General features: G+C 35.2%; 27 protein-coding genes (2 of these 27 running past the window's edge). All 27 read left to right on the top strand.

Translation table 11 applies throughout. The features are described 5' to 3' along the window. Positions 1–2,803 carry the 3' portion of a glycosyl hydrolase gene (locus B0A81_RS02035; RefSeq protein WP_089056459.1) on the top strand. 650 nt of this gene lie to the left of the window's left edge, so only the last 2,803 of its 3,453 coding nucleotides appear in the window; the start codon falls outside the window, past its left edge; it ends in the stop codon at positions 2,801–2,803. A gap of 203 nt (positions 2,804–3,006) precedes the next feature. Next, complete coding sequence (locus B0A81_RS02030) at positions 3,007–4,440, top strand: sialate O-acetylesterase (RefSeq protein ID WP_089056458.1); 1,434 nt, start codon at positions 3,007–3,009, stop codon at positions 4,438–4,440. Between the two features lie 259 nt (positions 4,441–4,699). Further along, entirely contained in the window at positions 4,700–7,030 is a 2,331-nt protein-coding gene (locus B0A81_RS02025) for a DUF5703 domain-containing protein (protein WP_244281229.1), read from the top strand. 6 nt (positions 7,031–7,036) lie between these two features. Next, positions 7,037–9,496: a pectate lyase family protein gene (locus tag B0A81_RS02020; RefSeq protein WP_089056456.1), complete on the top strand. Its 2,460-nt coding sequence runs from the start codon at positions 7,037–7,039 to the stop codon at positions 9,494–9,496. A gap of 123 nt (positions 9,497–9,619) precedes the next feature. Further along, positions 9,620–11,644 (top strand): aceric acid hydrolase, encoded by a 2,025-nt coding sequence (locus B0A81_RS02015; RefSeq protein WP_089056493.1) that lies wholly within the window; start codon positions 9,620–9,622, stop codon positions 11,642–11,644. A 223-nt stretch (positions 11,645–11,867) separates the two neighbouring features. Further along, positions 11,868–12,854, top strand: coding sequence for a pectinesterase family protein (locus B0A81_RS02005; protein WP_089056454.1), 987 nt, complete (start codon positions 11,868–11,870; stop codon positions 12,852–12,854). A gap of 692 nt (positions 12,855–13,546) precedes the next feature. Continuing rightward, complete coding sequence (locus tag B0A81_RS02000; protein ID WP_089056453.1) at positions 13,547–16,765, top strand: SusC/RagA family TonB-linked outer membrane protein; 3,219 nt, start codon at positions 13,547–13,549, stop codon at positions 16,763–16,765. A gap of 21 nt (positions 16,766–16,786) precedes the next feature. Beyond that, a complete protein-coding gene (locus tag B0A81_RS01995; RefSeq protein WP_089056452.1) occupies positions 16,787–18,799 on the top strand; it encodes a RagB/SusD family nutrient uptake outer membrane protein in 2,013 nt (670 codons plus the stop codon). Between the two features lie 86 nt (positions 18,800–18,885). Next, positions 18,886–20,595 (top strand): polysaccharide lyase, encoded by a 1,710-nt coding sequence (locus B0A81_RS01990; RefSeq protein WP_089056451.1) that lies wholly within the window; start codon positions 18,886–18,888, stop codon positions 20,593–20,595. A 188-nt stretch (positions 20,596–20,783) separates the two neighbouring features. Beyond that, the gene (locus tag B0A81_RS01985) at positions 20,784–21,473 is read left to right on the top strand and encodes a DUF3826 domain-containing protein (protein ID WP_089056450.1); all 690 of its coding nucleotides are present in this window, start codon (positions 20,784–20,786) and stop codon (positions 21,471–21,473) included. Positions 21,474–21,528: 55 nt separating this feature from the next. Beyond that, positions 21,529–23,235 (top strand): thrombospondin type 3 repeat-containing protein, encoded by a 1,707-nt coding sequence (locus B0A81_RS01980; RefSeq protein ID WP_089056449.1) that lies wholly within the window; start codon positions 21,529–21,531, stop codon positions 23,233–23,235. Positions 23,236–23,475: 240 nt separating this feature from the next. Further along, on the top strand, positions 23,476–26,625 hold the full coding sequence (locus tag B0A81_RS01975) for a DUF6298 domain-containing protein (RefSeq protein ID WP_165768025.1): 3,150 nt from the start codon (positions 23,476–23,478) through the stop codon (positions 26,623–26,625). A gap of 172 nt (positions 26,626–26,797) precedes the next feature. Beyond that, positions 26,798–28,201, top strand: coding sequence for a glycoside hydrolase family 140 protein (locus tag B0A81_RS01970; protein WP_089056491.1), 1,404 nt, complete (start codon positions 26,798–26,800; stop codon positions 28,199–28,201). A gap of 142 nt (positions 28,202–28,343) precedes the next feature. Beyond that, positions 28,344–29,912: a glycoside hydrolase family 28 protein gene (locus B0A81_RS01965; protein ID WP_089056448.1), complete on the top strand. Its 1,569-nt coding sequence runs from the start codon at positions 28,344–28,346 to the stop codon at positions 29,910–29,912. A gap of 92 nt (positions 29,913–30,004) precedes the next feature. After that, on the top strand, positions 30,005–30,922 hold the full coding sequence (locus B0A81_RS01960) for a glycoside hydrolase family 43 protein (RefSeq protein ID WP_089056447.1): 918 nt from the start codon (positions 30,005–30,007) through the stop codon (positions 30,920–30,922). 294 nt (positions 30,923–31,216) lie between these two features. Then, the gene (locus B0A81_RS01955; protein WP_089056446.1) at positions 31,217–33,082 is read left to right on the top strand and encodes a six-hairpin glycosidase; all 1,866 of its coding nucleotides are present in this window, start codon (positions 31,217–31,219) and stop codon (positions 33,080–33,082) included. 239 nt (positions 33,083–33,321) lie between these two features. Beyond that, positions 33,322–36,102, top strand: a complete 2,781-nt coding sequence (locus B0A81_RS01950; protein ID WP_089056445.1) for a glycoside hydrolase family 78 protein — start codon at positions 33,322–33,324, stop codon at positions 36,100–36,102. A 146-nt stretch (positions 36,103–36,248) separates the two neighbouring features. Then, entirely contained in the window at positions 36,249–37,667 is a 1,419-nt protein-coding gene (locus B0A81_RS01945; protein WP_089056444.1) for an acetylxylan esterase, read from the top strand. Positions 37,668–37,990: 323 nt separating this feature from the next. Next, a complete protein-coding gene (locus B0A81_RS01940) occupies positions 37,991–40,441 on the top strand; it encodes a glycoside hydrolase family 95 protein (protein WP_089056443.1) in 2,451 nt (816 codons plus the stop codon). Positions 40,442–40,750: 309 nt separating this feature from the next. Continuing rightward, a complete protein-coding gene (locus B0A81_RS01935; protein WP_089056442.1) occupies positions 40,751–42,319 on the top strand; it encodes an MGH1-like glycoside hydrolase domain-containing protein in 1,569 nt (522 codons plus the stop codon). Between the two features lie 382 nt (positions 42,320–42,701). Continuing rightward, complete coding sequence (locus B0A81_RS01930) at positions 42,702–45,452, top strand: glycoside hydrolase family 78 protein (RefSeq protein WP_089056441.1); 2,751 nt, start codon at positions 42,702–42,704, stop codon at positions 45,450–45,452. Positions 45,453–45,595: 143 nt separating this feature from the next. Further along, positions 45,596–46,741, top strand: coding sequence for a sialidase family protein (locus B0A81_RS01925; protein WP_089056440.1), 1,146 nt, complete (start codon positions 45,596–45,598; stop codon positions 46,739–46,741). A 183-nt stretch (positions 46,742–46,924) separates the two neighbouring features. Beyond that, complete coding sequence (locus B0A81_RS01920; RefSeq protein WP_089056439.1) at positions 46,925–47,818, top strand: sugar phosphate isomerase/epimerase family protein; 894 nt, start codon at positions 46,925–46,927, stop codon at positions 47,816–47,818. Positions 47,819–47,927: 109 nt separating this feature from the next. After that, complete coding sequence (locus B0A81_RS01915) at positions 47,928–50,657, top strand: alpha-d-galacturonidase (RefSeq protein WP_089056438.1); 2,730 nt, start codon at positions 47,928–47,930, stop codon at positions 50,655–50,657. A 368-nt stretch (positions 50,658–51,025) separates the two neighbouring features. Then, positions 51,026–54,547 (top strand): malectin domain-containing carbohydrate-binding protein, encoded by a 3,522-nt coding sequence (locus B0A81_RS01910; protein ID WP_089056437.1) that lies wholly within the window; start codon positions 51,026–51,028, stop codon positions 54,545–54,547. A gap of 243 nt (positions 54,548–54,790) precedes the next feature. Next, on the top strand, positions 54,791–57,211 hold the full coding sequence (locus tag B0A81_RS01905; protein ID WP_089056436.1) for a sugar-binding domain-containing protein: 2,421 nt from the start codon (positions 54,791–54,793) through the stop codon (positions 57,209–57,211). A 199-nt stretch (positions 57,212–57,410) separates the two neighbouring features. After that, positions 57,411–57,671, top strand: partial view of a Pr6Pr family membrane protein gene (locus B0A81_RS01900; protein ID WP_089056435.1) — the 5' end (the start) only. It continues 387 nt past the right edge of the window; only the first 261 of its 648 coding nucleotides appear in the window; it begins with the start codon at positions 57,411–57,413; its stop codon lies off the right edge, out of view.

The raw sequence follows: 57,671 nt of genomic DNA, 5'->3' as shown, positions 1-57,671 counted from the left end.
AAGTTCATCAGATAAAGATGGATTGTTTAGAATGCCAAAAAAAGGCTGGATTCAGTATGAATTTGAAGAACCATTTTTATGTAAATCCATTCAAATTGAAACTAAAGGAAATAATTATCAGGCACATCGTTTACTAATTGAAGTCAGCGATGACGGAAAAAACTTTAGAAGTTTAGGAAGATTAACAACGCCGCGTCACGGCTGGCAGGATGTTGATGCATTTTATACGCACAGTATTGTTCCCACAAAAGCAAAGTATTTTAGATTCGTTTACGATCCTGAAGGAACAGAACCGGGCGCAGAAGATTTAGACCCCGCAAAATGGAACCAAGGTTTAAAGGTGGCAAAAATCTATTTGTCAAACGAACCTTTAATTGATAATTACCAAGGGAAATCGGGAGCAATTTGGCGATTGAGTCCGCAGGTCACCGAAAAAGAAATCGGCATTACGGACTGTATCGATCCATTAAAAATGATCAATATTTCGAAGTTTGTTGATGCAAACGGTGTTTTAAATTGGAAAGCTTCCGCGAAAGCAAATTGGAGAATCATTCGTCTTGGGCATACTTCAACAGGACATGAAAATGCAACGGCAGGAGCGGGAAGAGGATTAGAAGTTGATAAATTTAATGCCGAAGCCATTCGTTTTCAGCTGGATCATTGGTTTGGAGAAATGCTTCGAGTTGCAGGTCCGGAATTAGCATCAAAAGTGGTTAGAATCCTGCATATGGACAGCTGGGAATGTGGAAGCCAAAATTGGTCGCCTGTTTTTCAAAACGAATTTAAAACGCGAAGAGGTTATGATATTGTAGATTATCTGCCGGTTATGGCGGGAATTCCTGTAAAAGATATTCAGACTTCGGAGAAAGTTTTATACGATATTCGAAAAACGATTTCAGAACTCGTTGCCGAAAATTTCTTCGGCACTTTGAGACAGATTGCTGACGATGCGAATGTGAAATTCAGTTCAGAAAATGTGGCTCCAACTATGATGAGCGACGGACTTTTGCATTTTAAATACATCGATTATCCAAGTGGTGAGTTTTGGCTGAAAAGCCCAACGCATGATAAACCAAACGATATGTTGGATGCTATTTCAGGCGGACATATTTACGGGAAAGATATTATTCAGGCAGAAGCTTTTACAGCTTTAAAAATGGATTGGGACGAACATCCTGGAAATCTAAAAGTGATTGCCGACAGGAATTATGCGCTCGGAATCAACCGTTTTTTCTATCACGTTTTTGTACATAATCCGTGGCTGGACAGAAAGCCCGGAATGACTTTAGACGGAATTGGAACTTATTTTCAAAGAGACCAAACTTGGTGGGAACCCGGAAAAGCTTGGTTTGAGTATTGCCAAAGAGTACAGTTTCAGCTGCAGAAAGGAAAACCTGCTGTAGATTTAGCTGTTTTTATTGGAGAAGATTTACCATCTCGTTCCATACTTCCAGATCGTTTAGTGCCTTTTATTCCGAATGTTTTCGGAGAAGAACGTGTAAAAAGTGAAGCAATTCGTTTGAAAAATGAAGGACAGCCAAGCATGAAGATGCCAAAAGAGGTGAGTTTTTCTAAAAATTCAACTGATTTATCACAATGGATTAACGCCATGAACGGTTATCAATATGACTCATTCAACTCAGATGTTTTAATAAATCGAGCTAAAGTGGAGAATGGAAAAATCTCTTTCGGAGGCGGAATTGAATACGGAGCTTTATTATTTCCGGGAAGTCATAAAATGGCACCAAATAAGCTGCTTTCTTTGGCTTCCACCGAAAAAATCCTGCAGTTGGTGAAAGACGGCGCAACGATTTTTGTAGATGAAAAACCGAATTTAGAACCGGGTTTACAATCAAATGAAGATTTTAAAAAATGGCAGCATATAATTGGTGAAATCTGGAATAATTCCAATGCATCATCATGGAAAATAGGAAAAGGAACGGTTATTAAATTACCGTATTTAGAAAATGATTTTGCGTCAATTGGGATCTCGCAAGATGTTTATTTTCCAAATTTGAACCGAGCTGATTCAGAAACATTAGCTTGGACGCATCGCAAATCAGATACAGAAGATATTTATTTCATTTCCAATCAAAAAGCAGAAAAACGTTCTTTTGAAGCATCATTCAGAATCGCAGGAAAAATTCCCGTTTGGTACAATCCTGTAACCGATAAAACTTCGGATACAGCAAAATGGATGATTGAAAATGACAGAACAATTGTATCGATTACTTTAGACGGTAATGAATCTGGTTTTGTAATTTTTAAAGATGAAATAAAAGAGCTTCTGGTTGAAAATCACAAAAAAAGTCCTGAATTTGAAATAGTTCAGAGTTTAGATGAAAACTGGGAATTACAATTTGATGCAGCATTTAAGGGACCAAAAGAAGTTATCAAAACAAACAAACTGTTTGACTGGAGTAATTCAGATAATGATCAGATTAAATATTATTCGGGAACTGCAGTTTATAAAAAAGAGTTTGTTTGGAAAGGAAAAGACACCAATAAAATCTGGCTTGATTTAGGCGAAATTGCAAATATTGCCGAAGTCAAAATCAATGGGAAAGATTGCGGAACACTTTGGACATTTCCTTTTAAAACCGCTATTTCGCAAGCATTGAAAAAAGGGAAGAATACAATCGAAATCAAAATCACAAATACTTGGGCAAACCGATTAACGGGCGATCAAAAATTACCAAAAGAAGAGCGTTTAACATGGACTAATGCGGCATATCGATTGGAAGGTGAACCGTTGTTAAAAGCGGGATTGTTAGGACCAGTTACGATTATGAAAGAGAAATAGCTATAAAATGTACCAAGCGTATTGTTTTTTGTTATTATAAACTGGACTAAAGTCCAGCACTACAATATTTTTCGAGCTGATGGCTCTCTTGTATAATGTAAAAGTTCCGGAGGAACGATTCATATTGTAGCGTCGGGTTTTAACCCGATGGATATAAATGACAAAGAATTTAATGCGTTGAAATATAGATTAAAATAAAAAAAATGAAAAATTTAAAAGAATTTATTGTTGTGATTTTCTTGCTTTTGGGAAGTTACCATATCAATGCCAAAATTAAATTGCCGGCATTGTTTACGGACAACATGATGCTGCAGCAAAAAGCGAATGCGCCAATTTGGGGATGGGCAGAGAAAAATGCTAATGTTGCTGTAAAAACATCATGGGATTCTAAAACCTACAAGATAAAAGCAGACAATTCTGGAAAATGGAAAACGGAATTGCAGACACCATCATTTGGCGGTCCGTTTACAATTGAAGTTTTAGAAGGAACTGAAAAAGTTACGATCAAGAATGTTTTAATTGGTGAAGTCTGGTTGTGTTCTGGACAATCAAATATGGAAATGCCGTTAAAAGGATTTCAGGGACAGCCCGTTAAAAATGGAAACGAAATTATCGTAAAATCAACCAATAAAAATATTCGTTTGATTACGATTCCTAGAGCGACAGTTTTAGAACCTTTGCAAGATTTTGAAGGAAAATGGGAAACAGCTTCTCCAAAATCAACTTCTAATTTTAGTGCAACAGCTTGGTATTTTGGATCGCTTTTGCAGGAAGTTTTAGACGTTCCAGTTGGACTAATTCATGTTTCGTATGGCGGTTCAAGTATGGAAGCGTGGATGAATGCAGCAATGCTGAAAGATTTTGCAAGTGCCAAAATTCCGACAACAAAAGAAGAATTGGCAAAAGATCCAAATCGTGTTCCAACGACATTGTTTAACGGAATGCTTTCGCCTGTAATTGGTTACGGAATCAAAGGCTGTATCTGGTATCAGGGCGAATCGAATTACGAAAGAGCTTCTGAATATACGGCTTTGATGAAAAAAATGGTCAGCAGTTGGAGAGGATTGTGGAAACAAGGAGATTTTCCTTTTTACTATGCTCAAATCGCGCCCTTTAATTACGCATCATTTCATCCAAAAGATTATTTAGAGAAATACAATTCGGCTTATATAAGAGAAGCACAGTTGAAAGCTTCAAAGGAAATTCTAAATTCTGGAATGGCTGTTTTAATGGATGTTGGTGAAGAAAACAACATTCATCCAATGGACAAAGAAAAAGGCGGAAATAGACTGGCTTTTCAGGCTTTGGCAAAAACGTACGGCATTGAAGGTTTCGAATTTGAGAGTCCAAAATATAAATCTATGGAAATAAAAGACGGTTCAGTTACGGTTTCTTTTGATGATGCAGCCAACGGAATTACGTCTTATGATAAAGAGGTTTTAGGTTTTGAAATTGCGGGAGAAGATAAAATTTTCTATCCTGCAAAAACGGTTGTTCGCAGAAAATCAGTGGTTTTAACTGCTGATAAAGTGAAGAATCCAGTTGCAGTACGCTATTTATGGAAAGATTTTGCAAAAGCAGAATTGTTTAGTGCAGGAGGTTTGCCAGTTTCATCTTTTCGTACAGATGAATGGTAATCGATTAAACCTTTTATAATTTATTTAGTCTAATCAGTTCATTTAAGTTATTACTTGATTAGTTAAAAAAAGTTCTTCTGGATTGAACGTGCAGATTTTTTAAATTGGCATTGTCTTTCCTGAGCAAAAGAAGACTGTTTATCATTCCGACAGAAGTCGGAATGGTAAGCAAAAAAGAAAAAAGGTATTAAATAGTATAAAATATTAAATAGAAAGTGGTACTCCATTTTTGTGTAATTTTACGTCTAAATAAATAAGTGTGAAAAATACAATAATTTTCTTTTTTCTCTTCTCAACGCTTTTAGTTAAAGCACAAATTCCTGCGCTTGAAAATTATAATCCTATTTGGAATTCACAGAGCAATAATTCTTCAGAATCAATGCCTTTAGGCGGCGGCGATATTGGCTTGAATGTTTGGGTAGAAAAGGGAGATTTATATTGCTATTTTTCGCGCAGCGGAACTTTTGATGAACACAATACTTTATTAAAACTAGGTCGTGTCAAAATTACTTTAACTCCAAATCCTTTTAAGGATAATGAAGGTTTCCGTCAGGAATTGGTTTTGAAAGACGGTTACATTATAATTGCTCAAAATAACGCTAAAATTAAACTTTGGGTCGATGTTTTTAAACCTGTAATTCATATTGATTTAGAGAGTAAAACTTCGCTGAAAATGACGGCTTCTTATGAAAGCTGGCGTTATAAAAACCGTGATTCAAAAGGAAAAGCCAATAATGCCAATTCTTATAAATGGGCACCTCAAGGAGATATTGTAACGTTTAAAGATTCTATTTCATTTGAAAATAACGGTATAAAATTCTACCACAAAAACAGAGAAAATACTGTTTTTGATGTTGCAGTGAAACAGCAGAAAATGGAATCGGTAAAAGACCAAATGCTGAACCCGATTGGCAATCTGACTTTTGGTGGATTTATGACGGGTGATAATTTAAAACCTGACGGAACGTATTTAGGAAAATACCAATCGACAGATTTTAAAGGGTTTAATCTAACGAGCATAAAACCATCCAAAAAACATTCGTTACAGCTTTATTTAAATACCAGTCAATCGGATTTAAATACTTGGAATAACGGATTGAAAAATCAGATTTCAGGCGACAAAAATACTTCAAAACAATCTGAGAAAAACACAATAAAATGGTGGAATAATTTCTGGAACCGTAGTTTTATTTTTACTCAGAAAACCAATTCTACTGCAAAAGATTCAGTGTATCAAATAGGACAGAATTATCAGTTGTTCCGATATATGCTTGGATGTAATGCTTACGGAAAATATCCAACAAAATTTAACGGCGGACTTTTTACAGTTGATCCTGTTTTTACGAATGCAGCCTTGGATTTTACACCCGATTTCAGAAATTGGGGAGGAGGAACAATGACGGCTCAAAACCAAAGGCTGGTTTATTTTCCGATGGTCAAAAGCGGTGATTTTGATATGATGAAATCGCAGTTGAATTATTATTTGAGTTTGCAGAAAAATGCCGAGTTAAGGAGCAAAGTATATTGGAATCATAATGGCGCATCTTTTACAGAACAATTAGAAAACTTCGGCTTGCCAAATCCTGCTGAATACGAATGGAAACGTCCTGCAGATTACGATCCGGGAATGGAATATAATGCATGGCTGGAATATGAATGGGACACTGTTTTTGAATTTTGCCAAATGATGTTGCAGCAGAAAGAATATGCTGGAGAAGATATTCAGAAATACAATCAATTTATCATAAGCTGTCTGCGCTTTTTTGATGAACATTATCAATATTTGGCAAAACAGCGAGGAAGAAAATCATTGGACGGAAATGGAAAATTAGTTTTATATCCAGGCTCTGGCGCTGAAACTTATAAAATGACATATAATGCCAACAGCACAATTTCGGCTTTACAGGTAATTACAGAAAATCTTTTGCATCTTTCTTCGGAACAATTATCAAAAGAAGAATTAGAATATGTAAAAGGATTTCAAACAAGAATCCCGCCTTTAAATTTTGGACAAATCGAAAATCATAAAGTATTACTTCCTGCAAAAACGTGGGAACGGGTTAATAATTCTGAGGTTCCGCAATTGTATCCTGTTTATCCGTGGGGAATTTACGGTGTTGGAAAACCTGATTTAGAAACGGCTTTAAACACATGGAAATATGATCCGGATGCTTTAAAATTTAGAAGTCATATTGGCTGGAAACAAGACAATATTTTCTCGGCCCGTTTGGGATTAACTGAAGAAGCAAAAAAATATAATCTATTAAAAATGGCGAATTCAGACCGACGTTTTCCAGCTTTTTGGGGACCAGGTTTTGATTGGGTTCCAGATCATAATTGGGGCGGATCAGGAATGATTGGCATGCAGGAAATGCTTCTACAGGAAGCAGATGGGAAGATTTACCTTTTTCCGGCTTGGCCAAAAGATTGGAATGTTCATTTTAAATTACATGCCAAACAAAATACTACAATTGAAGCCGAACTCTTAAATGGAGAATTGAAGGTTTTGAAAGTACTTCCAGAAGAAAGAAAAAAAGACATTATAAATCTGTTAGGAAAATCTGAAACAGAAAAAACGAAACTAAATTGAACCAAAATGATAAAGAAATTAGTGTGTTCTTTTGCGTTGGCAACGCTTTTGACAGCAAACGGACAAGCACAATCAGTTTCAAATACTGATAAACAAATTGTAAAAGTCGACTTTGATTTTTTTCAAAGAAGACTGGAAGAAGTTCATGATCCGAGTTATGATTCGTGGGTGATTAATGAAGGAAAAGAAGCCGAAAAAGCATTTAACAATGTGTCATTTAAATTAAAAGGAAACTTTACTTCTAAATGGTACAAAGTTGGAATGAGCGCTCCGTTTTATAATAAATTAGGAAGTGACGGTTTGGTTACGGCTGAAAATTTAGAATTGAAAATCAGTGGATTGAAAGCAGGCAAACATACACTCTTGACGTTTCATAATGCTTTTGATGTGATTACTGGGAAAACTTTTTCTCCTATCAAAATCTACGTAAACGGAAAACTTCAGGAAACGGTAAATGCAAGTCAGAGAGCCAATGCTAAAATTGATGCAGCAATGGCGTATATTACTTTTAACGCCGAAAAAGGTAAAGATGTAATTGTTCGTTTTGAAATCGATCCGACTTCCAATCCTGATGTTGTAAAACAAATTGTGATTAATGGTTTTGAAATTGATACGCCAAATTTGATGAATCAGGCGCGTACTCCAGAACCAAAAAACAGAGACGAACATGTTGAAGTATCTAAAACTTTAATCTTAAAATGGGATGCTGTGAAAAATGTGGTATCTCATAAGTTGTATTTTGGTATAGATAAAAATGCCGTAGAAAATGCAACTGAAGCTTCAAAAGAATTTAAAGGTAAGCTGACTGATAAATCATATTCAGTTTCTGATTTATACAGCGGAACAACTTATTATTGGAGAGTCGATGAAGTAGATAATAATGGTCAAGAAACGTTAGGAAATGTGTGGTCTTTTAAACCTGCTCAGCTGGCTTTTCCGGGAGCAGAAGGTTATGGTCGTTATGCAGTAGGTGGACGCGGTGGAAAAGTAATTGAAGTAACGAATTTAAATGATGACGGACCGGGAAGTTTACGTGATGCTATTAATCAGGAAATTGGTCCAAGAACGATCGTTTTTAATGTTTCGGGAAATATAAAACTGGCTTCGAGATTAGTTGCAAATCAACCTTATATCACTATTGCAGGACAAACGGCTCCGGGTGAAGGAATTACTATCAGCAGAGCGCCAATTGGATTAACAGGAAATGATGGTGTGGTTCGATTTTTAAAAGTTAGAATTGGCGGCGGAACTACTTTTGACGGAATGGGATTAACTGGTGCAGATTACAGTATTATTGATCATTGTTCGATTAGCTGGACAATCGATGAATCGTTTAGTTCACGTGGTGCACATCATATTACTTTACAGCGAACTTTAATTTCGGAAGCTTTAAATGTTGCAGGACATGATAAATATCCTGCGGGAAAAATGCATGGATTTGCGGCTACGATTGGCGGCGATATTGGTAGTTTTCATCATAATTTATTGGCTCATAATTATGGAAGAAATTGGAGTATTGGCGGTGGTTTAAACGGTGATGGTTATTACACCGGCCGATTGGATATTACAAATAATGTGGTTTACAATTGGGGGCAGAGAACTACAGACGGTGGCGCAAACGAAGTGAATTTTGTAAATAATTATTACAAACCTGGCGCTTCGACTAAAATATTTGTAGCGCTAAATGCACAGCATGAAGGTGTTGGAAAAGGAATGCAGCGTTATTATTTTAATGGTAATATAATGCCTGGTTATTTTGATGAGAAATCTCAGGACAAAGGAAGAAAAATGACTATTACAAATAAAGAAATGGTACAATATGAAACTTTTGTAGATAAGCCATTTTTCCCGTCTTATGTAGCAACACAATCGGCGAAAGCAGCTTACAAAAATGTACTTTCAGATGTTGGGGCAAATCAGCCGTTTTTTGACAAACACGACAACCGAATTGTAGACGAAACTTTAAAGGGAACTTTTACTTTTAAAGGAAGTAAAAGCGGTTTAGGCGGAATGATCGATAACGAACAGGATGCTGGAGGATGGCCAAATTTTGCATCAGAAACTCGCCCTGCGGATTGGGATACAGATCATGATGGATTACCAAATTGGTGGGAAAAAACTTTTGGCTTGAACGAAAATTCGAAAGCCGGAGATTTTTCAGATGCAAATCAAGATACAGATAAAGACGGATTTACACAGTTGGATAACTATTTAGACTGGCTTGCGCAGCCTCATTATTTTGTGAATTCAGGAGAGAAAAAGGTTTTAAATGCGGGAGATTATTTCAAAGGTTATGAAAGTAAACCAGTTTACACTTTCTCCGATTTAAAAAACGGAAAAGTAAGTTTAAAAGGAAAAGAAATTCAGTTTACGGCTTTAGATAAAGGATTTGCTTCTTTCGTAGTAACAGTAAAAGATGCTGATGGAGATTCAATGAGCAGAACTATTAATTTCTTTGTAAAATAAATTATTAGACCATATAAGTGATATAAGAAATTATAAGATTGACTTAATGCTATGTGGTTCTAGTTCAATAAAGTTTAGTTTAAATGAACTTATATTTCTTATATGGTTCAAAATGATAATAAAATGAAAAATTTTTTAAATGTTTCCCTTAGTTTTTTATTTGTTAGTGCTGGAGTATTTGCACAGAATAAAGGTTTGGTTGCGAATTCAGAAAGTCCGTATTCTAAATTACAGAGTGTAGGACTGCAAGATGTAAAATGGACAAATGGTTTTTGGAAAGAACAATTTGATGTAGAAACCAAAAATACACTGCCTTATATGTGGGATTTGTATCATAACGATGAGATTTCGCATGCTTATAAAAACTTCGAAATTGCGGCAGGGATAAGCAAAGGAACTTTTAAAGGACCATCTTTTCATGATGGCGATTTCTATAAGATTTTCGAAGGAATGGCAGCTACTTATGCCGTAACCAAAGATAAAAAGCTAGATGCGCAAATGGATAAAGCCATTGCGCTTTTTGCGAAAGTACAACGTAAAGACGGTTATGTTCATACGCCGGTTTTAATCGATGAACGCTGGGGAACTTTGGGACCTGAAGAAGTAAAAAAACAATTGGGTTTTGAGAAATACAATATGGGACATTTGATGACTGCAGCTTGTATTCATTATCGTGCCACAGGAAAAACAAACTTTTTGGATATTGCAAAAGGTGTTGCCGATTTCTTGTATGATTTCTACAAAAAGGCTTCTCCAGAATTGGCTCGAAATGCAATTTGTCCGTCACATTATATGGGAATTGTCGAAATGTACAGAACGACGAAAAATCCGAAATATCTGGAATTAGCGAATAATTTAATTGACATTAGAGGAACTACAAATGACGGAACTGACGATAATCAAGATCGAATTCCGTTTAGAGAACAAACAACCGCAATGGGTCATGCTGTAAGAGCAAATTACCTTTATGCTGGAGTTGCCGATTTATATGCTGAAACAGGAGAGAAGAAATTACTAGACAATCTAGAATCGATTTGGGATGATGTAACGTATCGAAAAATGTACATTACAGGCGCTTGCGGTTCTTTATACGATGGAGTTTCGCCAGATGGAACGTCTTATGATCCAACCGTGGTTCAGAAAATTCATCAGGCTTATGGAAGACCTTTTCAGTTGCCAAATGCTACGGCTCATACCGAAACCTGTGCCAATATTGGAAATGTTTTATGGAACTGGAGGATGCTTCAAATTACAGGCGATGCCAAATATGCTGATATTGTGGAATTGGCATTATATAACAGTGTACTTTCGGGAATGGATTTGGAAGGAGAAAAATTCTTGTATAACAATCCGCTGAATGTATCTAACGATTTGCCATTTCACCAGCGTTGGGGAAATGAGCGTGAAGGTTATATTGCACTGTCAAATTGCTGTGCGCCAAACTTAACCAGAACAATTGCCGAGGTTGGAAATTATGCTTACAATATTTCGAAAGAAGGTTTGTATGTGAATTTATACGGAAGTAATCAGTTAAAAACTAAATATGTAAGTGGAGAAGAAATCGAAATAGAGCAGCAGACTAATTATCCGTGGGACGGAAAGATAACGTTGAAAATTGTAAAAGCACCAAAAGATTTACAGAATTTCTTTTTAAGAATTCCGGGTTGGAGTCAGAATGCTTCGGTTTCAGTTAATAATTCAAAGGTTAGTGATAAAATCATTTCTGGAACGTATTTGAAATTAAATCAAAAATGGAGAAAAGGAGATGTCATCGAATTGAATCTTCCAATGCCGGTTGAGTTAATGCAAGCCAATCCGTTAGTAGAAGAAGTTAAAAATCAGGTAGCTGTAAAAAGAGGACCTTTGGTGTATTGTTTAGAGTCAGATCAGCTTCCTGCAAAAACAAGTGTAAATGATGTGGCTTTAAATGTGAATTCTAAATTTTTAACTAATAATTTCACCTTAAATAATAGAAATTTAGTCAGTATTGATGCAGAAGCTGTAATAAGCGCTGACAATTCATGGAATAAAACGTTGTACAAACCGCTTTCGGCTAAAGATGCAACTGCTGTACCCGTAAAATTGATTCCTTATTTTGCATGGGGAAATAAAGGAAAAGGCGAAATGACAGTTTGGATGTCGCATTAAGTTTTTACGCTGATAAAACGGATTGTCCCTTAGCAAAACGCGGATTAAAACAGATTTTTAATTTTGTCACGGATATTAATCGTACAGTTTGTCATTCCGAGGAACGAGGAATCGCACTAGGAGCTTCACAAAGATTGGAGATTAAGATTGGGGAATTTCGAGTGTGATCTTTCCTTCGTCAAGATGACAAAACAAGACTTTAAATATCAATTAAACTAACAATATGAAATACATTCTAGCTCTATTTTTAATAACAACACTTTCAATATCAGCCCAAACGCTCGATAACAAATTGGCATTAACCGTTGCTCAAGATGGTTCTGGAGATTTTAAAACCATTCAGGAAGCAATAAACAATGTAAAAGACAATTCAGAAAAACGTGTTGTAATAACTATAAAGCCAGGAAAGTATGTCGAAAAATTAGAGATTCCAGTTTCTAAAACATTCATTACTTTAAAAGGTCTTGACAGAAATAAAACCATTATTTCATTTGATGATTATTCGGGAAAACCACTAAGAGAAATTGATGCATCGGGCAAAAAAGAATTTGGAACAGGAACTTCTTATTCTTTCTTGATTAAAGGAAATGATTGTACGCTCGAAAACCTTACTGTTGAAAATACAGCTGGAAGAGTAGGGCAGGCAGTTGCACTTCATATTAAAAGTGATCGTGTTATTGTTAAAAACTGTAATCTTTTAGGAAATCAGGATACGCTTTATTTATCAGAAGGGAACACTCGCATTTATTTTGAGAACTGTTTTATAAATGGTACAACCGATTTTATTTTTGGTGCCGCAACAGCTTATTTTTATAAATGTACGATTGAGAGTCTGACTAATTCTTATATTACTGCAGCTTCAACTCCGCAAGGTCAAGCATATGGTTTTGTATTTACAGATTGTAAGCTTACGGCTAAAGATAAACAGGTAGATAAAGTGTTTTTAGGAAGACCTTGGAGACCTTATGCTCAAACTGTTTTTATCAATACTGATATTGGTTCTCATATTATTCCAGAAGGTTGGAATGCTTGGATTGATACAAGATTTCCAGATAAAGATAAAACAGCATATTATGCTGAATTGGGAAGTAAAGGATCGAGTGCAAAAGATTTGTCTCAAAGAGCTGCGTGGTCGCATCAGCTAAAAAAAACAGATGCTAAAAAATACAATAGAGATTTAGTTCTAAACGGATGGAATCCCAGTAAATAAAATTAGAACGCAACAATAAAAAAAATCTTCCTTTTCGACAATGTTTGACCATTCCAACATTTTAATGTTTTTTACGGTAAACGATATTTGAACATAATTTTGAATATTTGTTCATTTTACACTTATAAAAAGTATTGGTCAGAATTTACGTTTAAAAAAAAAATATTTTTTGTGAAATTTTTAAGGAATATTCAAAACCCTTAAGCTGCAATATTTGTAAGTTTTATTACGCTAATATCTCTTGTTAAAGATAAGTAAAAACTTCTTATTTGAATTATAAGTGTAAAGTTAACGCTTTAAAATTCAAGGCTTCACAGTCTTATTTTGCAAAATTAACAGCTAATTTTTAGTTTTGATAAAGATTCTGCTGTATTTCTTAAAATTGCGATCTTTCTATTTAATTATGCGTAAACATATTGCCTAAATTTTCGATATCGCACACTTATTCTTTCTATTTTTTATTAATATTGTTTTTTTGAGTTCCTTTTTTTTAGATAATGCCATTAAAGCAGGATAGTGCAGGACGGTTGTAATGTATCATCGTTATATTTTTGGGATACAAAAAAATAAATGTGTTTTTAACATTTAATTTTATCGCTTTAAGTTTTCATTAGAATCTTAGAGAAATAAAGAGGCACATTTAACATGACTAACTAACATTAAATAATAACCTAACCAAAACAAAAACATTTATGAAACAAGCACTTATAAAAAGATGTAGTTTTCTTTTGTTTACACTGATGAGTGTGCTGAGTTATGCTCAAACAACAAACAGTCAAGGAACTGTAACCGTGACAGGAACGGTTACAGATAATTCAGGAGGAGTAATGCCTGGAGTAAACGTAACTGAAAAGTCTACAAAAAATACTGTTACTACAGATTTTAATGGGCAGTATCAGATTAAAGTAAAAGCTGGAGGAACATTGGTTTTTTCTTTTATTGGAATGAAAAAGAAGGAATTACCACTTTCAGGAAGAACAGTAGTTGATGCGAAATTAGAAGAAGATTCAAATCAATTAGAAAACATCGTTGTTGTAGGATATGCAAGTCAAAAGAAAAGCCATCTTACGGGTTCAGTAGTGACCGCAAAGATGAGTGAAATTTCAGATTTGCCTGTTGGTGATTTAGGAACTGCTTTGCAAGGACGAGTTTTAGGAGTTGGAGTTTCAGGTGGATCAACAAGACCTGGAGCAAAATCAAATTTAACTATTCGTCAGCCTTATTCATTAGCAAAAGATGGTGGAAATCTTAATCCATTATATGTAATTGATGGTGTGTTACAAATTGATGCACAAGGTTTGAACGACAGTACTTTGTTTGATAACTTAGATGCCTCTGAGGTTGAAAGTATTTCATTCTTGAAAGATGCTGCTGCTGCAATTTACGGTGCACGTTCTGCTCAAGGTGTAGTTTTAGTAACAACAAAAAGAGGTACAAAAGGTGATCCAAAATTTACTTATAGTGGTTCTTATGGTGTCAATGACAAAACGTACCAGACAAAAACGTTAAATGCTTATGAATTTGGAAAGTATGTGAATATAATGAATGGACCTAATGGTTACAATCAGCCTATTACAGATCCTCAGTATTTCTTTTCAGATGATGAATTAGAATATTTCAAGACTCTAAAAAATACGTATTTAGATGACGAATGGAAGCCTTCTTTTAACTTAAGACAGAACTTAAATGTGAGTGGCGGAACAGATAAAGCTACTTATTTTGCTGGAGTTTCTTACTATAAACAAAATGGTAATTTAAGTACTCTAGATTATGAAAAGTGGAATTTTAGAGCAGGTACTGATATTAAATTATCAAGTAATTGGAAAGCTGGAATTCAGTTGTCTGGTTTTTACTCAGATCAGACTAAAACGTTCAATAAAATTGGAGGAGAGGTTGAAGAGAATGATTACAATAAATTATTGATGCACGTACCTTACATTCCAAATTATGTAAATGGATTGCCAATGGAGCTTCCAAATAATAACGATGGAAATCAACGTTATCACTATAACGAAATCAAACGTTTAAATAATCTTGCTGAAACTACAGCGACTACAATGACCATTAATATGTACACAGAGTACAAATTTCCTTTCGTAAAAGGATTAATGGCTAGAGGAGCATATGCGAGAACTATGGGCAGTGGTCGTGGAACTCAAGTTGGTACTGGATACACTTTGTATCAATTTACAGGTTTGGGAACTAATGGACATATTTATAATGACGATATTACAACACCACCGCTTAGATCAAAATTTTATGATAACGGAAATCGTTTGTATTTTTCGAATACAACAAATTTATCTCAACAGTATAATTTGAATTTTTCTTACGATCGTACTTTTGGAAAACATAGCGTAAGCGGTTTATTTGCAATAGAAAGATCTGAAGCAACATCTAACAATGAGGTTGTTTTTAAATCAAATGTTCTTGAAGGTACAAATGGACAGTTTAATACTGCGACTGGGCCAATTGATGGTTCTACTACAAAAAGTGAATCAGGATCTTTATCATATGTTGGAAGGGTAAACTATGCATATGATGATAAATATTTGGCAGAGTTCTTATTTAGATCTGATGCTTCTACAAAGTTTGCTCCTGAAAACTATTGGGGTAATTTTTATTCAGCATCTGTTGGATGGGTAATGTCTAAAGAAGACTTTTTTAAATCTTCAGTTATAGATTTTCTTAAAGTAAGATACTCTGTTGGTCTTTTAGGAAAAGATGATACTAAGGCGTGGTTATGGAGACAACGTTATACTTTTCAAGGTTACAAAGGTGGTGTTTTTGGAGGGAATTCAGATTTGACAAATGGATGGAAAATGGAAGCTTCTCCAAATCCTGACGCAACTTGGAGTGATGAGCTTAAAATGAATTTTGGTGTTGATGCAAGATTTTTAAATAATAGATTAAGCGTTACAGCAGAATCGTATTATAATGTAGGAACTAATCTGCTATTAAACAAAACTGGTAATCTTCCTTTTACTATTGGAGGAACAGTAGCGGCACAAAACTATGGTTCTGTAGATACATATGGTTATGAGTTATCTGTTGGCTGGTCTGATAAAATTGGTAAAGACACAAGTTATGGAATTGATTTACGTTTTGGATGGTCTGGAGATAAGGTTATTAAAGGAGACTTTAATGATGAGGACATCTTAAAACCATGGAATCCTAAACCTGGATATTCATCAGACAATGGAGTTTGGGGATATGATTACATAGGTATGTTCAAAACTCAGGAGGATATAAATGCTTATGTGAGTAAGTATAATATTACTTCGGTATTTGGAACAGCAGTAGCAAACCTTAAACCAGGAATGTTGTATTACTCAGATGTAAGAGGTGCATATTTAGGAAATGGAAAATTTGCTGCTCCAGATGGTATTATCGATGTAAACGATCAAGTACAATTGGCTTCAAAAGCAAATACTCAATATTCTATCGGAACTACTTTGCGTTTTGCCTACAAATCATTTAGTTTGAATACAGTTGTTAATGCTTCGTTTGGAAATGGATGGAGCGACATTGGAAGTCAAGCAAGAAAATCTTTAAAAACTAAAATTCCGCAAATAGTAGATAATACAGTTTCAATTTGGAATGATATATATGATCCAACAGTTAATCCAAACGGATCAATGCCAAATCCAGCTTTTGAATCTATAAACTCAGTTGCATCTAAATTTTGGGAAGTTGATTCATTTAGAATCGCTTGTAGAAACATAACATTAAGTTATGCATTGCCAGAAGGCGCTTTAAAAGCTCTTAAAATGAACAGCTGTAAGTTTAATCTTGTGGCACTTAATCCTTTTAATCTTTATAATCCATATAGTTTTCAGGAAGCTAACGGTAGTTACTTAGATTATCCTACTTTACGAACAATTTCTTTGGGACTTAATTTAGGATTCTAATAACTCATAAAATACGATATTATGAAAATAAAATATATAAAAATAGTAGGTTTAACTACAGTTTTAGCAGCTTTATCTTTGGCTAGCTGTAATGATGATTTTCTTGAAGAGAAAAAAGATTTTAACGGTGTAAATGAAGATGTATTTAAAGTTCCTTCATTAGCTACTGGATATGTTGATTATGTTTATGGATTGTTTTTGCCGGGAAATAATGCAGCAGTTAATACATGGGATTTAGCGGCTGGTGGAAATGACGATTTTTCGCAGACAACAGAAGAGTTAACAGGCGAAGTAAACTGGAATAAAATTTGGGCAACTATTTCTCCAAACAATGCAAACTGCCTTCCATATATTGGAAGCAGAGTTTCTTCAAGTATTGCAAATAATACATGGACGAGATTAAGACAGATTAATATCTTCTTAGAGCAAATTGATAAAAATGGAATGGCCGATGCAGACAAAAATCCACTAAAAGGACAGATGTATTTTTGGAGAGCCTATCAGTATTATGAAATGGTAAAATTATATGGTGGTGTGCCAATTGTTTTAACCGCTCAAAATCCTATTATCGATGAAGGATCAACCGTTTCTCAAATTCCTAGAAGCCCAACATCAGTATGTATCGAACAAATTGTATCAGATTTAGATAAGTCAAAAGAGTTATTGAAAGATGTAAAATGGACTAGTGCAAACTGGGGTAGAATTACAGCAGGCGCAGCAGCAGCTTTTAAAGGAAGAGTATTATTAACATGGGCAAGTCCGCTTTTTAATCCAACAGATGACGCACAAAGATGGAAACGTGCCTATGACGCAAATCTTGAAGCAAAAACGCTTTTAGAAGCAGATGGAAAAGGGCTTTTCTCAGTTGGAGGAACAGCAAATGGAACTGCATGGGGAAATATGTGGCTTGCAGAAGTAGGAAATCCTGAAGCAGTTATCGTTTTTGGATTTAACAATTCTACAATAGTAAATGCTCAAAAAAATAATGGATGGGAAAGAGCAGTAAGATCTAAAGCATCAGGAGGAAATGGAACTATTTCGCCTACAAAGCAAATGGTTGACGTTTTTCCTATGGCAGATGGAAAAAGTATAGTTGGAAATCCTGCTTACAATCCTGTTTTATTCTATAAAAATAGAGATCCTAGGTTTTATAAAACTTTTGCATACAATGGTGCAACTTGGAAATATGCTGAAAATACAGCATTTAAACAATGGACTTACAGCTGGTATAGTAAAGCACCAACAACTGCAGCACCAAATCCTGATAAATTTACAGAGACATTAGGAGCTAACTCTAGTGGTATTTATCTTAGAAAAGCAACAAACGAAGCATCAAGCAGTTCTGCAGGATATTTGAACAGTGGAATTGATTATATGGAAATGCGTTTTGCCGAAGTTGTTTTGAATTTAGCTGAAAGTGCAATTGGTGTAGGTAGTTTGGCAGAAGGAAAAACTTTGATTGAATCAGTTAGAGCTCGTGCAGGAATTACAAACGGTGACGGACATTATGGTCTGGCTGCAGTAAGTTCAAGAGATCAGCATTTTGCAGCAGTATTAAATGAAAGAACAATTGAGTTTGCATACGAAAATAAACGTTTTTATGATTTAAGACGTTGGAAACTTTTTGATGCAGGTGCAACTACATCAAGACTTGGAGTTAAGCCATTGAATGGAACAAGAAGAACAGCTTATTACATCGTAGCAAAGAAAGCTGATGGAACAAACTACATCGGAACTGGTGATCCATTTTATGTAGCAACTGGTAATGCACCTGTTCTTAATAGAGAACCAGCTTCGTTTCCTGTAACAATAAACGGAACAACATTAGCCAATTTTGATGCGTATTTAGATTATATGTATACCAATTATTTTAAAATTGTAGAAAGAGACAATTTAGATCCAACTACAAACAATTGGAAATTTACATGGTATAATGAATACTATTTCTTCGGAATCTATCAATCATTATTAGATTCTTCTCCATATTTAGAACAAACTCAAGGATGGGGCGGATCATTTGACCCACTTAAATAATAGTTTATAATACAAAAAAACAGTCACCTGTATTTCAAGAATACAGGTGATTTGTTTAAAAAGAATTACCATAATTAGAAAATAACATGAAAAATTCCGCATTATTTATCACAGCTCTGCTTTTTTTGGGAAGTGCAAAATGTTTTGCTCAATATCCAAAGATAAGTCCGGAAGTTCAAGCGCAGGAAAAAGCAATTAAAGAAGAAGCCCAAAGACTTTCAGATGAAGCTTGGGAAAAAGCTTTAGTTATTATTGAAGAAGAAGCAAAACATGGAAAACCGTATATTCCGTGGGCAGCAAGACCAACCGATTTACCTCAGGCAGAAATTCCTGCTTTTCCAGGTGCTGAAGGTGGAGGAATGTTTACTTTCGGTGGTCGCGGTGGAAACGTTTACACCGTAACTAGTCTTGAAGACCGCGGACCAGGAACGTTACGTGAAGCTTGTGAAAAAGGAGGAGCAAGAATAGTGGTATTTAATGTTGCCGGAATTATCAGATTGAAAAGCCCATTAATTATTCGTGCGCCTTACATTACAATTGCAGGACAAACAGCTCCTGGAGATGGTATTTGTATTGCAGGAGAATCAACTTGGATCGATACGCACGATGTAATTATCAGACACGTACGTTTCCGTCGTGGAGAAACTTTCGTAGGTCGTCGTGATGATGCTATCGGAGGAAATCCTGTTGGAAATATCATGATAGATCACGTTTCTGCAACTTGGGGATTAGACGAAAACATGTCAATCTACAGACATATGTACAATCCAGGACCAGGTTATCCAGATATTAAAGTTGGAACAGTAAATATTACAATCCAAAACAGTTTGTTCGGAGAAGCTTTAGATACTTACAATCACGCTTTCGGAAGTACTTTAGGTGGAGAAAACTGCTCTTTCATGAGAAATATGTGGGCGAATAATGCCGGAAGAAACCCTTCTATCGGTTGGAACGGAATTTTCAATTTCGTAAATAACGTGGTTTTCAACTGGTACAACAGATCTACAGATGGCGGAGATTATACAGCAAACTACAACATCATCAACAATTTCTACAAACCAGGACCAGTTACTGATCTGACACAGCCAATCAGCTATAGAATCCTAAAACCAGAATCTGGAAGAAGTAAATTACCATACATGGTTTTTGGTAGAGCTTACGTAAACGGAAATGTTGTTAATGGTAACGATAAAGTGACTAAAGACAACTGGGACGGCGGAATTCAGTTAGAGAATAAAAAAGGTGAATTAATGACGTATGACGAAGCAAAAGAGTATTTCGCTAAAATGAAAACAGATAAACCTTTCCCAATGCCTTGGTTTAACAAATTTATGACAGCGGAAGAGTCTTATGAATTTGTACTTAAAAATGTTGGAGCAACATTACCAATTAGAGATAAAGTTGACGAAAGAATCGTAAGAACAGTAAAAACTGGAGTTCCAGAATATGCAAAAGGATTAGAGAAAAAAGAATTCTATCAATTCGAACACAGACGTTTACCGATGGATTCTTATAAAAAAGGAATTATTACAGATATTTCTCAAGTAGGAGGATATCCAGAATACAAAGGAAAACCTTATGTAGACACAGACAAAGACGGTATGCCGGATGCATGGGAGAAAAAATACGGTTTAAATCCAAACGATCCATCTGATGCAAAAGGAGATTTAAACGGAGATGGTTATTCTAATATTGAAGATTACATAAATGGTGTAAACCCTGCAATAAAAGTAAACTGGAAAGATTTAGCTAATAACAAAGAAACTTTAGTTAGACCTTTATTAGATTTAAAATAAGAAAAACAGAAAGAATTATTTAACACATAGAAACATAGATTTAAAGCTTTATTAAAAGAATAAAAATGAGAAATACATTTCTTTCGCATAGCTTAATCTGTGTATTTAAAATAAGTGAAACGTCTTTAAACGTTACAAAAAACTATGTTTCTATGTCTTTAAAATAATTATGCTAAAAAAGAAAACTCATGGCACTAAATAAAATAAATGCTGGTTTATTATCGCTGGTTTTCGCATTTTCAACTTTAAATGCGCAACAGCATTTAGATCCTGAATATGTAAAAGTTACTAATGAAAGAGCTGCAAAAATCGTTACCAAATTAGATTTAAAAAACGAAGCAAAAGAAAAAGCAGTTTCGAACATAATCGCTCAGCAATTCAGAGATTTAACTGAAATTCAAGATGGGAGAGATGCTGAAATCAAAAAAGTAAAAGAAGATACTTCTTTGGCTAAAGAAAAGCAAAACGAGAAAATTGATAAACTAAAAGCAAAAGCAGACGAATCAATTGCAAAATTGCATAAATCGTATATCAAAAAATTAAGTAAAGAATTATCAGAGGATAAAATCACAGAAGTTAAAGACGGAATGACATACGGTGTGCTTCCTATTACAGTTGCAGGTTACAATGATATGCTTCCAAATTTAACAGCAGAACAAAAAGAGTATATCTACAAAGCTTTAGTTGAAGCCAGAGAACATGCAATGGACGGTGGTTCATCTAAAGAAAAACACGGCTGGTTTGGTAAATACAAAGGAAGAATCAATAACTATTTATCAAAACAAGGTTACGATTTAAACAAAGAAAGTGCTGACTGGCATAAACGTGTTGAAGAAAGAGAGAAGAATAAAGTAAAAGATTCTACTTCGAAAGAATAATTTTCTGTTTAAAAACTTGCACCAAAAACTATTAACTACAACCACATACAATTCAATGCAAAATTTTTTCCCAAACCGTACTTTAAAAAGAACATTTATGACACTGTCATTTTGTTCTCTAGTGTCATCGGCTTATGCACAATATCCCGTAATTCCAAAACCTGTTCAAGAAAAAGCAGATGCTCTTTTAGCTGACGAAGAAAAAAGACTGAACGAAATTTGGAATACCAATTACCACATTATTAAAGAAGAAGCAAAGCAAGGAAAGCCTTATTTACCTTGGGCTTCTTACCCAAAAGATTTTGTAGTGGCAGATATTCCTGCTTTCCCAGGAGCTGAAGGAGGCGGCGCATTTACACAAGGCGGTCGCGGTGGAAAAATATTTGTTGTAACAAGTCTAGAAGACAGCGGAAAAGGAACTTTTCGTGAAGCTTGTGAAGCAGTTGGAGCGAGAACTATTGTTTTTAATGTTTCGGGAATCATTCAATTGAAAAAGAGAATCAGCATGCGTGCGCCATACGTTACGATTGCGGGACAAACCGCTCCAGGCGACGGAATTTGTATTGCAGGAGAAACTTTAGAAATTGATACGCATGATGTTATTATCCGTCACATGCGTTTTAGACGTGGTGCAACCGAAGTAACAAGAAGAGATGATGCTTTGGGAGGAAATGTAATTGGAAACACTATAATTGATCACTGCTCTGTAAGCTGGGGATTAGACGAAAATATTTCACTTTACAGACACCAATTTGCAGTTAATTCAAAATCAAAACTAGAAAAATTACCAGCTTGTAATATCACTATTCAAAACACTATTTCGTCAGAAGGTTTAGATACTTATAATCATGCTTTCGGAAGTACAATTGGTGGATTAAATAGTACGTTTATGCGTAATTTATGGGCAGACAATATTTCTCGAAATGCTTCTATCGGAATGCATGGCGATTTTAATTTTGTGAATAACGTAGTATTTAATTGGTGGAATCGTACTCTTGACGGAGGAGATTATCGTTCGATGTTGAATATCATCAACAACTATTTTAAACCAGGTCCAGTAACGCCGGAAAATGAACCTATTGCGTATAGAATAGTAAAACCTGAATCAGGATATATTGAACCAAAACAATATGGAAGAGCTTATGTTTCAGGAAACTTTATTGTAGGTTCTCCAGAAGTAACAGCCGATAACTGGAATGGCGGAGTACAATTGGAAAGTCTTCCCGAAGCTGAAACTAAAGAGTTTTTAGCCGCAATCAAACAGCCAAAACCGTTTTCAATGCCTGCATTTAAAATTATGAAAGCAGAAGAAGCATACGAATATGTTTTGACAAATGTTGGAGCGACAATTCCGAAAAGAGATGCTGTTGACGAAAGAATTTTGAAACAAGTTAGAACTGGGAAAATCGAAGTTAAAGACGGTTTAGAAAACAACATCGGAAAAGAGTTTATCAAAAGAAGATTACCAGCAGACTCTTATAAAAAAGGAATTATTACACATCCGGACCAAGTTGGAGGATACCCAACTTATAAAGGAAAAGCCTATAAAGATTCAGATAATGATGGAATTCCTGATGCATGGGAGAAGAAATTTGGTTTAAATCCGAATGATGCTTCAGATGCTAATAAAGATTCAAATGGAGACGGATACACAAATATCGAGAAATATTTTAACGGAATAGATCCAAACAGTAAAATTGATTGGACGAAAGCAGAAAATAACACGGATACTTTAGCGAAGCTGAAATCATTATTACAATAGTAAAAGCATGAAGACCTAACAGGTTTTTAAAATCTGTTAGGTCTCTTAAATGTAATATATTAATCTAGTTTGTCATTTCGATCCCGAAGCCTCGGGAGAGAAATCTTCGCAAGAAACTCCGTAAAGTATATCAATCTTTGTGGATTTAGCAACGAAGATTTCTCCTTCGTCGAAATGACAAGATTGTGAAAAAAGGATTTTGTAATTTTATTTTCTAGAATTCTAAATAAGTTAAAAAGAATGAATTTTACTCATTTAAAAAATATCGTTTCTTTCAAAAACACATTTTCTTTAATGTGTATTTCTTTGTTTTTCAGTATCAACATCACAGCCCAAAACAATTTCCCTGATATAGTAAAATCCAAAGAAGGAAAACTTTCTTTCACAACCGATAATCTAGGAAACCAAATTCCAGATTTTTCTTTTGCAGGATATAGAAATTCTGAAGCTGCCATTCCGAATTTGGAAAACAAAATTTTCGTTTCTAAACAAGAAGAAGACGCAACTCAAAAAATCCAAAATGCCATTGATTATGTAAGTGCTCTAAAACCTGATAAATTTGGTTTTCGCGGAGCCGTTCTTTTAGACAAAGGAACTTTTAAGATCAACGGAACATTATACATCAAAAAATCAGGAGTTGTTTTAAGAGGAAGTGGAAATACCGAAAACGGAACCGTACTTTTAGGAACAGGATTAGAAAGAGAAGCTTTAATTAGAATTTTGGGCGTAAACGATAAAGTTTATAAAGATTCATTTGAATTCGCAAACGTATATACACCACTTGGAACGCAGAAAATTCAATTAAAAAATATATCAAAATTAAAAGTCGGCGACGAAATCGAAATCAGCAAACCTTTAACAGATAATTTTATTAAAGAAGTTAAGATGCAGGATTTCGGTGGAGAAACTTCATGGATTGGCTGGAAAAAAGGAGACTGGATTACAACTTGGAATCGCGTAGTAACCAAAATCAACGGTAACGAAGTAACTGTAAATACTCCAATTACAATGGCATTGGATGATGCTTTTGGAACTTCAAAAGTAACCGTTTATTCGTGGGCAGGAAGAATTGAAAATACTGGAATTGAAAATATCTTAATAAAATCAACTTACAATCCTTCAAATTTAAAAGACGAAGAACATCGCTGGCAGGCAATCAGCATTGAAAACACGAGAAATGCTTGGGTAAAACAAGTTAATTTCAAGCATTTTGCAGGCGGAGCAATTACGGTTTTAAAAACAAGTCAGCAAATTACTGTTGAAGATTGTATAGCAACAGAACCGATTTCTGAAATTGCTTCTTTTAGAAGACATACATTTTATACAGAAGGACAACAGACTTTATTCCAACGCTGTTATTCAGAATTTGGATATCATGATTTTGCTGTTGGCGGATTTGGAACAACAGGACCAAATGCGTTCGTACAATGCGAATCACATTTGCCATTCGAAAATAGCGGCGCAATTGGAAGCTGGGCAACCGGAGTTTTATTTGACATCGCCAATATTGACGGAAAAGCATTAAGCTACAATAACAGAGAACAAGGTGGAAGAGGTGCGGGATGGACAGCAGCAAATTCTGTAATTTGGGAATCATCAGCATCAAAAGTTGAATGTTATAGTCCGCCAACAGCACAAAACTGGGCTTTTGGAGTTTGGGGACAATTTGGAGGAAACGGACATTGGAAAGACGTAAACGGACATATAAGCCCTAGAAGTTTATTTTATGCGCAGTTAGAAACCAGATTAGGAAAACTTCCTGTTCAGCCTTTTATTTATGATTTAGGTTCAGAACCATCTTCAAGTCCAAGTATTGAAGTTGCAGCAGAATTGACTAAAAACTCTGTAACAACAGCAAAAAGTCTACAAGAATGGATTGCAGAAGCTTCAAAAGCAAATCCAATTAGTACAAATAGTACAGGTTTAAAAAATGCAAATGATTTAAAAGTTACTCCAAATAAAACAGATAAATCAACTTCTAAAATAACAACAGAAAATGGCTGGTTAACTTTTGAAGGAAAAGTAATTGCAGGAAAACAAACCAATGTAGCTTGGTGGAGAGGTGATTTAACCGATGATTTCGTAAATAAATCAACACCACATTTAACTCGTTTTGTACCTGGACGAACAGGAAACGGATTGACTGATAAAGTACAGGAAACCGTTGATTATTTAACCAAAAATAATATCGTTGCTTTAGAGCATAATTACGGTTTATGGTACGACAGAAGAATGGACGATCATGAACGCGTTCGCCGAATCGACGATGATGTTTGGCCTCCGTTTTACGAACAGCCTTTCGCAAGAAGCGGAAAAGATTTAGCTTGGGATCATTTGAGCAAATACGATTTAACAAAATTCAACGATTGGTATTGGACACGTTTGGCGCAGTTTGCAACGCTTGCAGAACCAAACGGACAATTGCTAATCAATCAGCAATATTTTCAGCATAATATTTTAGAAGCTGGAGCGCATTGGGCAAGTTCACCTTGGCGTTCGGCAAACAATGTCAACAACACAGGATTTCCTGAACCGCCGCCATACGCAGGAGACAAACGTATTTTTATGGCAGAGCAGTTTTACGACGTTACAAATGCCGAAAGAAGAAAATTACACCAAGGCTTCATTAGAAAGTCTTTCGAGAATTTTCAGGAAAACAGCAATGTAATTCAGTTAACAAGTGCCGAATATACAGGTCCGCTTCATTTTATGGAATTCTGGTTAGACGAAGCTCAAAAATGGAAAGATGAAACTGGTAAAAAAGGTCTAATTGGTTTAAGCGCAACAAAAGATGTTCAGGATGCCATTTTAAACGATGCAAAAAGAGCCAGAACAGTTGATGTAATCGATATTCGTTATTGGTATTACAAAGAAGACGGATCTGCTTACGCACCACAAGGAGGCGTAAATTTAGCGCCAAGACAGCACGCCAGAAAACTAAAAACAGGAAAAGAAACCGACAATCAGGTTTATCGTGCCGTTCGTGAATATCGCGAAAAATATCTGGATAAAGTCATTTTATATTCGACAGATGGTTCTTCAAGATTTGGATGGCCGGCCTTAATGGCGGGCGCTTCATTGCCAAACATTCCAAGAATCGAACTGCCTCAGTTTTATGCCGCTTTAAGCGAAATGAAATTAGTTGACGGAAACACGTTTTCAGACAATGTTTGGAAATTGGAAAACAAAGGAAAAAGTTATCTTTTTTATCTGAAAAATGACCAAGATATTACAATCGATTTATCAAATGAAAAAGGAACATTTGAAGTATTTGCCATCAACACTTCAACAGGAAATATAACGAAAAAAGCCAACATCAGTGGAGGAAAACAAGTAACGATTCCACAAACCGAAATAAAAGAAAAAGTGCTTTTTGTAGTGAAAAAATAGTTAGCCACTGATTTCACAGATTAAAAGGATTAAAAGATTAAAATCTGCCAAATCTGTGAAATCTGCGTGAAAAAAAATTAAGACAAAGCTTGAGAAATCTATTAAATCAGTGATCCCGATAGCTATCGGGAGTGGCAAAAAAAATAAAAAAACAATTCAAAAACAAACCAAAATGAATCTGAAAATTAAATATTTATTCGTCCTAAGTTTAAGTTTTTTGTTGACAGCGCAAAGCGGATTTTCGCAATCTGCGAAAACAAAAGCATCTCTGCCTCAAATCAAAGTTTCTAAAAATCAGCATTATTTTGTTACCGAAAACGAAAAACCATTTTTCTGGTTAGGCGACACTGGTTGGCTGGCATTCGGAAAACTAGATAGAGCAGGCGTTGATAAATATTTTAAAGACAGAAAAGACAAAGGATTTAATGTCGTTCAGGTAATGGTTTTGCATAATATAAATGCAGTTAACGTTTATGGCGATGCAGCTTTAATCAACGAAGATGTTTCAAAACCATTGACTACAGCCGGAAATGATTTCAAAAGTGCACAAGAATACGATTACTGGGATCACGTAGATTATACTTTAGATGTAGCTCAGAAAAATGGAATTTACTTGGCGATGGTTCCAGTTTGGGGAACAAACGTTTCAAAAGGAAATAAAGTAAGCAAAGAGCAGGCAATTGTATATGCTAAATTCTTGGCTGATAGATATAAAAATAGAACCAATATAATTTGGTTAAACGGTGGAGACACACACGGAAATGAGTTTATGGATATTTGGAATGCGATCGGAAATACTTTAAAAACCAACAATCCAAATCAGTTAGTGACTTTTCACCCATTTGGAAGAACCGATTCTTCAGAGAATTATCATAATGAAAAGTGGTTAGATTTTAATATGTTCCAATCAGGACACAGAAGATACGATCAAGATTCGGTAAAAACGAATTTTAAAGAAGACAATTACAAATTCGTTCTAAGAGATTTCAAATTAAAACCAACAAAACCAACACTTGACGGAGAGCCATCTTACGAAGGAATTCCACACGGTTTACATGATACTTTACAACCAAAATGGACAGCAAGCGATGTACGCCGTTACGGATATTGGTCTGTTTTATCTGGCGGTGCAGGTTACACATACGGACATAATGCAGTAATGCAAATATTCAGAAAAGGTGATAATCCAGCGTACGGAAACAAAGAATTATGGACATCAGCAATTAATGCGCCCGGAGCAAAACAGATGATTTATATTAAGAAATTAATGGAAGAAGTTCCATTTTTAGAAGGAGTTCCAGATGTTTCTTTAATTGCCAATCAGGGAGAAAAGTACGATTATATTCCTGCAATAAAAGGAGAAAAGTATGCCTTACTTTATACTTACAACGGAAGAAAAATTGAAGTAAATATGGGTAAAATCGCAGGAGAAAAAGTTGAAGCAGCTTGGTATAATCCAAGAAATGGACAAAAAACAAAAATTGGATTAATAGATAATAAAGGAACTCAAAATTTTCAGCCTTCAGGCAAAAAAGAAGATGGAAATGATTGGGTTTTAATTTTGAAGTCAAAGTAACCACACATTTTTTTCATTTCGATCCCGAAGCCTCGGGATCGAAATGAAAAAAATGAGAATTATAAAACTCTCGCAGATTTTGCAGATCAAACAGATAAAAAAAAATAATCTGCAAAATCTGCGAGAGTAAAAAACAACAACTATGAAAAACATACTAATAATACTCTGCTTCATTACTGGATTAAACACCACTTTCGCAAACGACGGCTGGTTGAACATTTTAAATGAAGGTGGAAACAACAAAGGAATAAAATGTACCCAAGCCATTCAGAATGCCATAGAAAAAGCATCTAAAAACGGTGGAGGAACGATCTTTTTTCCTGCGGGAGAATATTTAACGGGAGCATTAACACTAAAAAGCAACATCACGATTCACTTAGATTCTGGCGCGCTTTTGAAGTTTTCTGAGAATTTTGATGATTATTTACCTTATGTAGAAATGCGTTACGAAGGAATTGTAATGAAAAGTTTTCAGCCATTATTCTATGCAAAAGATGTACAAAATATCACCATTACTGGAAGAGGAATAATCGACGGACAAGGAAAAGCATGGTGGAATGAAGTCTACAGAATCGAAAGTGCCAAAGAACCATTACCTCCAACAAAATATCAAACTATGTGGGAAGAGCAAAACAAAGGCCTTTACACAGAACCGTATTACAAAAGAACTGTTGACAAGAAATTCTTCAGACCTTCTTTTTTTCAAGCTTACAACTGCAAGAATATTTTAATAGAAGGCGTAACCTTTCAAAATTCACCTTTTTGGACAATCAACCCAGAATTCTGTGATAATGTAACCGTAACTGGAATTTCAATTTTTAATCCGCATTCGCCAAATACAGACGGAATTAATCCTTCTTCTTGTACTAATGTTCACATTTCAAATTGTCATATTAGTGTAGGAGACGATTGTATTACGATTAAATCAGGAAGAGACGGCGACGGTCGTAAATACGGGAAAGCAACAGAAAATGTTACGATTACAAACTGTACCATGTTAAGCGGTCACGGTGGAGTTGTAATTGGAAGCGAAATGTCGGGCGGAATCAAAAAAATTACGATTTCAAATTGTGTTTTTGATGGAACAGATCGCGGAATCCGTATTAAAGCAGCACGTGGAAGAGGAGGAGTTGTAGAAGATATTCGCGTGGATAATATCGTTATGAAAAACATAAAAGAAGAAGCAATCGTATTGAGTCTTTTTTATGATAAAGGAACTCAAGTTGAGCCTGTGACCGAAAAGACGCCGATTTTTAGAAACATTCACATGAGCAACATCACAGCTTCAAACGTGAACAAAGCAGGGCAGATTTTAGGAATTACAGAAATGCCGATTCAAAACATCACTTTCTCTAACATCAATATGGATGGAAAAGAAGGTTTTACAGTAAGTACAGCAACAGATGTAGAATTTCATGATGTAAAAGTGAACGCAACAATTGGTTCTTCTTTCAAAATATCAGATTCAAAAAACATTATTTTGGACAATGTTGGATCATCAACACCAATAAAAGGAGTTCCAGTTATCAAATTGGATAATGTTTCAAATACATTGATTAATAATAATTTTCCATTTAATGCAACCGATATTTTTATTGAAGCTGATGGAAAAGACACCAAAAATATTTTCGTAAAAAATAATGTTTTCAATAACGTAACAACGAAAATTAAAAAAGGTGCTTCTTTAGATAAAAAAGCAATAACGGAATAGATTACAAAAAAGAATAATATAACAAAGATTTCACAGATTGGCACGAATTAAAATCTGTGATAATTAGTAAAATTAGTGTTCAATTTTATATCATGAAAAAAATATTAATCATATTAACCCTTTCACTCTTTGTGGTTGGTTATTCACAGAAAAAGAAAGATTTATATCTTTTTACTTCGTTTCGAGAACCAGCAACAGAAGGTTTGTATCTAGCGTACAGCGAAGACGGTTACAATTGGAAAGGCTTAGAAGGATCGTTTTTAAAACCCGAAATTGGAGCCAGTAAAATTATGCGAGATCCATCAATTACAAAAGGTGCTGATGGAACATATCACATGGTTTGGACGACAGATTGGAAAGGCGGAAACGGTTTTGGATATGCAAGTTCAAAAGATTTGATTCATTGGTCAAAACAGGAATATATTCCAGTGATGAAAAATGAGCCTGAAGTTGTCAATGTTTGGGCGCCAGAGATTTTTTATGATGATGTGAAAAAAGAGTATATCATTATTTGGGCATCAACAATTCCGTTCCGATTTGAAAAAGGCGTGGAAGACGAGAAAAATAACCACAGAATGTATTATGTAACGACAAAGGATTTTAAAACTTTTTCGGATACAAAATTATATTACGATCCTGGTTTTAGTGTGATTGACTGTGTGATTGTGAAGAAAGGTAAGAAAGATTATGTTTTGGTTTTGAAAGACAATACAAGGCCAATGCGTAACATAAAAGTAGCTTTTGGAAAATCGCCTTTAGGTCCGTTTGAAAAAAGTTCTGAACCCTTAACCGAATATTTGTCAGAAGGACCAACAGTAGTAAAAGTGGATAAAAATTGGCTTTTATATTATGATAATTACGGTTCAAAAAATTATAAAGCTTTAAGTACGTCAGATTTTGTTCATTTTGAAGATGTTTCATCAAAAATTAGCCTTCCCGAAGGACACAAACACGGAACGATTACAACAATCTCAGCAGACGTTTTAAAAGGATTAATTGAAAGAAAATAAAAGATAATACCTCAGATTACAAAGATTCTCACAGATTAAATTTTAAAATAATCTTTTTAATCCTTTTATCCCGATAGCTATCGGGAGTGGCAAAGAAAAAAAATCAGCTGAATCTGCCAAATGTGCGAGAGTAAAATTTTCCCCGCAGATTTAGCAGATCAAGCAGATAAAAGAATAGTTAGAAAAATTTCACGCAGATTTAAAATGATTTAAGCAGATTTTTATTTTAAATAATAGCAGAAAAAGAATCTGCATTGATCAGCTAAAATCTGCGTGAAACAAAAAACATAAAGAATGATTACTTTACAAAACATAAAAACCAACATCATCACTACAACCACAATTCTTTTGGCTTGTACCGCTGTAAATGCACAGAACGACACTGTACGTTATGTTGGAAAAACACTTTCAAACATAGATTATCATCACGGGCAGTTAAGTCCTGCAGTTGGAGTTCACGCTACACAAATTATGCGTGCAAGTCGTGAACATCCCGAGAAATCTGATGGTTTTGGATGGACGTACAATCACCAGCCGACAATGGCGTATTGGAATGATACTTTTTATCTGCAATATTTAAGTGATCCTGCAGGAGAACATATTCCGCCGAGCCAGACTTTTATTATGACTTCAAAAGATGGTGTAAGCTGGAAAATGCCAAAAGTAATTTTTCCAATATATCATATTCCTGACGGATGGAAAAAAGATGGTGTTGAAGGCGTTGCCAAAAATCTAGATGCCATTATGCACCAAAGAATGGGTTTTTACACTTCAAAAGACAAGAGACTTTTTGCTTTGGCCTATTATGGAATCGCGATGGATGAAAAAGACGATCCAAATGACGGAAAAGGAATTGGACGTGTAATCCGTGAAATCAAGAAAGATGGAAGTTTTGGTGAAATCTATTTCATCAGATACAATAAATCTTGGGATAAATCGAAATCGGCTTTCCCATTTTATACACAGGCAAAAGATAAAGGTTTGAAAAAAGCCTGCGAAGAAATTTTATCCGATCCTTTAATTCTACAGCAATGGGTTGAAGAAGCTGATCGCGATGATGAATTAATTCCGTTGAAAAAGCCTTATAAAGCTTTAAGTTCTTACCATTTACCAAACGGAAATGTAGTTGGTTTATGGAAACACGCTTTAACTTCGATTAGTAAAGACGGTGGAAAATCTTGGGATTATATGCCAGTTCGTGCTCCTGGTTTTGTAAACAGCAATGCTAAAATCTGGGGACAAAAAACATCAGATAATCGTTATGCAACAGTTTATAATCCATCCGAATATCGCTGGCCATTGGCAATTTCAACAAGTGATGACGGGTTGAATTACAAAGATTTATTATTAGTTCACGGAGAAATTAGTCCGATGCGATATGGCGGAAACTATAAATCAGCAGGTCCTCAATATGTCCGCGGAATCTCCGAAGGTGACGGAACTCCGCCTGATGGAAAACTTTGGGTTAGTTACAGTGTAAACAAAGAAGATATTTGGGTCGCGTCGATTCCAGTTCCAGTTACAAGTATTGTTACTGAAAATACAAATGACATTTTTAATGATCTTCCAGACGGACAAGAATTAAAATTTTGGAATACTTACGATTTGTCTTGGGCGTCAACCAAAATCGAAAAGAAAGCCGATGGTAAAAAATGGCTGACATTAAGAGATCAGGATTATTTTGATTATTCCCGCGCAGAACGTGTTATTCCGTTTGCAGAAAAAATGGAAGTAACTTTTACCGTAAAACCAGAACAAAACAATCACGGTTTATTACAGGTTGAATTTCAAAATAAACAAGGATTGCCAGCGGTAAGACTAACTTTTGATTCGGATGGTCAATTGAAAGTAAAGAATGGTGCTCGTTCTAATACAATTGCCAAATACGAAGCAGGAAAGGAATATAAAGTAAATGTAAAACTGAACGTTAAAACCCGTTCGTACACCATAAAAGTAAACGACGAAAAAGAATCAACGAGAATTTTTTATGCGCCAGTAGATGGTTTTGAGCGAATTATGTTCCGTACAGGCGAACAGCGATATTCTCCAAATCCTGACACAGCGCCAGACACAGACGATTATGATGATTTACCTCAAACCGGAAAATTAATACCAGAAGCAGTATTCAATATTAAGTCGTTGATAACTAAAAAGGTGTAAAATATATTGCGACTAATTACACGAATTGTCACGAATTATTTTTGATAATTATTGATTTAAAAATTAGTGAAATTGGTTTAATTCGTGGCGAAACAAAATAGAACGCAGATGAAACAGATTCGCTATCGCTAAAACGCAGATTTGAATGGATTTCATTTTAAGCAAATAAAAAAATCCCTTTTATCCGTGTCTTTACGAAGTAAATCAGTTTAATCAGTGTTCAAATTTTAAAGTAAGAAATGAAGCATTTAAAAAATATAGTATTAGCAATTGGTTTCTTAGTCACTTTCATTTCGAATGGACAAATTCTGCCTATACGCTTAACAACAGAAATGGCTGAAAACCCATTAGCGGTAGTTCAAAATCAGCCGAGATTAAGCTGGCAGTTGGTTTCAAAAGAATCTAATGCATCACAAATTGGTTACATTATTTTGGTTGCTTCTTCTGAAGAAAAACTGCAAAATGACGAAGGTGATATTTGGAACAGCGGAAGAGTAAATTCTAATAAAAATCTTCAAATTACCTATAATGGAAATCCATTAAAAAATGAAACCAAGTATTTCTGGAAAGTTAAAGTCTGGAATCAAACAGGTAAAATTTCTAAATGGAGTAAAACAGCAGCTTTTAGAACAGCTTCGTTAGAATCAGATTTAAATCCGATTTGGATTGGCGCGATTACAAAAGCCGACAGTCATTTACCTGAAGGAAGAAATTACCACACAGCGACTTTCAACAGAGAAAAAAAGAACTCGATTATCAATGCTTCAGATTCATTATCACGCAGAAGTATTATGCTGCGTAAACCTTTCGAAGTAAAAAAAGAAATCAAAGAAGCGGTTGTTTATATTTCAGGATTAGGACATTACGAATTAACGATTAACAATAAAAAAGTTGGAAACAGCGAATTTGCGCCATTGTGGACAGATTATGATAAATCGGTTAATTATAATGTTTACGAGTTAAACGCTAAAGAATTTGAAAAAGGAGAAAACGTAATTGGTGTATTTTTAGGCAACGGAATGTACAATACACTTGCAGAAAGATATACCAAATTCTTTGTGAGTTTTGGTCCGCCGACTTTGTTTTTTAAAATGAAAATTACGTATAAAGACGGTTCAGAAGAAATTATAAAATCTGATGAAACTTGGAAATATAGTAAAAGTCCGATTACATATAACAGCATTTTTGGTGGTGAAGATTACAATGCTAATTTAGAACAAAAAGGTTGGAATACTAAAGGTTTTAAAGATTCTGATTGGAAAAAAGTTGTTGTTCAGGAAGCACCAAAAGGAGTTTTAAGACCACAAACAGCACCGCCAATTACGATTCAGAAACAATATGAAATTAAGACGGTTAAAGAGCTGAAACCAAATTTCTATGTTTTTGATATGGGGCAGAATCTTTCTGGATTTCCAACAATTAAAGTAAAAGGAAAAAAAGGACAAACGATTCGTGTTTGGGTTGCCGAAGGATTAAATGAAGAAGGAACAATTGCTCAAGGAAGATCTGGAAAACCATATTATTACGATTACACATTAAAAGGCAAAGACACAGAAGAATGGACACCAAAATTTAGTTTCTACGGTTATCAATATGTTCAGATTGAAAATGTTAATTACAAAGAAACTAAAAATGCAGAGTTCCCAACTTTGATCGATTTAAAATCGAATTTCATTTACAATTCGGCAGGAGAAGCAGGAAGTTTTGAGTGTTCAAATGAAATCTTCAATAAAACGCACGAATTGATTAACAACTCGATAAAAAGTAATTTTCAAAGTGTTTTTACCGATTGTCCGCAGCGTGAAAAACTGGGCTGGCTAGAAGAAGTTCACTTAAACGGTCCGGGTTTAATGTTCAATTATAATCTGGAAAATTATATTCCGGCGATGATGCAGAACATTTCAGATTCACAGCGCGACAATGGTTTAATTCCGACAATTGTTCCCGAATACGTGGTTTTTGGAGGTGATTTTACCGATTCTCCAGAATGGGGTGTAACAGGAGTAATTCTGCCTTGGATGTATTATGAATATTACGGAGATGCTTCATTATTAGAAAAATATTTTCCTGTGATGAAAAAGTATGTCGATTATTTAGGAACAAAAGCCACGAATCATATTGTTTCTCACGGATTGGGTGATTGGTACGATTACGGAACGCATCCAGCGGGATATTCTAAGAATAGTCCAATTGCGCTTTCGGCAACTTCGCATTATTATTATGGAGCTTATTTAGTGGCTAAAGCATCAAAATTATTAGGCAAATCCGAAGATTTTGAGAAATACAACACACTTGCTTCTGAGATTAAAACGGCTTTCAACAAGGAATTTTTCAACGAAGAAACAAAACAATACGGAACAAACAGTCAGTTTAGCAACTCCGTTCCGATTTTTATGAATATTGTCGAACCGCAATATAAAGAAGCTGTAATGCAAAATTTACTAGCTGATATTAAAGCAAAAGGTGATCGTTTGACAACTGGAGATGTTGGAAATCGTTATTTGTTTCAAGCTTTGGCAAGAAATGGAGAAAATGAGACGATGTACAAAATGCACAATCATTATGATGCGCCAGGTTATGGTTTTCAGATTAAATTTGGTTTAACCACTTTAACAGAGCAATGGGATCCGAGAAAAGGAAATTCATGGAACCATTTTATGTTAGGTCAGATAGAAGAATGGTTTTACCAAAGCTTAGCCGGAATTATGTCTGATCCTGAGAAACCGGGATTTAAACATTTCTTTATTCAGCCGGAAGTGGTTGGCGATATGACTTTCGCGAAAGCAGATTATCAATCGATTTATGGAAAAATTGTTTCGTCTTGGGAAAAGAAAGACGGTAAATTTATTTTGAATGTTCAAATTCCGGTAAATACAACTGCAACAATTAAACTTCCTGTTTCTAAAAGCTCGGAAATAAGAATTGATAATAAAAAGATTAGGATAGGTTTTGATGAAAAAGTGCAAAAGCCAGTTTTAGAATTGGGATCTGGAGTTTATACAATAGAATGCAAAATATAATTGAACGCGGATGACACGCATTTACTTCGTAAAGACACGGATTTAAACGGAACTTTTTTGGATTATTAAATAAAAAAATCCGTTTAAATCAGCGTTTTCGCGATAGCGAATCTGTTTCATAGCGTACCAATCACAATAAGATTAAAATGAAAAACATAAAATACATCTTCTTAGTTTCCATTTTTGCTTTGACATTTGCAAATGCACAAAGTACTTCGGATACTAATTTTAGGAAACCAGTTTCTGAAACAGTGAAGAAAATAGAAACCGCTTTTAATGTTACAATTAATGACGATCGAGGTTTGCTAAAAGGAAAAGAACTGGATTATGCGGACTGGAGAATTGAGTCTGGAAACCTAGCACTTTCGTTAACTAATATTTTAGCACCATTCGAATTGATGTATTTTAAACAGCCGGATGGAACTTATATCATTAGAAAATATGAAAACCATAAAGTTTCAGTTGATAAAGGAAAAGAACGTCTATTTTACCTAGAAAATCTTTATTCGACTAAAGAAGAATGGGAAAAACGTAAAACGGAGTTAAAAGCTTGTATGATAACTTCATTTGGATTAGAAAAAGCTCCCCCAATGCCACAATCTAAACCACTTTTAACTCCAAAAAGAATTTATAAAGATTACAGCGTAGAAAATATTGCCTTAGAAATTCTGCCAGGTGTTTATGCAACAGGATCTATTTACAAACCGTATCCGTTAAATAAAAAAGCAGCTGTTATTTTAACTCCTGACGGGCATTTTGGAGACGGAAGATATAGAAAAGACGAACAATATCGTTGTGCGATGATGGCAAAAATGGGTGCAATTGTCGTGGGCTATGATTTATTTGCATGGGGAGAATCGTTATTGCAGTTTCCAGAAGAAACACATAGAAACAGTATTGCATCGACAGTTCAGGTTTTAACTGGAATTCGTTTTCTGGATTATTTAGCAACAGTAAAAAATGCCGATATGTCTAGAGTTGGTGTTACTGGTGGTTCTGGCGGAGGTTCGCATACGATGTTTTTAGCTGCAATTGACGATCGAGTGAAAGTTTCGGCTCCAGTTGTAATGGTTTCTTCTCATTTCTCAGGCGGTTGTCCGTGCGAAAGCGGGCGTGGAATTCATCTTTGTGGAAACGGAACAAACAACGCCGAAATCTCAGCAATGATGGCTCCAAAACCGCAATTGATTGTTTCTGATGGAAAAGACTGGACTCTGGCAGTTCCAGAATTAGAATTTCCTTTTATTCAGAGAACGTATGAATTGTACGGAAAGAAAGATTTAGTTGAAAATGCTCATTTTGCGAAAGAAGGACATGATTTCGGAATTTCGAAACGTATGGCTTTGTATCCGTTTATGGCGAGATATTTAAACTTAGATTTGAATAAAGTAAAGAACGAAAAAGGTGAAATCGACGAATCGACTTGTGTGATTGAACCTTATGACAAATTATATGTTTTTGGCAACAAAGCCGAAAATCTGCCGAAAAACGCTTTGAAAGACATTAATAAATTATATGAAATGTTCGGAGAAAAAAATCTGAAAGTGTACGAGGTAAAAAAATAGAGAAACAGCCACGAATTCACGAATTATTTTTTAATCTGTGGCAAAACAAATTAGAGAAAATTCGTGAATTCGTGGCGAAAAAAAATATACTATGAATGAAGTAAGAAATAAAAAAGTTGCCACAGATTAAAGGATTTCCACTGATTAAAAAAATCTGCTGAATCTGCTAAATCTGCGGGAAAATTTTACTCTCGCAGATTTAGCAGATTATGGAGATAAAAAATCTTTTTAATCTTTTTAATCTGTGGCAAAACAAATTAAAGCAAACATAAAAAAAGAAATTAGTGCCAATTCGTGTAATTCGTAGCAAGAAAAATATAGAGATGAGATTAAAAATTAAAATAGCAACGATTTGTTTTGGGATTTTTTCCTTGACAGCAACAGCACAAAGTGACCTAAAATTATGGTACGATAAACCAGCTGCAATCTGGAACGAAGCATTGCCTTTGGGAAATGGTCGTTTGGGCGCGATGGTTTTTGGTGATCCGGCAGTGGAACGTTTACAATTGAATGAAGAAACGATTTGGGCAGGTTCTCCAAACAGCAATGCACATTCAAAATCGATAGAGGCTTTGCCAAAAGTAAGACAACTTATTTTTGACGGAAAGTTTGATGAAGCACAAGATTTGGCTACCAAAGATATTATGTCGCAAACCAATGACGGAATGCCGTATCAGACTTTTGGAAGTGTTTATATTTCATTCGCAGGACATCAAAAATATACCGATTATTATCGTGATTTAGATATCAGCAATGCTGCAGCAAAAGTAAAATACAAGGTAAATGGTGTTGAATTTACAAGAGAAATTCTAACAGCATTTTCAGATCAGGTAATTGTTGTAAAACTTTCCGCAAGTCAGCCAGGACAGATTACTTGTAATGTTTTCATGAACAGCCCAATTGATAAAACAGTAGCTTCGACAGAAGGAAAACAGATTATACTGTCAGGTTTAGGAACTAATTTTGAAGGCGTAAAAGGAAAAGTAAAATTTCAAGGAAGATTAAGTGCAAAAAATAAAGGAGGAGAAATTGATGCCAGCAATGGAGTTTTAAGCATCAACAAAGCTGATGAAGTAACATTGTACATTTCGATTGCAACTAATTTTAAAAATTATCAGGATATATCAGGTGATGAGATTGCGAAAAGTAAAGACTATTTGGCTAAAGCCGAAGTAAAAGATTTTGAAACGATAAAAAAAGCTCATGTTGATTATTATCAAAAATTCTTCAATAGAGTTTCTTTTAGTTTAGGCTCAAATGATTTGGTTAAGAAACCAACAAACGAAAGAATCAGGGATTTTTCGAAACAGTTTGATCCGCAGTTGGCTGCTTTATATTTCCAATTTGGACGCTATCTTTTAATTTCTAGTTCACAGCCGGGCGGACAACCAGCAAATTTACAAGGAATTTGGAACGATATGGTTACTCCGCCTTGGGACAGTAAATACACAACAAATATCAATGCCGAAATGAATTATTGGCCGGCACAGGTAACCAATCTGCAGGAAATGCATGAACCGTTTGTACAAATGGCGAAAGAATTAGCCGTGACAGGCGCAGAAACAGCCAGAATGATGTACAATGCAAATGGATGGGTTTTACACCACAATACCGATATTTGGCGTGTTACCGCTCCGGTAGATTCTGCTGCTTCGGGAATGTGGCCTACTGGCGGTGCTTGGGTTTGTCAGGATTTATGGGAAAGGTATTTATATACAGGTGATAAAAAATATCTAGCAGAAATTTATCCAATTATGAAAGGCGCTGCAGATTTCTTTCTTGATTTTATGGTTATTGATCCTAACACAAAATATTTAGTGGTTGCTCCATCAAGTTCTCCTGAAAACACGCACGCTGGCGGAACGGGAAAAGCAACAATTGCCTCAGGAACGACAATGGATAATCAATTGATTTTTGATTTGTTTACGCATGTTATTGAAGCTTCGGCTTTGGTTTCACCAGATGCGGCTTATGTGAAAAAAGTGAGTGATGCTTTGGCAAAAATGCCTCCAATGAAAATTGGGAAATATAATCAGCTGCAGGAATGGCAGGACGATTGGGATAATCCGAAAGACAATCATAGACACGTTTCGCATTTGTATGGATTGTACCCGAGTAATCAGATTTCGGCAATTAAAACACCTGAATTGTTTGAAGCAGCAAAACAATCTTTGATTTATAGAACAGACGAATCTACAGGTTGGTCAATGGGATGGAAAGTAAATTTATGGGCGAGATTATTAGACGGAAATCATGCTTATAAATTGATTCAGGATCAACTGCATTTAGTAACAGCAGATCAAAGAAAGGGCGGAGGAACATATCCAAATATGCTGGATGCACATCAGCCTTTTCAAATTGATGGTAATTTTGGATGCACAGCTGGTTTTGCCGAAATGTTGATGCAGAGTCAGGAAGATGCGATTCATTTATTGCCGGCTTTACCAAGTGTTTGGAAAGATGGAAATATTAAAGGTTTGGTTGCCAGAGGCGGATTTGTAATCGACATGACTTGGAAAAATAATAAAGTTTCGGAATTGAAAATCTATTCGAAAATAGGAGGGAATTGTAGATTGAAAGTTGAGAATACGCTGAAAGGTTCTTCAATTAAAAAAGCAAAAGGGAAGAATCCAAATCCGTTGTTTTATGATGTGGAAGTAAAGAAACCGATTATTTCTAAAGAAGCAAAATTGCCTAAAGTAGAATTGCCTAATTATAATATTTATGATGTGAATATGAAAGCGGGACAGACGTATACTTTTACGGGGAATTAAAAATGTTTAAAACCATATAAGTGATTTAAGAAAATATAATAGCACGCAATATTTGTTATTTCTCTCCCGAAGCTTCGGGATCGAAATGACAAGCTTGTGAAACAAGAATATTAAACCTACAAGCTTTTGGAAACCTTGCAGGAGTAGTAAACCTTAAAAGAGTGAGAAAACGTAAAGGTCTCTCGCGTGAGTGATGGAAGTGGAGCTCTTTTTTTGTGAGGCTTCTGCCGAATAAAAAAAAGCGGGAACGGACAGCACGACCCAGAGGGACACGCCCAAATAATTAGTTTTAAAATAATAATTTAGAATATGTTACAACATTTCAAACATAAAATAATAACACTTTCGATAGTAATTGCTTGTATAAACAGTGGTTGTAAATCGACTGCGGAATATTCTCAAAAAGGAAAATCAGTTATTTTAAAAGAAAAAAACTTCAAACATTATGTTGATTATTTCAACACGATGGAAGATGAGAACTTAAAATTTGCGATTCCTAATGATTCTGCTTGGACTTGGATGGAAAAGAATATTCCGTTGTTTGAATGTCCACAGCAAAATTTTGAGGAAATTTATTATTTCCGTTGGTGGAGCGTTCGTAAACATATCAAAAAAACACCTCAGGGATTTGCGATTACAGAATTTTTGGTAGATCGTTCGTATGCCGATAAATACAATATGATTAGTTGTGCTTTAGGGCATCATATAAACGAATTCAGATGGGTTCATGATCCGCAGTATATCGAGCAGGATGTAAAAATTTGGTATCGTGGAAATGATGGAAAACCGATGAACAAATTGTATAAATTCAGCAGTTGGACAGCGGATGCTTTATACAATCGTTATTTGGTGAATAAGGATGAAAAATTCTTATTGGATTTGTATCCAGACATGGTTACAGATTATGCCGTCTGGGAGAAAGAACGTCAACGTAAGGACGGTTTGTTTTGGCAGCATGATGTAAAAGATGGAATGGAAGAATCTTTAAGCGGCGGACGAAAAGTGCAAAATGCAAGACCAACGATTAATAGTTATATGTATGGAAATGCCACAGCGATTTCTAAAATGGCTGCCATAAAAGGCGATAAGGAAGCGGAAGCAAAATTTAAAGCTAAAGCTGATGTTTTGCAACAACTGATTGAAACCAAATTATGGAATCCAAAAAGTGAATTCTTTGAAACTTTGACAGAAAAAGATACATTAGCACAAGTTAGAGAGGCTATAGGATTTATTCCGTGGTATTTTAATCTTCCTGAAAAAGGAAAAGGTTTTGAGAAAGCTTGGGAGCAGATTAAGGATGAAAAAGGATTTTCGGCACCATTTGGTTTAACAACGGCAGAACGAAGAAGTCCGAGATTTAGAACGCACGGAACAGGAACCTGCGAATGGGACGGCGCGATTTGGCCTTTTGCAAGTTCGCAGACATTAACAGCTTTAGCCAATGTTTTGAATAATTACAATCAGAATTATGTTGCCAAAAACGATTATTTCAAGCAAATGAATTTGTATGTAGAATCACAATATTACCGCGGAAGACCTTATCTTGGTGAATATCTAGACGAAACTACAGGTTATTGGTTAATGGGCGACAGAGAAAGAAGTCGTTATTATAACCACTCGACTTTTAATGATTTAATGATTACCGGTTTGGTTGGTTTGCGTCCAAGAACAGATGAAAAGATAGAAGTGAATCCTTTAATTCCGCAGGAAAAATGGGATTGGTTTTGTTTAGACAATGTTTTATACCACGGAAATATTATTACGATTCTTTGGGATAAAACCGGAGAAAAATATAAAAAGGGTAAAGGTTTCAGAATCTTTAAAAACGGAAAGGAAATTGCAGTTTCTGATAAATTGGAACGAGTGATTTCGGAGTAAAAATGGGACACAGATGACGCGGATTAAAAACGGATTAAAACGGATTTTTTTCTTTTTGTCATTTCCATAAAGAAGGACGGATTGAAATCCATCCCTACAAAATTAATCGTTCCGATGGAACTTTTAGGCGTTGTGAAATTCCAGAGGAATGAATTATACTGTAGCAACGGATTTTAATCCGTTGGGAACGTGAAGTTATCGTAAGTAAAGTTTTTGGATGCTTCGGAGAAGCATAATATTTATAGCAAAATATACACCCAAATGATAAAAAGCTCCGGCGGAGCGATACCTATAGAAAATTATGTCGCCCCGCTGGGGCTTAATGAAATTACCATTATAATATCTATAAATATATCGTCCCTCTGGGACTTAAAATAAAATTATGAAAAAGTTTTTTTTACATCTAACATTATTCCTTTCACTTTTCACAATTTCGGCGAAAGCCCAAAACAAAATAAGTGTTGTGGATTTAAAGTGCGAAATGCTGACCAATCCAGAAGGAATCGATGTTTTACAGCCAAGATTGAGCTGGAAAATAAAAGCAAACGTAAATGATGTAAAACAAACTGCTTATCAAATTTTAGCATCTTCGTCTTTAGAAAAACTAAATGCAGGAAATGCAGATTTATGGGACAGCGGAAAGGTTCAAAGCGATGAATCTGTAAATGTGATTTATAATGGGAAAAAACTAAAAGACAGACAAGATGTTTACTGGAAAGTAATTGTTTTTACCAATAAAGGCGACGTAAAATCGGCAGAAACAGCACACTTCAGCATTGGGATTTTAACGTATGCGGATTGGAAATCGACACGCTGGATTGGATATGAAAAAACGTCTCCTGGAGATAGTATTTCGCAGTATTCTAGATTATCTGCGCGTTATCTGCGAAAAGAAATCGACTTGAAAAAGAAAGTCAAAAGCGCCAAAGTTTATATCTTAGGAATGGGGTTGTACGAACTTTACATTAACGGAAGTAAAATTGGCGATCAGGTTTTGGCTCCCGTTCCAACGGATTATACGAAAAATGTAAAATACAATGTTTTTGATGTGACTTCACAATTGCAGGAAGGTAAAAATGCATTGGGAACTATTTTAGGAAACGGACGTTTTTTTACGATGCGTCAGGATTACAAACCTTATAAAATTAAGACTTTTGGATATCCAAAAATGGCTTTACAGTTGTTTGTTGAATATGCAGACGGAAGTAAAGAAGTTATTCGCACAGACGAAACTTGGAAAATTACTACCGATGGACCAATTTTATCGAACAACGAATACGACGGCGAAGAATATGATGCCCGTAAAGAAATGAAAGGCTGGAATACTATAAATTTTAATGATAAAAAGTGGCTTTCGGCAGAATATGTTCAGGAACCGGGCGGATTCTATGAAGGACAGATGTCGGCGAATATGAAAATTAAACGGGAAGTAAAACCGATTTCTATAAAACAGACACCAAAAGGAACATATATTTTAGATATGGGACAAAATATGGTAGGCTGGTTACAATTGAAAGTAAAAGGAAATTCAGGGGATAAAATCACGATGAAATTTGCCGAATCTTTGCAATCTGATGGTTCGTTGTATATTGCCAATCTGCGTGATGCCAAAACCACTGATATTTATATTTTAAAAGGTGAAGGCGAAGAAGTTTGGGAACCTCGTTTTATTTATCACGGTTTTAGATTTGTTGAAATTTCAGGTTTTAAAACAAAACCAAGTTTAGAAAATTTTGCTGGAAAAGTCGTTTACGATGACATTGCAACTACAGGAACTTTTGATTCTTCGAATCCGATTATGAATCAGATTTTTCAGAATGCTTGGTGGGGAATCAGCGGGAATTATAAAGGAATGCCAATTGATTGTCCGCAGAGAAATGAACGTCAGCCTTGGTTAGGAGATAGAACGACGGGAGCTTACGGTGAAAGTTTCTTATTTGATAATCAGACTTTATACGCTAAATGGTTAGATGATATTAAAAATGCACAAACTATCGACGGCGGAATTCCGGATGTAGCGCCTGCTTTCTGGCGTTATTATGGTGATAATGTAACGTGGCCGGGAACGTATATTACGGTTGCTGATATGTTGTATCAACAGTTTGGAGATAAAAAAGTAGTGGAAAAACAATATCCGTCTATGAAAAAATGGATGGATTATATGGAAGAAAACTATTTGGATAACGATATCATGACCAAAGATAAATATGGAGATTGGTGCGTTCCGCCAGAATCTTTAGAATTGATTCGTTCGAAAGATCCTTCTCGTTTGACAGATGGAGAATTGATTTCGAGTGCTTTTTATTATCAGCTTTTAAATATCATGAAGAAGTTTGCTGTGATTGCAAATGCTGAAAAAGATATTAAACATTATGATGAATTAGCTTTAAGAATCAAGAAAGCATTCAATGCAAAATATTTTAATACAGCAAAAAACAATTACGCCAACAATACGGTAACTGCTAATTTATTGCCGTTGACTTTTGGAATGGTTCCAGAAGGATTTGAGCAAAAAGTTTTTGAAAGTTTGGTTCATGAAGTTGAAGTAACTAAAAACGGTCATGTCAGCACAGGCGTTATCGGAACTCAGTTTTTAATGCGTACGCTGACTAATTTCGGTCGTGGAGATTTAGCTTTTAAACTGGCATCTAATAAAACTTATCCAAGCTGGGGTTATATGGTCGAGAACGGTGCAACAACCATTTGGGAACTTTGGAATGGTAATACTGCCGATCCAGCAATGAATTCACAAAACCATGTGATGCTTTTAGGCGATTTATTGATTTGGTATTACGAAAATATGGCCGGAATCAAAAGTAATCCTGAAACTCCGGGTTTCAAACAAATCGTTATGAAACCAGATTTTAATGCGGGATTGACTTATGTAAACGCTTCTTACGAATCGATTTACGGAACAATTAAAAGTGATTGGAAAAAAGATAAAAAAGCTTTGGTTTGGAGTATTACTATTCCAGCAAATACTTCTGCAATAGTTTATCTGCCAACAACTACTGTTTCGGCTGTTTCTGTCAATAAACAACAGTTAGATAAAACTTCATATTTGTATAAAACTGAAAAAAGTAATCTAGCTGTTACACTTTCTTCAGGAACATATCTTTTAAACGTTAAATAAACTGCATTTTTAATAATTCGGGACAGTACAGGATACATTGTTAATTTTTTAGTGTTATTTTTACACTTAATAAATATTTTCACCTAAAAAAATGTTAGGTATGTATTTATAATCGAAAATTTTAATTCATAATAAAATTGAGAATGAAAATAACAAAATTAGCATTTGTATTGTTTGGACTTTTCCTTTTAGGAAGTTGTAAATCGGCTTTAGAAAAAAAGACTTGGAAAGAAGGTATTTTAGTAGATGAATTTATTTATGATAAAGCACCTTATCCGTCTTGCCACGCAGTTACAATTGTTGAAGCTACAAATGGTGATTTAGTTTCATCTTGGTTTGGAGGAACTCACGAGAGAAATCCTGATGTTTGTATTTATGTAAGCATAAAACCTAAAGGAAGCGATAAATGGAGCGAAGGCGTTAAAGTAGCTGATGGAGTAATGAAAGAAGGACCAAGATTACCAACTTGGAATCCTGTTTTGTATCAAATTCCGGGTGGTGATTTAATGCTTTTCTATAAAATCGGACCAAAACCATCAGAATGGTGGGGCGTAATCAGAACTTCATCTGATGGCGGGAAAACATGGTCTGAGGCGAAAAAAATGCCTGATGGTTTCTTAGGACCAATCAAAAACAAACCAGTTTTATTAAGCAACGGAACTCTATTATGTCCGTCAAGTATCGAAGGCGATGGATGGAGACTTCGTATGGAATCTACTCCAGATTTTGGAAAAACTTGGGTTATGGGAGATACACTTTCAAGAGGGAAACAAAAAATTAATGCCATTCAACCAAGTATTTTATTTCATAAAGACGGAAGTATTCAGGCTATTGGCAGAACTAGAAATAGAGCTGTTTTTAGCACATTCTCAAAAGATAACGGAAAAACTTGGTCGGATGTGGAGTTAATAGGACTTCCAAATAACAACTCAGGAACAGATGCAGTAACGCTAAAAGATGGCAGACATTTATTAGTTTACAATCATGTTCTACCTCCAGGAACTGAAGCAAAAGGACCAAGAACACCATTGAATGTTTCGGTTTCGAAAGACGGAATCAATTGGAATGCAGCTTTAGTTTTAGAAGATTCAAAAATCAGCCAGTATTCTTATCCGTCAATGATTCAGAGTTCTGACGGAATGGTTCATATCGTTTACACTTGGAGAAGAGAAAAACTGAAATATGTAAAAATCGATCCAAGTAAACTGGTTGCGCTTCCTATCAAAAAAGGAATCTGGCCGGGAGACGAAGGTAAAGAGGTGAAAGCAGTAAAAGCTGAGGAAGAATAATAAAGATATTGCCACAGATTAAAATGATTAAAATGATTTTTTAATTTTAGTTAATCTCTAAAATTTGCTCAATCTACGAGAGTAAAAATTTTTCCCGCAGATCTGGCAGATTTGGCAGATTTTTTTATCTATTTAATCCTTTTATCCCGATAGTTATCGGGAGTGAGCAAAAAAATAAACAATATGAAATCAATTTTTATTCAAAAAAAAATAATTGTTGCACTGTTAGTTGTTATGTCAACAGCGTTCAACAGCTGTGCAACGGCTCAGTCTTCCAATAAAAAGCAAAAATATAAAGTTGCGGTTTGTGACTGGATGATTTTAAAAAGACAAAAATTAGGTTCTTTTGGTTTAGCTTCAGAAATAAAAGCTGACGGAATTGAGCTTGATATGGGAGGTTTAGGAAACCGTCCAACTTTTGACAGCAAATTGGGTGATCCTGTAGAAAGACAAAAGTTTTTAGATAAATCGAAAGAAACTGGAGTTGGAATTAGTTCTATTGCCATGTCTGGATTTTATGCACAGTCTTTCGCAACAAGAGAAATTACGCCAATGATTACAGATTGTATCAAGGCAATGAAAGATATGAACGTAAAAGTGGCATATCTTCCATTAGGAACTCAAACGGATTTGGTTAAAAATCCTGAACTGCGTCCTGAAGTGATTAAAAGGCTGCAATGGGCAGGAAAAGAAGTTGGAAAAATTGGCGGTGTTATTGCGATTGAAACTTCTTTGAGCGCGACTGAAGAGAAAAAACTGTTAGAAGATGTTGGTTCGAAATATATAAAAAGCTCTTTCAATTTTGCCAATGCAGTTGATAACGGCAGAGATATTTCATCAGAATTAAAAATCTTAGGAAAGAAATATTTAGCACAAATTCACGCTTCAAATACGGATCAATTTTGGTTGGAAAATGACAAAGCGATCGACATGCCAAAAATCAAACAAACGCTGGATGAAATGAAATGGAGCGGATGGCTGATTGTAGAACGTTCTCGCGATGTAACACAAGTACATAATGTAAAAGCCAATTATGGCGCTAATGTGGCGTATTTGAAAAAGATTTTCCAGAATTAAAATAAAAATCTGCCTAATCTGCTCAATCTGCGTGAGAAATTTTACTCTCGCAGATTGAGCAGATCTTGGAGATTAATTTTCAATTATTTTTTAGAATAAATTATATACCATGAAATATTTACAATTACTTTTTTTATGTTTTTACGTCTCTTTTGCTGCAGCGCAAAACATCACTATTGTTAGTGATCCAAGTTCGCCGAGAGCAAAATTTGGAGCAGATAAATTATCAGAAACCCTTTCTTCAAAAGGATTCAGCACAACTGCTTCTGATAAATTCAAAAAATCAAAAGATCAGATAATTGTTATTGGAGAAAAAGGAACTGATTTCTGGAAACAAAACGCAAAAAGCGCTAAAATTGACGATAGTAAGCTAATAAAAAAAGAAGGCTTTCAAATTCGCACTCAAAAAAATATCATTTATATTGAAGGAACTGATGCGTCTGGAGCTTTGTATGGTGCATTAGAATTAGCAGATAAAATTAAAAACTCAGGAAAACTTCCGACAGAAATTAATATCGAAGACAGTCCGGAAATGGTTTTGAGAGGTGCGTGCATCGGAATGCAGAAACCAGTTTATCTTCCGGGACGTGATGTTTACGAATATCCATATACACCAGAAACTTTTCCTTGGTTTTATGATAAAAAATTATGGGTGAAGTATTTGGATATGCTGGTAGAAAACAGAATGAATTCACTGTATTTATGGAACGGACATCCTTTTGCTTCTTTAGTGAAGCTAAAAGAATATCCATTTGCAGTAGAAGTCAGCGATGAAGATTTCAAAAAGAACGAAGAAATCTATAAATTCTTGACAGTTGAAGCAAACAAACGTGGAATCTGGGTTATTCAAATGTTTTATAATATTCTTGTTTCTAAGCCTTTTGCTGAGCATTACAATATTAAAACGCAAGATCGTTCACGTCCAATTACGCCTTTGCTTTCAGATTATACGAGAAAATCAATTGCCGCATTTATCGAAAAATATCCAAATGTTGGATTAATGGTTTGTTTAGGAGAAGCAATAAATACAGTTGATGACGACGTAGAATGGTTTACAAAAACAATTATTCCAGGCGTTCGCGACGGTTTGCAGGCATTAGGAAAAACAGAAGAGCCGCCGATTATTCTTCGTTCTCATGATACAGATGGGCCTTTGGTAATGGAAAAATCACTTCCATTATATAAAAATCTATACACAGAAAGTAAATATACAGGAGAATCTTTAACGACTTATACGCCGGGCGGACCTTGGGGAGAAACACACAAGCAGTTAAGCGCTTTAAAGTCAATTCATATTGAAAACGTTCATATTTTAGCAAATCTTGAACCTTTTAGATACGGTTCGCCAGATTTTATTCAAAAAACAGTAAAAGCCATGCATAGTGTACACGGAGCAAATGCGCTGCATTTATATCCGCAGGCCTCATACTGGGATTGGCCCTATTCTGCAGATAAAACAAAAACAGGCGAGCGTTTATTAGAAATGGATCGTGACTGGATTTGGTACAAAGCTTGGGCAAGATATGCGTGGGACAGCAAAAGAGATAGAAACGAAGAAGTTAAATTCTGGGATAAAGATCTGGCTTCGAAATACGGAACAGATCAAGAAGCTGCAAATAATATTTTAAAAGCTTACGAAGAAACAGGAGAAATTGCACCAAAAACATTGAGACGTTTCGGAATTACAGAAGGAAACCGTCAAACCTTATTATTAGGAATGTTTGAAAGTCAATTGGTAAATCCATCAAAATGGAGAGTATATCCAGGATTCCACGAATCATGTGGACCTGCGGGAGAATTGCTTTTAGAATATGCAAAAAAAGAATGGAATAAAGAACCGCATTCAGGTGAACTTCCAACACAGATTATTGCCGAAATAACTGAACACGGAAGGTTAGCCGTTGAAGCTATCGACAAAGCAGAAGCTGGTGTTACAAAAGATAAAGAAGAATTTGCGCGTCTTAAAAATGATATTCATGCTTACAAGGCTTTCGCCGATTTTTTCTCAGAAAAAGTAAAAGCAGCCTTATTGGTTTTAAGATACAGTTATTCAAACGATATTACCGATTTAGATAAAGCGATGCCTCATTTAGAGAAGAGTATCGAGCATTACGAATTATTGGTAAACCTTACGAAAGATACTTATTACTATGCCAATAGTATGCAGACGGCTCAAAGAAGAATTCCAATTGGTGGTGACGATGGAAATAATAAGACTTGGGAAGAATTATTACCGCATTACGAACGTGAGTTAGCCAATTTTAAAAGAAATCTAGAGAAGTTAAAATCTTCAAAAGATGGTAAAATTGAAACCAAAGAAGGAAAACCTTGGAAAACAGCAGAAGTAAGTTTCATCAATGAAAAACCGGGGACTTATTTAGTAAAAACAGGAACAAAAGTTTACGGAACAGATATTTCAGAATTAACTAAAATAGCTCCTGAACTGCAAAATTTAAAAGGTTTTACTTTTGTAGAAAACGATCAAAACGAAAAAGGAACACATTTGAAGTTTAGAAATACAAAAGCAGTTAAATTAGTAGTTGGTTATTTCAATTCAGATCAAAAGAGATTTTTATTACCGCCAAGTTTAGAAACTGATGCAGCAGGAAATGCGCACGGTCAAGCCGAAGTTATTCTGGCAAGTGCCATGAATTTAAAAGAGCTGCCACGTGTAAATATCCATACATACACGTTTCAGCCGGGTGAGAATAAATTAGATTTAGGAAAAGGAAAAGTATTGATTTTAGGTTTTATAGATGCTGATCAAACTATAACGCCGCGTGATGTTGGATATATCGATGCAGGAGAAAAAGCAGCTATAGACTGGTTGTTTTATTAATAGTTTGGGCGTGTCCCTCCGGGTCGGGCTTTCGGCTATATCTTTTGTTCCGTTTCACTTCACAAAAGGATACCGCCTCAATCCCTCACGCGGCTCAACGTTGAGTTAAACCTGACGGGTTTTTAAAACCCGTCAGGTTTGCTCGCAAAATATAAACACAATATTGTCATTCCAAGGAACGAGACCCGTGCGATAGCGAAGAGGCGAAGCAAATCACACTAGGAATTTCGTTCAGAAATTTTGCCAATCTTTGTCGAGCTGCTTGCGAAGATTTCTCTCGCGAGGCTTCGAGATCGAAATGACAAAAAAGGGAGTAAAATAAAAACTTTAACAACCTTATATTACTTATATGGTTCAATAAAGAAAATATGAAAAGAGTAGTTTTTTTTATTTTTTGTTTTTTTTCAAGTTTATGCTTTGTTTGGAGTCAAAGCACAAAAGGTTCAGCGAAAGTTCGAAAGGAAGTTTCGCTGAATTCATCTTGGGAAACCATTATTTTGGATAATCCGCAAGAAGAGAAATCTTTTGTGGAGAATCCAAAATCGGATCAATGGTTAAATGTAAATATCCCTCACAATTGGGATCAGTATTATGGTTTTAGAAGAACAAAACATGGAAATTTGCATGGTACAGCTTGGTATAAAAAGACTTTAAAGCTTGATAAAAAAGACATTTCAAAACAGCTTTTTCTATATTTTGAAGGTGTTAGTTCGTACGCAACCGTTTGGGTAAATGGCAAAAAAGCAGGCGAACATAAAGGCGGGCGAACTACTTTTACATTAGACATTTCAAAAACAGTTTCTTTTGATAAGGAAAATACAATTTTAGTAAAAGCAGCACATCCATCTTTTATAGCAGATCTTCCTTGGGTTTGTGGAGGCTGTTCTGGCGAATGGGGATTTTCAGAAGGTTCTCAGCCAATGGGAATTTTTAGACCTGTAACTTTAATTATTACAAACAACGTTAGAATTCAGCCGTTTGGAGTTCATATTTGGAATGACAAATCGGTTTCGAAACAAAAAGCGATTCTTCATACAACTACAGAGATCAAGAATTACAGTACTTCAGATCGAAACTTAACGATTGAAAATATCCTTTTTGATGCTCCAGGAAAGAAAGTCGCAGTCAAAAAAATAGATACCAAAAACAGTTCAGGAGAAACAAAAGAAATTACGCAGACACTTCCTGAGATTGTAAATCCAAAATTATGGTCGCCATCAAATCCGTATTTGTATAAATTGGTAACTTCAGTTTATGAAAACGGAAAAATAATCGACCAATTAACAACGCCTTACGGAATCCGCTGGGTGAGTTGGCCAGTCAGCCGAGACGGAAAAGACAATCGCTTTTTTATCAATGATGAACCTGTATTCATCAATGGAACTTGTGAATACGAACATTTAATTGGAAATAGTCATTCGTTTTCAGATGAAATGATTCATTCTAGAATTGAACAGATAAAAGCAGGCGGATTTAATGCTTTTAGAGAAGCACATCAGCCTCATAATTTAAAATATCAGGAAGAATTAGATGAAAACGGAATCTTGTTTTGGAGTCAGTTTTCAGCACATATTTGGTACGATACCCCTGAGTTTAAAGAGAACTTTAAAACCTTATTACGAGAATGGATTAAGGAACGCAGAAACAGCCCATCGGTTGTCATGTGGGGATTACAGAATGAAAGTACAATCCCAGCAGCATTTGCAGAAGAATGCACGAAGATAATTCGCGAAATGGATCCTTTATCAGCTTCTCAACGCATTGTAACAACTTGCAATGGAGGAGAAGGAACTGATTGGAATGTGGTGCAAAACTGGTCAGGAACTTATGGCGGAGATCCTTTAAAATACCATTTAGAAATGACTACTCAGTTATTAAATGGCGAATACGGTGCATGGCGTTCAGCTGATTTACATACGGAAGGTGAGTTTGATCAGAAAGGGACTTTAAGTGAAAACCGTTTTTCTCAATTAATGGAAATTAAAATCAGAGAAGCCGAATCGGTGAAAGATAAAATTGCGGGACAATTTAACTGGCTTTTTGCTTCGCATGAGAACCCGGGACGAGTTCAAAACGGAGAAGGTTTTAGAGATATTGACAAAGTTGGACCTGTAAATTATAAAGGCCTTTTTACGATTTGGGGTGAACCTCTGGATGCATTTTATATGTATCGCGCTAATTATGTTTCGAACAAAACCAATCCGATGGTTTATATCGTTTCGCATACTTGGCCAAGTCGTTGGGAAAAACCTGGTGTCAAAAATGGAATCGATATTTACTCTAATTGTGATGAAGTAGAATTATTTAATGATGTAAATAAATCTTCTTTAGGAAAACTAAAAAATCCAGGAATCGGAAAGCATTTTCAGTTTAACAATGTCAATATTCAGTATAATGTTCTTTATGCTGTTGGATATGTTAACGGAAAGGCAGTTGCGAAAGATTATATTGTTTTAAATAGTTTTCCAAAAGCGCCAAGTTTTGATTCTTTGACAGCGGATAAAACGGATATTACAAAAGCCAAAAGCGGTTATAATTACATTTACAGAGTCAATTGCGGTGGTTCTGAATGGACAGATTCATCGGGAAATACTTGGCTTTCCGATGCGCACAAAAACGGACAAAACACTTGGGGTTCTTTATCATGGACAGATAGTTTTGAAAAATTGCCTGATTTTTTCGCCAGCCAAAGAACGACTTTCGACCCAATAAACGGAACAAATGATCCTGAGCTATTTCAGAGTTTTAGATATGGTGTCGACAAATTACACTATGAATTTCCTGCACCAGACGGAGAATATTTAGTCGAATTGTACTTCACAGAACCGTGGTATGGAACTGGTGGCGGAATGGACTGCAAAGGATGGCGTTTATTTGATGTGGCAATAAATAACAATGTAGTTTTAAAAGATTTTGATATTTGGGCAGAAGCTGGTCATGATAAAGCCTTAAAGAAAACATTTGCTGTAAAAAGTAAAAATGGAAAAATTGTGATTTCGTTTCCAAATGTAAAAGCGTCACAGGCTATAATTGCTGCAATTGCAATTGCGACGAAAAATAAAGATTTAAAACCTGCAAATGAATCACCTAGAAATATTCAGAATGTAAGTTTAGATTCTAAAGATTTTAAAATAGCTTCTTGGTTAGGTATTAATTCGAAGCAATTCATAAATTCAGATGTGAGTTTTACTGAATTGTCTTCAGAAATTTTTGGCGCAGATTATTTGCAGTTTTCGGCTGATTCAAAAGCTTCTGGTTCATTTACTGTAAAAGAAGAATCGACTGTTTATGTTTTAATTGACAGTAAAATCACTAAAACATTAAATTGGCTTTCTGATTATAAGAAAATTGAAGAAAAAGCGAAAAACAGCAGCGGAATTTCATTTGACGTTTTTACTAAAAAAGTAAAGAAAGGAGAAAAAGTTGTTTTTGATAATTCGGAAACAATATCTTCAATTGCAGTCGTTCAAACTTATGATATGGGCGAAAAAGACGATTCAAGACCTGTAGTTATTATTGAAGCCGAAAAAGCAAAAACAAAAGGAGACGGAATTGAAAAAGGAAATTTCAAAAAAGCAGATTATATCGAATTCACAAAACAGACTAATAACAGCATTGAGTTTGAAGTAAAACCTGGTGTTGCGGGAATTTATTTAATGCGTTTCCGTTTCATGAATAGAAATGAAACACCGTTAAAAGTGAAATTTAAAATGGAAGATGCGTACGGAATTTTGATGAGAAATGATACGATTGAGTTTTTCCCTTCACCAGAAAAATGGAAAATTTTAAATACAACTTCCGGCGGTTATATTAACGCTGGAACTTATAAAATAACGTTGGAAGGTGATGATTTGAAAGGATTAATGTTAGATAATTTTGAGTTTCAATAAGTTTTTTTGAGGTTCAAAGGTTCAGAGGGACAAAGGTTTATTCCGATTGTCAGGCTGAGCGAAGTCGAAGCTCTCGTAAAGTATGTGACCCAACGTTTATCACATTCAGTTTGTCATCTCGACGAAGGAGAGATCTCCACAAGAAATTCGACAAAGATTGCCGATTTTGTTTGCACGGGCTTCGACTTCGCTCAGCCTGACAAAGCGGTGTAAAATTTTAGATTAGAATAAAAAAACATATTTATGATTAAACATAAAAACATATTTCAAAAAATAGCAATTGCGTTATTGTTTTCGGTATCAATTTTTGCACAGAAGCAAGCTAGAATTGTGGAAGACTTCAATAAAAACTGGAACTTTAAATTGGGAGATTATCCAACAGCAATTCAAGCCGATTTTAATTCGAAAGATTGGAGAACACTTCAATTGCCGCACGACTGGAGCATCGAAGGTGCTTTTGATAAAAATAGTAAAACGAAGCAAGCGCAAGGATTTTTACCTGCTGGAAAAGGTTGGTATCGCAAGGTGTTTACCGTTTCTAATAATTGGAAAAACAAAACGATTTCGATTGAATTTGACGGTGTTTTTAAAAACAGCGAGGTTTTCATAAATGGAAAATCTTTAGGAATACGTCCAAATGGATATATTTCTTTTGGTTATGATTTGACCCAATATTTGAACTTTGGAAAAGAGAATGTAATTGCTGTAAAAGTTGATAATGATGCGCAGCCAAATTCTAGATGGTATACAGGTTCTGGAATTTATAGAAATGTGAGATTGGTTGCCAGCGAAAAACTGCATGTAGGGAAGTGGGGAACTTATGTAACGACTCCAGAAGTTTCAGCAGAAAAATCTAAAATACATCTAGAAGTTACTATTGACAATGATAATGCTGCTGCAAAAGAATTTAAATTGGTTACTTCGATTATAAATGCTGAAAATAAAGAAGTTGCTAACTTTACTTCAACAGAAAAAATTGGTGCTAAAACAACAGAAAAAAAGGTTCATGATTTGGTTTTAAAGCAGCCAAAATTGTGGAGTACAGAAAATCCGTATTTGTATAAAGTTATTACTAAAGTTTATGAGAAATCTAAACTTGTCGACAATTACGAAACGCCGCTAGGTTTCCGATATTTTAATTTTGATTCGGAGAAAGGTTTTTCATTAAATGGAGTTCCAACGAAAATATACGGAGTTTGTCTGCATCATGATAATGGTGCTTTGGGCGCTGTAGAAAATATTCATGCGGTTAGAAGAAAGCTGACTTTAATGAAAGAAATGGGAGCAAATGCGATCAGAATGTCTCATAATCCGCATTCTTTAGAAATGATGCAATTGTGCGACGAAATGGGTTTCATCGTTCAGGACGAAGCTTTTGACGTTTGGAAAAAGAAAAAAGTAACGAACGATTACCATAAAGATTGGGATGCTTGGCACAAACAGGATTTAGAAGATTTTATCAAAAGAGATCGTAATTATCCATCGGTTATGATGTGGAGTATTGGTAACGAAATTAGAGAACAGTTTGACTCAACTGGAATTGCAATTACCAGAGAATTAGCTAAAATCGTAAAATCATTAGATACAACTCGTCCTGTGACTTCGGCTTTGACCGAAAATATAATTGAGAAAAATTTTATTTACCAATCGGGAGCTTTGGATCTTTTAGGTTTTAATTACAAACACGAAGATTATAAAGATTTTCCAACACGTTTTAAAGGGCAAAAAATATTGGCTTCTGAAAGTGTTTCGGCTTTAGAAACACGCGGACATTATGATTTTCCAGATGGAATTAAAGCGTGGCCGACAAAGCACGGCGCGCCGTTTGACGGAAATGCTGATTGGACAGTTTCGGCTTACGATCAGGTGAAATCGTATTGGGGAGCAACGCACGAAGAAAATTGGAAAACAATCAAGAAACAAGATTTCATGGCGGGAACTTTTATCTGGACTGGATTTGATTATATCGGAGAACCTGATCCGTATCCATTTCCAGCGAGAAGTTCGTATTTCGGAATTGTAGATTTAGCCGGACTTCCAAAAGATGTGTATTATATGTACCAAAGTGAATGGTCAAACAAAGACGTTTTACATATTTTCCCGCATTGGAATTGGAAAAAAGATCAGGAAGTTGAAGTTTGGGCGTATTACAATAATGCTGATGAAGTGGAATTATTCTTAAACGGAAAATCTCTCGGGAAAAAATCAAAACAAAATGATGATTTACATATTTCATGGAAAGTGAAGTTCGAACCAGGAACTTTAAAAGCAATTTCAAGAAAGAATGGAAAAGTAGTTTTAGAAAAAGAAATCCATACAGCCGGAGAAGCTTCTAAAATTGATTTAAAAGCAGACAAAACTATAATCAATAATGATACTTACGATTTGGTTTATGTAACCGTTTCTACAGTTGATGCAGCTGGAAACTTATTACCAAACGCAACAGATTTAATCAATTTTGAAGTTACTGGCGGCGGAAAATTGGTTGGAGTTGATAATGGTTATCAAGCCAATTTGGATTCTTTTAAAGCTAATTCCTGCAAGTTATTCAGCGGAAAATGTATTGCTATAATCCAGTCGAATGGTAAGAAAGAAAATATTCAGTTGAAGGCGTCGACAGGCAATGGCATTCCAGTTTCGTCAGTTGAAATAAAGGTTAATTAATTTTATATGCCGTCCCCGCTGGGGCTTGTTCTAAACAAAAAGAGGAGCAATAATTTTTTAAGCTCTGGAAGAGCGATATATGTATAGAGAAAATATGTTGTATATCGAATAAGCTCCAGAGGAGTGAAACATAAAAAAATCCGCTTTCAAAATTTCGAAGCGGATTTTTTTTTATTTTAGTAAACTGACTACGTGAAATATGGAAAAAGAAAATACCACAAGAATTAAAGGGAAAATTTTGCTGGGTATTATTTTTGCCCTCGAATTGTACGCTTTACCAACCCAGTTTTATTTATTATTAAATGGATCTGATTTTACTTTTTTAAGCGCTGCAGTTCGCTTTTTTAGCTTTTTTACAATTACCACAAATACTATTGTTTTTCTTTGTACAGCAATACTGTTGTTTGGCGGAAAAAGTATGGCAAATGCTTTTTTTAGAAAATGTACAACCATCACTGCG

Source organism: Flavobacterium plurextorum (assembly GCF_002217395.1).
GTDB classification, from domain to species: Bacteria; Bacteroidota; Bacteroidia; order Flavobacteriales; family Flavobacteriaceae; genus Flavobacterium; species Flavobacterium plurextorum.
Note: the sequence above shows the minus strand (reverse complement) of the source record. Positions and strands in the feature narration are given on the sequence as shown.

Coding starts and splice junctions, on each gene's coding strand:
- B0A81_RS02030 (WP_089056458.1), top strand. CDS start 3,007: ATGAAAAATTTAAAAGAATTTATTGTTGTGATTTTCTTGCTTTTGGGA.
- B0A81_RS02020 (WP_089056456.1), top strand. CDS start 7,037: ATGATAAAGAAATTAGTGTGTTCTTTTGCGTTGGCAACGCTTTTGACA.
- B0A81_RS02015 (WP_089056493.1), top strand. CDS start 9,620: ATGAAAAATTTTTTAAATGTTTCCCTTAGTTTTTTATTTGTTAGTGCT.
- B0A81_RS02005 (WP_089056454.1), top strand. CDS start 11,868: ATGAAATACATTCTAGCTCTATTTTTAATAACAACACTTTCAATATCA.
- B0A81_RS02000 (WP_089056453.1), top strand. CDS start 13,547: ATGAAACAAGCACTTATAAAAAGATGTAGTTTTCTTTTGTTTACACTG.
- B0A81_RS01995 (WP_089056452.1), top strand. CDS start 16,787: ATGAAAATAAAATATATAAAAATAGTAGGTTTAACTACAGTTTTAGCA.
- B0A81_RS01990 (WP_089056451.1), top strand. CDS start 18,886: ATGAAAAATTCCGCATTATTTATCACAGCTCTGCTTTTTTTGGGAAGT.
- B0A81_RS01985 (WP_089056450.1), top strand. CDS start 20,784: ATGGCACTAAATAAAATAAATGCTGGTTTATTATCGCTGGTTTTCGCA.
- B0A81_RS01980 (WP_089056449.1), top strand. CDS start 21,529: ATGCAAAATTTTTTCCCAAACCGTACTTTAAAAAGAACATTTATGACA.
- B0A81_RS01975 (WP_165768025.1), top strand. CDS start 23,476: ATGAATTTTACTCATTTAAAAAATATCGTTTCTTTCAAAAACACATTT.
- B0A81_RS01970 (WP_089056491.1), top strand. CDS start 26,798: ATGAATCTGAAAATTAAATATTTATTCGTCCTAAGTTTAAGTTTTTTG.
- B0A81_RS01965 (WP_089056448.1), top strand. CDS start 28,344: ATGAAAAACATACTAATAATACTCTGCTTCATTACTGGATTAAACACC.
- B0A81_RS01960 (WP_089056447.1), top strand. CDS start 30,005: ATGAAAAAAATATTAATCATATTAACCCTTTCACTCTTTGTGGTTGGT.
- B0A81_RS01955 (WP_089056446.1), top strand. CDS start 31,217: ATGATTACTTTACAAAACATAAAAACCAACATCATCACTACAACCACA.
- B0A81_RS01950 (WP_089056445.1), top strand. CDS start 33,322: ATGAAGCATTTAAAAAATATAGTATTAGCAATTGGTTTCTTAGTCACT.
- B0A81_RS01945 (WP_089056444.1), top strand. CDS start 36,249: ATGAAAAACATAAAATACATCTTCTTAGTTTCCATTTTTGCTTTGACA.
- B0A81_RS01940 (WP_089056443.1), top strand. CDS start 37,991: ATGAGATTAAAAATTAAAATAGCAACGATTTGTTTTGGGATTTTTTCC.
- B0A81_RS01935 (WP_089056442.1), top strand. CDS start 40,751: ATGTTACAACATTTCAAACATAAAATAATAACACTTTCGATAGTAATT.
- B0A81_RS01930 (WP_089056441.1), top strand. CDS start 42,702: ATGAAAAAGTTTTTTTTACATCTAACATTATTCCTTTCACTTTTCACA.
- B0A81_RS01925 (WP_089056440.1), top strand. CDS start 45,596: ATGAAAATAACAAAATTAGCATTTGTATTGTTTGGACTTTTCCTTTTA.
- B0A81_RS01920 (WP_089056439.1), top strand. CDS start 46,925: ATGAAATCAATTTTTATTCAAAAAAAAATAATTGTTGCACTGTTAGTT.
- B0A81_RS01915 (WP_089056438.1), top strand. CDS start 47,928: ATGAAATATTTACAATTACTTTTTTTATGTTTTTACGTCTCTTTTGCT.
- B0A81_RS01910 (WP_089056437.1), top strand. CDS start 51,026: ATGAAAAGAGTAGTTTTTTTTATTTTTTGTTTTTTTTCAAGTTTATGC.
- B0A81_RS01905 (WP_089056436.1), top strand. CDS start 54,791: ATGATTAAACATAAAAACATATTTCAAAAAATAGCAATTGCGTTATTG.